42 protein-coding genes are annotated in these 42,235 nt (G+C 64.1%); 15 read left to right on the top strand and 27 right to left on the bottom strand.

The window, feature by feature from the left end:
- From D2V17_RS16400 to ribB, 3 genes are all read right to left on the bottom strand, one after another.
- On the bottom strand, nt 1-909 hold a 909-nt coding region (locus D2V17_RS16400), incomplete at its 3' end, for an electron transfer flavoprotein subunit alpha/FixB family protein (RefSeq protein ID WP_147367449.1).
- Complete coding sequence (locus D2V17_RS16395) at nt 909-1,655, bottom strand: electron transfer flavoprotein subunit beta/FixA family protein (protein ID WP_119594008.1); 747 nt, start codon at nt 1,653-1,655, stop codon at nt 909-911. The genes D2V17_RS16395 and D2V17_RS16400, both read right to left, overlap by 1 nt.
- Before the next feature lie 63 nt (nt 1,656-1,718).
- Nucleotides 1,719-2,816 (bottom strand): 3,4-dihydroxy-2-butanone-4-phosphate synthase, encoded by a 1,098-nt coding sequence (gene ribB / locus D2V17_RS16390; protein ID WP_245978772.1) that lies wholly within the window; start codon nt 2,814-2,816, stop codon nt 1,719-1,721.
- Nucleotides 2,817-2,898: 82 nt separating this feature from the next.
- Here ribB and D2V17_RS16385 point away from each other — a divergent pair, with 82 nt between their 5' ends.
- The 4 genes from D2V17_RS16385 to D2V17_RS16370 all read left to right on the top strand — a co-directional run bounded on the left by D2V17_RS16385 (nt 2,899) and on the right by D2V17_RS16370 (nt 5,654).
- A complete protein-coding gene (locus D2V17_RS16385; protein ID WP_119594004.1) occupies nt 2,899-3,429 on the top strand; it encodes a flavin reductase family protein in 531 nt (176 codons plus the stop codon).
- An 88-nt stretch (nt 3,430-3,517) separates the two neighbouring features.
- Nucleotides 3,518-4,201 (top strand): 3-oxoacid CoA-transferase subunit A, encoded by a 684-nt coding sequence (locus D2V17_RS16380; protein WP_119594002.1) that lies wholly within the window; start codon nt 3,518-3,520, stop codon nt 4,199-4,201.
- Nucleotides 4,198-4,857 carry a 3-oxoacid CoA-transferase subunit B gene (locus tag D2V17_RS16375; RefSeq protein WP_220474145.1) on the top strand — a complete coding sequence of 220 codons (660 nt, stop codon included), beginning with the start codon at nt 4,198-4,200 and terminating at the stop codon, nt 4,855-4,857. Before D2V17_RS16380 ends, D2V17_RS16375 begins: the two co-directional genes overlap by 4 nt.
- Nucleotides 4,857-5,654 (top strand): enoyl-CoA hydratase/isomerase family protein, encoded by a 798-nt coding sequence (locus tag D2V17_RS16370; protein WP_119594000.1) that lies wholly within the window; start codon nt 4,857-4,859, stop codon nt 5,652-5,654. Before D2V17_RS16375 ends, D2V17_RS16370 begins: the two co-directional genes overlap by 1 nt.
- Nucleotides 5,655-5,668: 14 nt before the next feature.
- Here the strand turns inward: D2V17_RS16370 and D2V17_RS16365 are convergent, their stop codons facing one another.
- The 10 genes from D2V17_RS16365 to D2V17_RS16320 form a co-directional block, all read right to left on the bottom strand.
- On the bottom strand, nt 5,669-6,661 hold the full coding sequence (locus D2V17_RS16365) for an NAD(P)H-dependent flavin oxidoreductase (RefSeq protein WP_119593998.1): 993 nt from the start codon (nt 6,659-6,661) through the stop codon (nt 5,669-5,671).
- Entirely contained in the window at nt 6,646-7,425 is a 780-nt protein-coding gene (locus D2V17_RS16360) for an enoyl-CoA hydratase-related protein (RefSeq protein WP_119594012.1), read from the bottom strand. The genes D2V17_RS16365 and D2V17_RS16360 overlap by 16 nt, the downstream gene beginning before the upstream one ends.
- Entirely contained in the window at nt 7,422-8,840 is a 1,419-nt protein-coding gene (locus D2V17_RS16355; RefSeq protein ID WP_119593996.1) for a 3-hydroxyacyl-CoA dehydrogenase NAD-binding domain-containing protein, read from the bottom strand. Before D2V17_RS16355 ends, D2V17_RS16360 begins: the two co-directional genes overlap by 4 nt.
- Nucleotides 8,837-9,259, bottom strand: a complete 423-nt coding sequence (locus tag D2V17_RS16350; RefSeq protein WP_119593995.1) for a biotin/lipoyl-containing protein — start codon at nt 9,257-9,259, stop codon at nt 8,837-8,839. The genes D2V17_RS16355 and D2V17_RS16350 overlap by 4 nt, the downstream gene beginning before the upstream one ends.
- Nucleotides 9,256-10,623 (bottom strand): acetyl-CoA carboxylase biotin carboxylase subunit, encoded by a 1,368-nt coding sequence (locus D2V17_RS16345; RefSeq protein WP_119593993.1) that lies wholly within the window; start codon nt 10,621-10,623, stop codon nt 9,256-9,258. Before D2V17_RS16345 ends, D2V17_RS16350 begins: the two co-directional genes overlap by 4 nt.
- Nucleotides 10,623-11,108: an acetyl-CoA carboxylase biotin carboxyl carrier protein gene (gene accB / locus D2V17_RS16340; protein ID WP_119593991.1), complete on the bottom strand. Its 486-nt coding sequence runs from the start codon at nt 11,106-11,108 to the stop codon at nt 10,623-10,625. Before accB ends, D2V17_RS16345 begins: the two co-directional genes overlap by 1 nt.
- Before the next feature lie 51 nt (nt 11,109-11,159).
- Complete coding sequence (locus D2V17_RS16335; RefSeq protein WP_119593989.1) at nt 11,160-13,676, bottom strand: TonB-dependent receptor; 2,517 nt, start codon at nt 13,674-13,676, stop codon at nt 11,160-11,162.
- A gap of 51 nt (nt 13,677-13,727) precedes the next feature.
- The gene (locus D2V17_RS16330) at nt 13,728-14,474 is read right to left on the bottom strand and encodes an SDR family NAD(P)-dependent oxidoreductase (protein ID WP_119593987.1); all 747 of its coding nucleotides are present in this window, start codon (nt 14,472-14,474) and stop codon (nt 13,728-13,730) included.
- 3 nt (nt 14,475-14,477) lie between these two features.
- Nucleotides 14,478-15,554, bottom strand: coding sequence for an LLM class flavin-dependent oxidoreductase (locus D2V17_RS16325; protein WP_245978771.1), 1,077 nt, complete (start codon nt 15,552-15,554; stop codon nt 14,478-14,480).
- Nucleotides 15,555-15,631: 77 nt separating this feature from the next.
- Nucleotides 15,632-16,009, bottom strand: a complete 378-nt coding sequence (locus D2V17_RS16320; protein WP_119593983.1) for a nuclear transport factor 2 family protein — start codon at nt 16,007-16,009, stop codon at nt 15,632-15,634.
- Nucleotides 16,010-16,359: 350 nt separating this feature from the next.
- On the opposite strand from D2V17_RS16320, the gene D2V17_RS16315 reads away from it, so the two are divergent.
- The 3 genes from D2V17_RS16315 (at nt 16,360) to D2V17_RS16305 (ending at nt 19,207) form a co-directional block, all read left to right on the top strand.
- The gene (locus tag D2V17_RS16315; RefSeq protein WP_119593981.1) at nt 16,360-17,070 is read left to right on the top strand and encodes a TetR/AcrR family transcriptional regulator; all 711 of its coding nucleotides are present in this window, start codon (nt 16,360-16,362) and stop codon (nt 17,068-17,070) included.
- Nucleotides 17,071-17,201: 131 nt separating this feature from the next.
- The gene (locus tag D2V17_RS16310) at nt 17,202-17,951 is read left to right on the top strand and encodes a glucose 1-dehydrogenase (RefSeq protein ID WP_119593979.1); all 750 of its coding nucleotides are present in this window, start codon (nt 17,202-17,204) and stop codon (nt 17,949-17,951) included.
- 11 nt (nt 17,952-17,962) lie between these two features.
- The gene (locus tag D2V17_RS16305; protein WP_191229245.1) at nt 17,963-19,207 is read left to right on the top strand and encodes an MFS transporter; all 1,245 of its coding nucleotides are present in this window, start codon (nt 17,963-17,965) and stop codon (nt 19,205-19,207) included.
- Here the strand turns inward: D2V17_RS16305 and D2V17_RS16300 are convergent.
- Genes D2V17_RS16300 through D2V17_RS21030 form a run of 10 tightly spaced genes read right to left on the bottom strand, consistent with a single transcriptional unit; the run spans nt 19,193 to nt 28,554 of the window.
- Nucleotides 19,193-20,647 (bottom strand): pyruvate carboxylase, encoded by a 1,455-nt coding sequence (locus D2V17_RS16300; protein ID WP_119593975.1) that lies wholly within the window; start codon nt 20,645-20,647, stop codon nt 19,193-19,195. The two genes, D2V17_RS16305 and D2V17_RS16300, sit on opposite strands and share 15 nt — an antisense overlap.
- A 39-nt stretch (nt 20,648-20,686) precedes the next feature.
- On the bottom strand, nt 20,687-21,184 hold the full coding sequence (locus D2V17_RS16295; protein WP_119593973.1) for an acetyl-CoA carboxylase biotin carboxyl carrier protein: 498 nt from the start codon (nt 21,182-21,184) through the stop codon (nt 20,687-20,689).
- A gap of 6 nt (nt 21,185-21,190) precedes the next feature.
- Complete coding sequence (locus tag D2V17_RS16290) at nt 21,191-22,294, bottom strand: acyl-CoA dehydrogenase family protein (RefSeq protein ID WP_119593971.1); 1,104 nt, start codon at nt 22,292-22,294, stop codon at nt 21,191-21,193.
- A gap of 14 nt (nt 22,295-22,308) precedes the next feature.
- Nucleotides 22,309-23,499 carry an acyl-CoA dehydrogenase gene (locus tag D2V17_RS16285; RefSeq protein WP_119593969.1) on the bottom strand — a complete coding sequence of 397 codons (1,191 nt, stop codon included), beginning with the start codon at nt 23,497-23,499 and terminating at the stop codon, nt 22,309-22,311.
- A 16-nt stretch (nt 23,500-23,515) separates the two neighbouring features.
- Complete coding sequence (locus D2V17_RS16280; RefSeq protein WP_245978770.1) at nt 23,516-24,325, bottom strand: enoyl-CoA hydratase/isomerase family protein; 810 nt, start codon at nt 24,323-24,325, stop codon at nt 23,516-23,518.
- A gap of 2 nt (nt 24,326-24,327) precedes the next feature.
- Nucleotides 24,328-25,179 carry an N-acyl homoserine lactonase family protein gene (locus tag D2V17_RS16275; protein ID WP_119593965.1) on the bottom strand — a complete coding sequence of 284 codons (852 nt, stop codon included), beginning with the start codon at nt 25,177-25,179 and terminating at the stop codon, nt 24,328-24,330.
- Nucleotides 25,176-26,102 (bottom strand): PhlB family protein, encoded by a 927-nt coding sequence (locus tag D2V17_RS16270; RefSeq protein WP_119593963.1) that lies wholly within the window; start codon nt 26,100-26,102, stop codon nt 25,176-25,178. The genes D2V17_RS16275 and D2V17_RS16270 overlap by 4 nt, the downstream gene beginning before the upstream one ends.
- 12 nt (nt 26,103-26,114) lie before the next feature.
- On the bottom strand, nt 26,115-27,266 hold the full coding sequence (locus tag D2V17_RS16265) for a thiolase C-terminal domain-containing protein (protein ID WP_119593961.1): 1,152 nt from the start codon (nt 27,264-27,266) through the stop codon (nt 26,115-26,117).
- Between the two features lie 4 nt (nt 27,267-27,270).
- Nucleotides 27,271-28,359, bottom strand: a complete 1,089-nt coding sequence (locus D2V17_RS16260; protein ID WP_119593959.1) for a 3-ketoacyl-CoA thiolase — start codon at nt 28,357-28,359, stop codon at nt 27,271-27,273.
- 12 nt (nt 28,360-28,371) lie between these two features.
- Entirely contained in the window at nt 28,372-28,554 is a 183-nt protein-coding gene (locus D2V17_RS21030; protein WP_147367447.1) for a hypothetical protein, read from the bottom strand.
- A gap of 60 nt (nt 28,555-28,614) precedes the next feature.
- Here D2V17_RS21030 and D2V17_RS16255 point away from each other — a divergent pair, with 60 nt between their 5' ends.
- Genes D2V17_RS16255 through D2V17_RS16235 form a run of 5 tightly spaced genes read left to right on the top strand, consistent with a single transcriptional unit; the run spans nt 28,615 to nt 34,221 of the window.
- Complete coding sequence (locus D2V17_RS16255) at nt 28,615-29,685, top strand: amidohydrolase family protein (RefSeq protein ID WP_245978769.1); 1,071 nt, start codon at nt 28,615-28,617, stop codon at nt 29,683-29,685.
- The gene (locus D2V17_RS16250) at nt 29,678-31,189 is read left to right on the top strand and encodes a class I adenylate-forming enzyme family protein (RefSeq protein ID WP_119593957.1); all 1,512 of its coding nucleotides are present in this window, start codon (nt 29,678-29,680) and stop codon (nt 31,187-31,189) included. Before D2V17_RS16255 ends, D2V17_RS16250 begins: the two co-directional genes overlap by 8 nt.
- Entirely contained in the window at nt 31,186-32,076 is an 891-nt protein-coding gene (locus D2V17_RS16245; RefSeq protein WP_119593955.1) for an alpha/beta fold hydrolase, read from the top strand. Before D2V17_RS16250 ends, D2V17_RS16245 begins: the two co-directional genes overlap by 4 nt.
- The gene (locus tag D2V17_RS16240; RefSeq protein ID WP_119593953.1) at nt 32,069-33,274 is read left to right on the top strand and encodes a thiolase family protein; all 1,206 of its coding nucleotides are present in this window, start codon (nt 32,069-32,071) and stop codon (nt 33,272-33,274) included. The genes D2V17_RS16245 and D2V17_RS16240 overlap by 8 nt, the downstream gene beginning before the upstream one ends.
- Before the next feature lie 29 nt (nt 33,275-33,303).
- Nucleotides 33,304-34,221, top strand: coding sequence for an SDR family NAD(P)-dependent oxidoreductase (locus D2V17_RS16235; RefSeq protein WP_119593951.1), 918 nt, complete (start codon nt 33,304-33,306; stop codon nt 34,219-34,221).
- 20 nt (nt 34,222-34,241) lie between these two features.
- Here D2V17_RS16235 and D2V17_RS21595 read toward each other — a convergent pair whose 3' ends face one another.
- Nucleotides 34,242-34,916 (bottom strand): TetR/AcrR family transcriptional regulator, encoded by a 675-nt coding sequence (locus D2V17_RS21595; protein ID WP_220474144.1) that lies wholly within the window; start codon nt 34,914-34,916, stop codon nt 34,242-34,244.
- Between the two features lie 155 nt (nt 34,917-35,071).
- Here D2V17_RS21595 and D2V17_RS16225 point away from each other — a divergent pair, with 155 nt between their 5' ends.
- The 3 genes from D2V17_RS16225 to D2V17_RS16215 all read left to right on the top strand — a co-directional run bounded on the left by D2V17_RS16225 (nt 35,072) and on the right by D2V17_RS16215 (nt 39,244).
- The gene (locus D2V17_RS16225; RefSeq protein ID WP_119593949.1) at nt 35,072-36,160 is read left to right on the top strand and encodes an LLM class flavin-dependent oxidoreductase; all 1,089 of its coding nucleotides are present in this window, start codon (nt 35,072-35,074) and stop codon (nt 36,158-36,160) included.
- A gap of 4 nt (nt 36,161-36,164) precedes the next feature.
- Nucleotides 36,165-37,400, top strand: coding sequence for a cytochrome P450 (locus D2V17_RS16220; RefSeq protein WP_191229244.1), 1,236 nt, complete (start codon nt 36,165-36,167; stop codon nt 37,398-37,400).
- Nucleotides 37,401-37,660: 260 nt separating this feature from the next.
- Nucleotides 37,661-39,244 carry an ABC-F family ATP-binding cassette domain-containing protein gene (locus D2V17_RS16215; RefSeq protein ID WP_119593945.1) on the top strand — a complete coding sequence of 528 codons (1,584 nt, stop codon included), beginning with the start codon at nt 37,661-37,663 and terminating at the stop codon, nt 39,242-39,244.
- Between the two features lie 190 nt (nt 39,245-39,434).
- On the opposite strand, the gene lpdA is transcribed toward D2V17_RS16215, so the two are convergent.
- The 3 genes from lpdA to D2V17_RS16190 form a co-directional block, all read right to left on the bottom strand.
- Nucleotides 39,435-40,847 carry a dihydrolipoyl dehydrogenase gene (lpdA, locus tag D2V17_RS16205; RefSeq protein WP_119593941.1) on the bottom strand — a complete coding sequence of 471 codons (1,413 nt, stop codon included), beginning with the start codon at nt 40,845-40,847 and terminating at the stop codon, nt 39,435-39,437.
- Nucleotides 40,848-40,970: 123 nt separating this feature from the next.
- Complete coding sequence (locus D2V17_RS16200) at nt 40,971-41,357, bottom strand: acyl-CoA thioesterase (RefSeq protein ID WP_119593939.1); 387 nt, start codon at nt 41,355-41,357, stop codon at nt 40,971-40,973.
- Between the two features lie 185 nt (nt 41,358-41,542).
- Nucleotides 41,543-42,235, bottom strand: a 693-nt coding sequence (locus D2V17_RS16190) for a 2-oxo acid dehydrogenase subunit E2 (protein WP_191229243.1), incomplete at its 5' end; no start/stop codon positions are given.

Here is a 42,235-nt window from a genome sequence, read left to right as displayed (position 1 = left end):
TTCCGGCACGGCTTCGAACAGATCGGCCACCAGCCCCAGGTCGGCGACCTGGAAGATCGGCGCATCGGGGTCCTTGTTGATCGCCACGATCACCTTGGAGTCCTTCATCCCCGCAAGGTGCTGGATCGCGCCCGAAATGCCCACGGCAACGTAAAGCTCCGGCGCGACGATCTTGCCGGTCTGGCCGACCTGATAGTCGTTGGGCACATAGCCCGCGTCCACCGCCGCGCGGCTCGCGCCGATGGCAGCGCCAAGCTTGTCGGCCAGCGGGGTGACGATCTCCTGGAAGGTCTCGCCGTCCTTCAGCGCACGGCCACCCGATACGATGGTCTTGGCGCTGGTCAGTTCGGGGCGGTCGCTCTTCACTGCTTCGAGGCCGACGAAGCTCGACAGGCCCGCATCGCCGGGGCCGCTCACCGACTCGACGCTGGCCGAGCCGCCCTCTGCGTCCGCCTTGTCGAAGGCGGTGGTGCGCACGGTGATCACCAGCTTGGCATCGCTCGATTCGACCGTCGCGATGGCGTTGCCGGCGTAGATCGGGCGGGTGAAGCTCTTCGGACCTTCGACCGAGAGAATGTCCGACACCTGCATCACGTCAAGCAGCGCAGCCACACGCGGGGCGACGTTCTTGCCGGTGGTGGTGGCAGGCGCGAGGAAGGCATCGTAGCCGTCCATCAGACCCGCCACGAGCGGGGCGACGTTCTCGGCCAGCATATCGGCATAGGCGGCGTCGCCAGCGTGGAGCACCTTCTCGACACCGGCAATCTTGGCGGCCTCGTCAGCCGCGCCTTGCGCACCGGCCACGAGCACATGCACCTGACCACCAAGCTGCGCGGCAGCGGTGACGGCAGACAGCGTGGCGGGCGCCACCGCGCCATCCGAAAGTTCAGCGAGTACGAGGGCAGTCATCAGGCAACTCCCAGGGATTTAAGCTTGGCAACCAGCGTATCGACATCGGGGACGATCTCGCCCGCCTGCCGCACGGGCGGTTCGCCCACGTGGGTGGTCTTGAGGCGCGGGGTGACGTCGACGCCAAAATCGTCGGGCGTCTTGGTGTCGAGCGGCTTCTTCTTCGCCTTCATGATGTTCGGCAGCGAGGCATAGCGCGGCTCGTTCAGGCGCAGGTCGGTGGTGACGATCGCCGGCAGGGCCAGTTTCACCGTCTCCAGACCGCCGTCGACCTCGCGGGTGACGCTGACATGATCGCCGTCGATGGCGACCTTCGAGGCGAAGGTGCCCTGCGGACGGCCCATCAGGGCGGCGAGCATCTGCCCGGTCTGGTTCGAATCGTCGTCAATCGCCTGCTTGCCGAGCATTACAATGCCCGGCTGTTCGGCCTCGGCAATCGCCTTGAGGATTTTGGCAACCGCCAGCGGTTCGACCTCGGCGTCGGTCTCGACGAGGATCGCGCGGTCGGCACCCATGGCGAGCGCGGTGCGCAGCGTTTCCTGCGCCTTGGCCGGGCCGATCGAGACGGCGATCACTTCTTCGGCAGCGCCCGCTTCCTTCAAACGGATCGCCTCTTCGACGGCGATCTCGTCAAACGGGTTCATGCTCATCTTGACGTTGGCGAGGTCTACCCCGGAGCCATCCGCCTTCACGCGCGGCTTCACGTTGTAGTCGATCACCCGCTTAACGGGCACGAGGATTTTCATGATGGGTCCAACTCCACTTCGAAGCTCAGATATGATCGCCATTGTCCGCGCGGATCGTGGCGGTCAGGAAATATTGCGCTGCTCCACAATCGACAGGCCGTGACCTTCGAGGGCCACCAGCGATTTGGGGGTATCGGTCAACAGCACCATTTGCTGCACGCCAAGGTCGCTCAGGATCTGGGCGCCGCCGCCATAGTCGCGCAACTCCTGTCCGCCCTTCAGGCTTTCGCCCGCGGGCACCAGCGTACGGCTGACATAGTCGGACACGAACCGGTTGATCAGGACGATGACGCCGCTGCCCTCTTCGGCAATGTGCCGCATCGAGGCTTCGAGCAGGCCCGTTCGGCTCGTATCCTCGGCAAAGACGTCGTGAAAGATCGACAGCAGATGCATCCGCACCAGCGTCGGCCGGTCGGGCCCGATCTCGCCCAGCACCATGGCGAGGGTTTCTTCGCCGTTGATCTTGTTGCGGTAGGCAATCGCTCGCCACTCGCCGCCAAAGCGGCTTTTGACCGGGCGTTCGCCGATGCGTTCGATCATCCGGTCGTTCATGCGCCGGTACGCGATCAGATCCCTGACCGAGCAGATCTTCAGATCATGCTCGGCCGCCAGTTCGCGCAGTTCCGGCAGCCGCGCGACATCGCCGGCCGCGTTCATGATCTTGCAGATCGCCGCCGACGGATTGAGCCCCGCAAGCCGTGCAATATCGACGGCAGCCTCGACCTGCCCCGCCCGCATGAGCACACCGCCCGGACTGGCGACGACCGGAAAGACGTGCCCCGGCGTGACGATGTCGTCCGTGCCCCTTGCCGCATCGATTGCCACCGAAATGGTGCGCGCCCTGTCCTCGGCGCTGATGCCGGTCGAAACGCCCTCGCGCGCCTCGATCGAGGTGGCATAGCTTTCGTCAGGGCGCGACCGGTTGCGTGCATGCATCAGGTCCAGCCCGAGGGCATCGACCCGGTCCTGCTGCAAGGCCAGACAGATGAGCCCGCGCCCATGCGCGGCCATGAAATTGACGGCAACCGGCGTTGCCATCTGCGCCGCAACCACGAGATCGCCCGTGCTGGCCGGATTATCGTCATCCACGAGAATGAAGATATGGCCCGCGCGGGCCTCGCCAAGAATATCCTCTACCGGAGTAATCGCCGTTCTCCCCAAGACGCGAGTTTGCGCAATGTCGGCTTGCGTTCTGCAAAACTCGATGTACAGTAATCCGACGTTTATTCGGATTTATGCACCAATGTCAAACAGCAAAATCGAACCGCCCTGCCCCGAAACTCACCGCGCCCAGTTCGTCACGCAGATGCGGCGTGTGCCGGGCCCGGTTGCGATCGTCTCATCGGCCGATGGGGAAGAGCGCACCGGCATGGCGGCGACCGCCTGGAACTCGCTCTGCGCCGATCCGCCGCTGATGCTCGTGTGCGTCAACCGCAATGCCAGCGTTCACGCGCTGATTGGGCGCACGCGCCGATTCTCGCTGAACCTGCTTGCCGCCGACGAGGCAGAGACCGTGGCGATCTTCTCCGCGCAGAGAGGGAAGGAAGGTCGCGACCGTTTCGAAGCGGGCAAATGGGCCGATTCACCGGGTGGCCAGCCCTTCCTGAACGGCGCAACCGCCTCGTTCGAATGCGAACTTCTCGATGGCCACGTCTACGAAACGCACGAGATTTTCATCGGCAAGGTCCGCCATATGGACATGGCCGAAACTGCCGATCCCATGCTCTATTTCGACGGCGCCTTTTGCCGCGCCACGCCGCTCGGCGGCTCGTGAAAGGCCACCAGCAGCGCAAGACGGCTTGCGATAATTTCCACCAGTTCTATTATATCCGAAATTTTATCGGAATTAGGAGAGGCAGCAGGTGATCGACAAACAGGTTAGGACAGTCGCCGAGGCACTGGAAGGGCTGCAGGATGGCGCGGCCATCATGATCAGCGGCTTCGGCGAGGCTGGCGTCCCCGCCGAACTGATCGACGGCGTCGTGGCGCAAGGGGCGAGCGACCTCACGATCATCAGCAACAATGCGGGCACCGGCGATGTCGGTATCGCTGCGCTCATCGGCGCAGGCCGGGTGCGCAAGGTCATCTGTTCCTATCCGCGCATGGTGGGCTCGCGCCATTTCGAGGAGCGCTATCGTGCTGGCGAGCTTGAGCTTGAACTGGTCCCGCAAGGCAACCTTGCCGCGCGCATTCAGGCGGCAGGCTCGGGCCTCGGGGCGATCTTCACGCCGACCGGCTACGGCACCAAGCTGGCCGAGGGCAAGGAAACCCGCGAAATCGACGGGCGCCACTACGTGCTCGAATATCCGATTCAGGCCGATGTCGCCCTCGTCAAGGCCTACAAGGCCGACCGCTGGGGCAACCTCGTCTACCGCAAGGCCGCGCGCAATTTCGGCCCGATCATGGCCATGGCCGGCAAGACCACCATCGTCCAGGTCGAGGAAATCGACCCGCTCGGCACGCTTGATCCCGAGACCGTGGTCACCCCCGGAATCTTCGTGGACCGCATCGTCCGGATTGCAGATGCAGGAAAGGCCGCAGCATGAGCGCCGCAGATACCATCCAGCGCCTCGACAAGCAGCAACTCGCCAGGCGGGTTGCGCGTGACATCCCCGAAGGCGCCTATGTCAACCTGGGGATCGGCTTGCCGACGCAGGTCGCCAACTATCTCGACTCCGCTGGCGACTATTTCCTGCACAGCGAAAACGGCATTCTCGGCATGGGACCCGCTCCCGATGAGGACCACATTGACTGGGACCTCATCAACGCCGGCAAGCAGCCCGTCACGCTGCTGAATGGCGGCTGCTTCTTCCATCACGGCGACAGCTTCTCGATGATGCGCGGCGGCCATATCGATATCTGCGTCATGGGCGCCTACCAGGTCTCCACTCGCGGAGACCTCGCCAACTGGCACACCGGCGATCCCGATGCGATCCCCGCCGTGGGCGGCGCCATGGACCTCGCCATCGGAGCCAAGCAGGTGTTCGTGATGATGAACCTGCTCACCAAGACCGGTGAGAGCAAGCTGGTCGAGCACTGCACCTATCCGCTGACCGGGCTTGGCTGCGTATCGCGGATCTACAGCGAGCTGGGCGTGATCGACCTCGGCCCGGACGGGGCGAAGGTCGTGGAAATGGTCGATAACCTGACGCTGGAGCGCTTGCGCGAGATGACCGGCGTCGACCTCACGATGGCCCAGTGATGTACGGCAAGGAAAGCACCGATGCGGTGCGGTTCGGCGCATTCTCGGTCGAGTTGCAGGACAATGGCGTTGCGCTCGTCACCTTCTCGCGACCGCCGGTCAACGCGCTTTCGCTGAAGACCTATGAGGACATTCGAGAGTTCGCCGAATTCGTTTCGGGTAACGACCGGGTTAAGGTCATCGTGCTGACCGCCCCCGACGACGCACGCGCGTGGTGCGGCGGCGCCGATCTTCGCGAATTCGAGGGCATGACAGCGGCCCGGCGCAAGGAACGCTACGAGTTCATCAACGAGTGCCTGCCGCAGTTCCACCGCATCGACCGGCCCATGATTGCCGCGATCCGCAGCGCTGCCATCGGTGTCGGCGTGATGCTGGCAGGCATGTGCGATCTGCGCGTGGCCAGCAACGATGCGCGGATTGCCTGCCCCGAGGTCGACTACGGCCTGATCGGCGGCAGCGCTGGGCTGCTCGCCAGCCTGCGGATGCCCGAGGCCAAGGTGCGCGAGATGGTCTACACCGGCCGCGCCTTCACCGCCAAGGAGCTCGAAAGCACGGGCTTCTTCAATTACGTGGTGCCGCGTTCGGCCGTCCTGCCACTGGCGCTGGATCTGGCCGACACCATTGCGGGCAAGTCGCTGCCTGCGCTCAAGGCGCGGAAGCTGGCCTCGCTGATGTTCGAGGGGCCCGAGTGGATGGACGCCTATCTCACGGCGCAGGAAGCATCTTCGGCGCTGGTCGAGAACCCCGAGAGCAACGCCGCGGTGCGCGCCGCCCTTGGCAAGGAACCGGAGGCGTGAGTGCAGACCGAGCGCTATCCGCCGACGAGCATCCCGGTCAGTCTTGCAGCGATGATGTCCCGCGCTTCGCGCATCATGCGTGAAATCAGCGCGTCACAGGTCGGAATGTCGTGGATCAGGCCCTGCGCCATGCTCGCCCAGTAAATACCTCTGTCGAGATCGCCGCTCTCCAGCAAGGCCTTGCCGCGCTGACCTGACACAAGATCGGCAACGTCCGCAAATCTGGGATCGTCGCCGCTGGTGCGCGCCAGCACCTCCTGCGAGACGGCATTGCGCCCAACGCGGGCGCTGTTCCTGAACGGACGCAGGATAAGATCCGTCTGGCGCTCGTCGTTGGCGACATAGGCGGCCTTGACCTTGTCATGAATCTCCGCCTCCTGCGTGGCGCAGAAGCGCGTGCCCATGTTCACCGCCTCGGCACCGAGTGCGAGCGCGGCGACCAGTCCGCGCGCATCGGCAATACCGCCGCTGGCGATCACCGGGATTTCCAGCGCATCAACTGCGGCCGGAATGAGGACAAGGCCGGGGATGTCATCCTCGCCCGGATGGCCTGCGCATTCGAAGCCGTCGATCGAGATCATGTCGACACCGTGCCGCTGCGACGAGAGAGCGTGCCGTACCGAGGTGCACTTGTGAATGATCCGGATGCCGCGCGCCTGAAGCATCGTCCAGACCTCGCGCACCTCGGGCGTGCCGGCGGTTTCGACAATGTCGATCCCCGCATCGGCGATGACATCGACAATCGCGCCGTAGTCAGGCGGGCGCATGGTCGGGAAGACCGATACGTTCACCGCGAACGGTGCCGAAGTCAGCGCGCGGCACCGGGCGATCTCGTCGGCGAGGGCGCGCGGTGTCGGGAAGGTGAGCGCCGTGAGCATGCCGAGCCCACCCGCCTGCGAAACGGCTGCGGCGAGGCGGGCGCGCCCGACATTCTGCATGCCCCCCTGAATGATCGGGTGGCGAATTCCGAGAAGCTCGGTGACGCGGGTCTTCAGCGGCCCAGCCATTCCGGCGCGCGCTTTTCGAGGAAGGCGGCGACGCCCTCTTTCTTGTCGGCGGTGCCGAACAGTGCCGCGAAGGCTTGCCGTTCCATCGTCAGATGAGCGCTCTGCTCCGTCTCGAAAGCGGCGCGCACCATCGCCTTGCCCTGCTGCATGGCCACGGGTGCGCGGGCAGCAATCTTTGCCGCAAGCGCAAGCGCGGTCTCCAGCGCCTTGCCGGCTTCCACGACCTCGCAGACCAGACCCGCCGCAAGCGCTTCCTGTGCGGTAATCGGCTCGCCCAGCAGCACCATCTTCATGGCGCGCGTGCGACCGACCAGACGCGGCAGCGTCGCAGTTCCGCCCGCGCCCGGAATGATGCCGAGATTGGTTTCGGGCTGGCCGAACTTGCCACCCTCGCCACTGACGGCAAGGTCGCAGCACATCACCAGTTCGTTGCCCGCACCCAGCGACCAACCCTCCACCGCCGCGATCAGCGGCTTGGGAAAGGCCCGGATCCGCGCCCACAGGCCGGGCCGCGGATCGGCCAGCGCTCCATCGGTGTCGCGCTGCGCCAGTTCGTTGATATCGGCGCCTGCGGCAAAGACCTTGTCCGAACCGGTGATGACGGCGGCGCGCACGTCAGGGTCGCTTGCCACCGCGTCCAGCGCATCGGCCACGGCGGCCAGCAGATCGGTTGCCAGAGCATTGAACTTCTCGGGCCGGTTGAGCCGCAGCAGCAGCACCTTGTCGTCGCGCTTCTCGCGCAGCAGGATGTCGGAATTGCTCACGGCGCGCTCCAATATTGTGACGGACTATACATCGGCTGCCCCGTTGCAGCGGCGATGTTCTGGAGGATCGAAACAAGGCTGTCGCGCCCGATCCGGTCGGCGAAGGAGAACGGGCCGAACGGGTAGTTCGCCCCATAACGCAGCGCGGAATCGATGCCCTGTTCGTCAGCGACCTGCTCGAACACCGCATCAGCAGCGGCATTGGCAATCTGCGCCAGCGTGCGGCACACGATCAATCCGGGCCGGTCAGCGACACGCACCGCCGCCCGGCCAAGGCCCGCCGCAACCGATTGCGCCACCTGCACCGCACTCTCGTCGGATACGCTGTAGCCATTCGGACCGTCGCTATCGGGGGCGATCAGGTCGAACAGCACGACCGGCTTGCCCGCCGCCCTTGCCTCGCTTGCGGCGGTCCTGCCGCGCGTCAGGCCGATGAGGACGCCGCCGCTTTCCAGCAAGGTTCCGGCTTTCAGGCCAAGCACCTGTTTAGCAAGATCACGGTCGGCATCGCTTGCCTCGGTCGGCCTGGCGATCTCCTCGCTGGCGCTCTGCCCATCGTCGTAGCTGTAGACGCCCCGTCCGCTCTTGCGCCCCAGCCACCCTGCATCGACCAGTGCGGCCTGCCGCAACTGGGGAACGAAGCGCGTCTGGCCGAAATAGGAATCGTAAACCGAGCGGGCGACCGAGAAATTCACATCCTGCCCGATCAGGTCCGTCAGTTCGAGCGGCCCCATGCGAAAACCGTTCGCGCGGAACAGGGCGTCGATCTCGTGCGGCTGCGCGGCTCCTTCATTGAGCGCGGTGAACGCCTCGCCATAAAACGGGCGCGCCACGCGGTTGACGATGAAGCCCGGCACGTCGGCCACCGGAATGGCAACCTTGCCCCAGCCCGTCGCTGTCGCGGCCACCCTGTTGGTGACTGCCGGATCGGTCGCCGGGCCGGAGATGACCTCGACCAGCTTCATGACGGTGGCCGGATTGAAAAAATGCATGCCACAAAACCGGCCCGAATTCCGCAAGGTGCGCGCCAGTCGGCCAATCGGCAGCGACGAGGTGTTGCTGGCGATGATCGCCCTATCGTCGAGCACCTCTTCGAGGCGGGCAAACAGGCTTGCCTTGATCCCGGCGTCCTCGATCACGGCCTCGATCACAAGCTCACGATCCGCCATGTCGGCCAGATCGGAGACCCATTGCAGACGCCCAAGCGCCTCGTCACCCTGCGCTCCGGTCAGCTTGCCCTTCTCGACCAGCCGCGCGATCGACTTGTCGATCCGCGCCTCGCTGCCCTTGAGCGCCTCTGCGCTAACGTCAAACACCTTCACATCGGCACCGTGCTGCGCGGCGATCTCGGCAATGCCCGATCCCATCGCTCCCGCGCCGCAGACGCCAATGCGTGTGGCTACCTGTGCTGTCATGCTGCTTCCACTATCTGAAGGATCGTCATGCCGAACTCGACAAGCTCGCCCGGTGCGGCATCCACCGCGACAACGCGTCCGCTGCGGGCGGCGGTGATATCCGTTTCCTCATCGAGGACCGAAATCCGTGCCAAGGCCTCCCCGGCGGCAACATTCGTGCCGGGCTGCGCCGCCCAGACGAGCGTCGCGACATGCGGGGCGGTGATGGCGCTCGCCTTGGCCGCTGCGGCAGGTGCCGGCACTTCGTCCAGCTCCGCACCAGCGAACATCGGGTTGGGCCCACCACCCTCGCGGGCAATGAACAGCTCGAAATCGTCGGTCGCGATGTGCAGTTCCAGCCAGTCGCTTTGCAGCATGGCATCCATGAACGCGCGCGCGTTGTCGATCGCTGCGGCGGCGGGGTCGCTCTTGCCGGTCATGCCGCATCCTTTCCGAATTGCGGCAGAACCACCTGTTCGAGCCAGCGGGTGTGAATGGTGTTGGCGACGAAGTCAGGATGCGTGGCGATCGCGCGCTGGAGCCCCAGTGTCGTCGGCACCCCCTCGATCACGAAGTCGTCAATCGCGCCGACCAGCCGGTCGATAGCCTCGGCCCGGTCCTTGCCATGGGCGATCAGCTTGCCGACCATGCTGTCGTAGAACGGCGGGATCATCGCGCCTTCGGCCATGTGGCTATCCAGCCTGATCCCCTCGCCTGTCGGGGCGTCCCACCGCGTGATGCGGCCCGGTGACGGCGCGAAGTCACGCGCGGCGTCCTCGGCGTTGATACGGCATTCGATGGCATGGCCGGACAGCACAACGTCGTCCTGCCCGACCGACAGGCCCGCACCGCCCGCGATGCGGATCTGTTCCTGCACGAGATCGAACGAGGAGATCATCTCGCTCACCGGATGCTCGACCTGAATGCGCGCGTTCACCTCGATGAAGTAGAATTCCTGCCGCTGCACGTCGAACAGGAACTCGGCGGTGCCTGCGTTGCGATAGTTGACGCTGGCCGCGAGATCGATGGCGGACTTGTGCAGCTTCGCGCGCAACTCGTCCGACATGGCCGCGCAGGGCGCTTCCTCGATCAGCTTCTGATAGCGCCGCTGCACCGAACAATCGCGCTCGCCGAAATGGAGCACCTTGCCCTGCCCATCGCCCATGAGCTGGACTTCGACGTGGCGCGCTTCGGGAACGAAGCGCTCCATGAACATGGTGCCATCCCCGAAGGCAGCCTCGGCTTCGGCGGAAGCGCGCTGGAAACCGGCTTCGGCCTCGTCGCCATTGTTGGCGATGACCATGCCGCGACCGCCGCCGCCCGCGGCCGCCTTCAGCAGCACCGGATAGCCGATGCGGTCGCCCTCACGGCGCGCATCGGCACCGCTGGCGATATTCTCGCTGCCCGGAACAAGCGGCACCCCTGCCGCCGATGCCATCGCTCTTGCCTGCAACTTGTCGCCCAGAGCCTCGATCACATCGGGCCGTGGGCCAACGAAGGCAATGCCATGGTCTTCGCACAGACGGGGCAGGATCGCCCGCTCCGACAGGAAGCCATAGCCGGGATGCAGGCCATCGCAGCCGCTCTCACGCGCCGCGTGGACGACAAGGCGGGGATCGAGATAGCTTTTGGCGGCGGAGGCGGGCCCAAGCACCACGGCCCGGTCCGCCATCTTCGCCGCGGCGCTTTCCCGGTCCGCGTCGGATACTGCGACAACGGTTTCTATGTTCAGGGCCTGCGCAGCCTTCACGACCCGCAGGGCGATCTCGCCTCGGTTGGCGACGAACAGACGTTTGATAGCCATCAGTCCGCTCGCACCGCGAACAACGCCTGCCCGGCCTCGACCATGGCGGTGTCTTCCACCAGCACCGCTTCAACCGTGCCGCTGACTTCGCTGCGCACCGTGGTAAACAGCTTCATCACCTCGATCAGGCACAGCTCTGCCCCCTGTTCGATCCGCTGGCCCACTTCCACATAGGGCGCGGCTCCGGGCTTCGGCGAGCGGTAGAAGGTGCCCAGGTTCGGCGCGGCAATGGCGACGGTTCCCTCGGGCAAGCCATCGGCAATCTGCTCCGCCGGTGGTGGGGCGGCAGGTGCCTGAGCCTGCGGCGCCTGCTGCGGCGGTGGCGATGCAGGTCGCCTGCTTGCGGCGGGCGCTGACGGCGCGTGATCGGTATGGGACAGGAGGAGTTCGAAATCTCCTCTGCGTATGTGCAACTCGCGCAGGCCGGAGCGATTGAACTCCTCGATCAGGTAGCGCAGGTTTTCGGGAAGAGCTGAATCCGCCATGTTTCCTCAAGATGCGGGCGGCCGGCCGAGCCGACCGCCCTCTGGGGACACTTAGTACTTGAAGTCGAATGAGATACCGTAGGTCGCGGGCCGACCGCGATACCGGATCAAGGTATCGAGGAAGGTCGAGACCGCAGTGACGTACGATTCATCGGTAACATTGCGCCCGAAGACCGACACGCGCCAACGATCGTTCTGGCTAGCGATGCCCGCACGCAGGTCGAGCGTGGTGTAGTCGTCGATCACGAAGTCGTCGGCCTGCAACACGCTGGTCTCGAACGTCGCGTTCTGCTTGCCGGTGTAGACCACCGTGCCGCCGATGAAGCCATCGATATCACCGCCCAGGCTGGCCCGGTACTGAATATCGGCATTGGCGCTGAACTCAGGCGTGTAGGGAAGCTTCGAGCCGCTGAAGTCGCCGGTGAACCCCGCCGCATTGTAGACGGCCAGACCATCAGGCGTCTGCGAATAGTTGCCGGTGACCTTGCTCTGCAGGTAGGTCGCGCTGGTCGAGAAGTTCAGCCCGTCCACCGGCTCCCCGGTGAACTCGCCTTCGAGCCCCCAGATATAGGAACTGGGGACATTGAGCAGCTTTTCGAGCAGGCCGAACACGGTATCCTGCACCCGGCCACGCACCTGCTTGTCGGAATAGTCGTAATAGAAGCCGGCGGCATTCAGCTGGTAACGGCCCTGACCGAGCGGTGCCTTGAACCCGGCTTCATAGGCGACCACCTTTTCCTGTGTTGCGGGCGTGTACTGGTTGGTCCGCGATGCACCGATGGCGGAATAGATGCCCGCCTTGTAGCCCTGGCTGACGGTCGCATAGATCAGCGTGCCGCCCGAGAACTGGTAATTGGCGCCGAGGCGGAACGAGACGTTGTCCTCATCGAAGCCGGTCAGGACCGGATCGATGGTCGAGGCCGCCGTGCCCAGCAGGATATCGCCCGAGGTCGGGAAACACTCGCCCGGGTTGATGGTGATCGGAACGCTGTTTAGCCCTGAACCGAACAGCGTCGCCGCCCCCTGCCCGGTGTCGATCGCGGGGTCGTTGTAGCAATAGGAGGCGTTCAGTTCGTTCCTGGTGTAGCGAATGCCGCCCTGCAACCTGAGGTCAGGCATCACTTCCCATTCCACATTGCCGAAGGCGCTGTACGACTTCTGCTTGGAGCTGAAGTTGTTGAGGGTGATCGAGATGAGATCCGCGTTGCCCGAATAGGCGCCGAGGTAGAAGAAATTGTTCTGCTCGGTTTCGATGTTGTCGTAGCTCGCGCCGACGATCCAGTTCACCTGATCGCTGTTGCCGGCAATGCGCAGCTCCTGGTTGAACGTCTTGACATAGCCATCGAGCGGAACGTCGACCACCCGCGCGGTGGTGCCATCGAGATCCTGATTGTAGTCGAGGTTTTTCTCCGCCAGCGCAGTGATCGAGGTCAGGGTGATCGTGTCGGACACATCGAAATCGCCGCGCAGGGCAAGCTGGTAATAGTTGTTGTCCGATTTGCTCAGCAGGCCGGGGGTCCATTCCCCGTCGCGCGCATTGTCGCTGATCGGCGTGCCCAGTGCCGCATTGGCTCCGGCAGCGACCTCAGGATCGCTGCTCGCCAAGCGCCCTTCGAAAACCGCACGACGCCCGAGGAAAGACGCATCGTAGCCGGGGCTCGTCGGATCGGTCAGCTGCTGATAGCGCGTGGCATCGACATAGCCATAGGGGTTGCCGGACGCATCCAGCTCAGCCTGCGAGCCGTAGATATTGAAGATCGTGCCCGCATATTGGGGGGCGAGCGGATCGGACTTGTCCAGCGCGCCTGTCGCCATGAAACGAAGGCGGACGGCGGGGGTTGGCTCGAAGTCGAGCGTCAGGCGACCTGCGAGCTTGCGCTCGGTCCCGTTCTCGTCGTTGGGCCGCGAAAGGCTGCGCTGCCATGCGCCGCCCGTCACGCCCTTGACGGCCAGACGCCCCTTCAGCGTATCGGACAGCGGACCGCTGACGAAGCCTTCCAGCTCGAACCGGTCGAACCGCTCGTAGGAGGCCGAGGCTCCGGCTTCGAAGGTGCTGGTCGGCTTGCCGATCACATAGTTGATCGCGCCGCCGGTCGAACTTTGGCCGAACAGCGTACCCTGCGGACCCTTCAGGACTTCAAGCCGCTCGATATCGAGATCGAGCCCGTCGGACATGGTCGGAACGTTGCGCGGAATTTCATCGCTGTAGATCGAGACCGAGGGGGCCGCGCCGAACGTCGCATCATAGAGGCCGATGCCGCGCAGTGTGTAGACCGGGGTCGAATAGAGCGACTGGGTGAAGGTGAACCCCGGAACGAGCTTGGCGAGATCGTCAGGGCCGGAGATGCCGCGATCGGCAAGCGTCTCGGCGCTGGCGGCCTGGATTGTCAGGCCGACGTCGTTGGCTGCCTGCTCCCGCTTGTTGGCGGTAACGATGATCGTACCGGGAGCGGAGCTGCGCTGCTGCGCATCTTCACGATCGGAACCGGAATTGTCCTGTGCATGCGCCGGAATGGCCAGAACGGCCAGTGCCGCGCATGTCGTCCAGAGATACTTCGAATCTCCCATTGCACTTCTCCCAATGTCCCCTTTTCTAAGCGGGGCTCGTTGAAATTGCCTTCAGCCTGCGATCATCGCTCCATCGATGACGTGCTCGGCTCCACTCACGAAACTTGCGTCATCCGAGGCCAGGAACAGGACGAGGCGCGATACCTCGTCGGGCCTGGCCAGACGCCCCAGCGGAATTGCCTCCTTCGCCCCGCCGCCTTCCTCGTCGGTTGCGGCGATCATCATCGGGGTGAGGATGTAGCCCGGATGGACCGAGTTCACCCGAATGCCGGCATGGCCCCACTGCGCCGCGATGAGCTTGCTCATCCCGCGCACGGCGAACTTGGTCGAGCAATAGGCCGCGTTCGATGATGCCCGCGTGCCGATCATTCCGGCAATCGACGAGATGTTGACGATCGAACCGCCGCCTGCATCGATCATGCCGGGCAGCACGGCCTTCATGCCCAGAAAGGTGCCAAGCTCGTTGACCCTGAACACCTCGGTGAACTCTTCGGCCGTGAAATCGAGGATCCCTTTGACCGGGCCGATGATTCCGGCGTTGTTGACGAGGACATTAACGACGCCGAACGTCTCGCTGGCGAGCTTCATCACCGCGTCCCAGCCGGCAGGATCGCCGACATCGTGCCGGATCGCGACCGCATCTGGGCCAAGGTCCTGTGCGATGGCATCGATGGCATCGCCATTGATGTCGGTGAGCACCACCTTTGCGCCCTCCGCCACGAACATGCGCGCATGAGCTTCGCCCATGCCCTGCCCGGCACCGGTGATGACCGCGATCTTTCCTGCCAGCCGACCCATGACTCAAGCCGCTCCGGCTTCCTGATCGACCCCGACATGCGGGATAACCTCGTTCGCCAGCAGGTTCATCGAATGCTCCCACGGTTCGGGGTTGTCGATGTAGTCGTGGCTGTAGATCAGCAGCGTACCGAAAGGTCCGCCCAGTTCGTCCACCCAGTGATTGAGCTTCTGGCGCACGGTTTCGACCGAGCCGACGATCCACACATGCTCGGCCAGATATTCCGCATCCACGTCCGCCGGATCGACATTGGGGTCATTCACCAGCCCGCCCAGCACGCCGAAGCGCTCGTAGGTCGGCTTGAGGTATTCGTTCCAGGCGAGGCCGATGCCGCCATTGATCGCGAGGTCGCGCGCCTCGGCATCGGTATCGGCGACGATCACATCGCGCACCACCCGGTGAGCCGACCGGTCGGACTGGCGGCCACCCTTGGACATCTCCTCGCGATAGGTCTGGAAATGGCTCTTGAGGAACTCGTTGCCCGCATAGACCGAGGCCGGGATGAAGCCGTTCCTTCCGGCAAAGCCGATCGAAGGCGACGGAGCCGAAAGCCCGGTCATGGCCATCTGGATATCATTGTTCCACGGACGAACGTCGCGCAGATGTTTCTTCCCGTCATTTTCGGGGAAACCGGCGTTCCAGTATTTGCCTTCGAAGTGGAAGGGCTCGGCCTTCCATACCCGCTCCATAATGTCGATAGCTTCGAGCATCATCTCGTGGTTCTGCTTCATGTCGGTGATACCGCGAAGCGCCGCGTCGGTCGGATAGGCGCCGGTCGCAACACCGAGCATATACCGGCCTTCGAGGATCTGGCTCAGCCAGGCGGTCTGCACGGCCAGCGTCGCCGGGTGGTGATAAGGCAGCAGGTGCGCCAGCGGGCCGAACTTGATCTGCTCGGTCTGCAGCGCGGCAGCGGCAATCACCAGCTCGGGGCTGGGAATGCCCTCCCAGTTGAGCGTACCGTGTTCGCCCACCCAATATTCGCTGAAGCCGATCCTGTCGGCATGGACAGCCTGCCGCAGCGCCCACTCGAAAACCTGCCGCGGGGTCCGCTCAGGCCTGACGAAGGGCGTTTGAAACATTCCGACTTTCATTGCGATCTCTCCACTCCGGTATGCTGTTTGGTCCGGTGTTCTGTTTGCCGGGGCCGACCGATCGGTCAGCCGTAATCCTTCCATTCGACGAGCAAGCCCTCGTCGTTGAAGCGCATGACGCTGCAGAATTTGAGACGGAAACTCTCGCCCGCAGCGCCGAAGCCGGGCAGGTCGACCTTCGTGGTGCCGACGTACCAGGATTCGAGCACCACCATGTCGCCATGTTCGGTGATCCGCTCTGCCGGCTCGAAGTGCCGTTCCGTCATATAGTCGGAAACGAAGGCTTCGAGGGTTGCGATCAGTTCGTCCCGCTTGTTCAGGGCGAACCCGCGATTGAAATGGGCAAAGTCCAGATCTTCGACGATGAGCGCACGCAGCCCCTCAAAGTCCTGCCTGTTGTAGGCGTCGATCAGCCTCTTCGCACACTCGGCAGGACCGGTCATCGTCCGGCCTCCGCCATCAGCGAGACACGCCCGGCAGGGACGATGCGAAAGCAGGGCTTGCAGCCTGAAATCATAAGCTCTCTCCACCAAGGGCTTTGCGCCCCTTTTCTGTGATGCTCGGTCTATCCAGCCAGGCTCGCAGCGTCAAATAAAATCGAAAAATATTCGGAAAAAGTCTTCCAAAGGCCGATTGAGTAGCGGAACACAGGGCCTCCCGTCCCGCCTTTTCCGGCCAACTCCGCAACGGAATATGCGCCGCAAATCGCAATCAAGGCCGCACAGTCGCTTGAAACTTGACGCGTCGACACAACAGTGCAAAATCGACGAAATTTCCGAAATTGGGGCAAAAATTGGCCAGCGAAGCGAGTATTGAACCCGTATCTTCCAAAACTGCGGAAGCTACTGACTGGGACCGACTGATCGAGGACGTGATCGTCCGCTCGACAAGAGAGTCCGAACGCAAGCAAGACCGCAGCCGACGGACCGAAAAGCAGATCCTCAACGCCGCCCTGCGCGTTTTCGGCCGCGATGGCATCTCGCGCGCACGCATCGCCGATATCGCCGCCGAAGCCGGCATCTCGACCTCGACGCTCTATGAGTATTACGCGAGCAAGGAAGACCTCGCCTACGAGATTCCGATGACGCACCTGTCGGAGTTCTTCGCCTCGTTCCGCGATGCGACCACTGCGGAGATGACGGCGCGCGAAAAGATGCTGGTCTATCTGACCATGTCGGCAGACTATGCGCGCGAGCACTCCGAGTGGGCGCGCCTGCTCTATCTGGAAATCTGGCCGAGCGTATTCGTTGGCGAAACGGGGCTGCAAGCCAATATCGACGACTTCACCCGGATCATCCGCCATCTGGTCGAGCAGGGCATGGAGGAAGGCTGGATCAGGCGCGACACCAACAAATACGAGACGGCCGCACTCATCGTCGGCAGCGTCAACCAGACCATCATCACCTGGCTGCTGTACCGCAAGCCGAAGAACCTGACCAAAGCCGGAGTCGAAATGGCCGAGCGCATTATCCGAATGCTGGAACTCGAAGCCGCTCAGACCTGAATCGGGGCGCCTACAGCCGGCCCAAAAAATGGAAAAATTTTCGGATTTCCTGCCGAGGTATGGATTTCCTCCCCAGCATCGCTAATCTCACCCAAAATTTTCCGATTTAGATTCGGTTTGGGAGAGTTGAGATGGGACGGCTTGAAGGTAAGGTCGCAATTATCACCGGCGCGGCTCAGGGCATGGGTGCAGAACATGCGCGCCGCTTTGTCGCCGAAGGTGCGAAGACGGTATTCACCGATATCAATGCCAATGCCGGTGCCGCGCTCGAAGCCGAACTTGGCGATAGAGCCATGTTCGTGCGCCATGATGTCGGTAGCGAGGCAGACTGGGCAGCCGTGATAAAGGCGACCCATGAGAGGTTCGGCCCGGCCAATGTGCTGATCAACAATGCCGGGATCCTCGGTCCGGGCGCGAAGACCGCCGATCTCTCGCTCAGCGATTACGAAAAGGTCTGCCAGATCAACCAGACCGCGATTTTCCTCGGGACCAAGCACGTGATCCCCTCGATGATCGAAGCGGGTGGCGGCTCCATCGTGAACATCTCGTCGATCTCCGGGATCGTGGCGATCTATGGCACCCCCAATGTCGCCTACGCGGCCAGCAAGTTCGCGGTTCGCGGCATCACCAAGCAAGTGGCCATCGAGTATGGCGAGCACAACATCCGCGCCAACTCGGTTCACCCCGGCTATATCCGCACCCCGATGATGACGGCGGCGCTTGATGACGAGCAGATCAAGGTCGCCAGCGGCTCGGTTCCGATCAAGCGGGTCGGCGAAGTCGAGGACGTGTCGAACCTTGCGGTGTTCCTCGCCTCCGACGAATCCGGCTTCATCACCGGCAGCGAATATATCATCGACGGCGGCCTTACCGCGCTGTGACCCCGGCAAGCTTGCCGGCGCAAACGCGCGGCGGGGAATGGCGGCGCAACTGGCCGCTGGTCATCCTCACCGCGCTGGCGCTGACCAGTTCTCCGGCCACGCTCCCGGTTTATTCGATCGGCGTCCTGACCGGACCGCTTGAAGCGGAATTCGGCTGGAGTCGGGCGACCATCCAGGCCGCAATCACCTTCAGCACCGGGCTCGGCTTCTTTGGCGGGCCACTCGGAGGCTGGCTGGTCGAGCGGTTCGGCGTGAGGCGATCGATCCTTGGCGGCATTGTCGGACTGGGCGGCACGGTTCTGGTCTGCGCCGCCATGACAGGCAGCGCCTGGCAGCTTTACCTGCTCTATGCGGCGATGGCCCTGCTCGGCGCGGGAGCGGGCGCGGTCAGTTGGACGTTCCTCATTGCCGACCGGTTCGTCAGGAGCCGCGGGCTGGCGCTTGGCGTGGCCTTATCGGGCACGGGCCTTGCCGCCTTCATCACCCCGCGCATTGCCGTTGCCGGGCTGGAATGGGGCGGATGGCAAGGAGCCTATATCTGGCTGGCCGGATTTTGCCTGCTGCTGATCCTCCCGCTGTGCCTGTTGGGCCTGCCACGCGGAACGGGTGGGCATCGTGCCGGGAGCCTGCCCGAGACAGAGCCGCCGCGAGCCGGACTTACCCTGGGCGCGGCCGTGCGCGGCCACCGCTTCTGGCTCATCGGCGTGGCGACGTTCTGCATCTATGTCGCTGTCGGCGGGCTGATCCCCAATCTGGTGCCGGCGCTCACCGATAGCGGCCTGTCGCAAGGCGAGGCCGTCTCGATCATGGGCTTTTTCGGTCTGGCGATCGTCGCCGGGCGGATTCTGGTCGGCTTTTTCGTCGACATCTTCTGGGCGCCGCTGGTGGCTTCGGCAGTGCTCATACCGGCGGCAATTGCCTGTTTCCTGATCCAGCAGCCGCTCGAATTCGTCGCCTATGCCATGGCCGCAATGGTCATCGGCATGGCCACGGGGATGGAGTTCGACATGCTCGGATTTCTGGCCGCGCGCTATCTCGGCCTTGCCCATTTCGCCCGCATCTACGGACGGCTCTACATCTTCGTCGCGCTGGGAGCGGGGCTTGCCCCTCCGGCCTTCGCCTTTGCCTATGACACTTTCGGCAACTATGGCTGGCCGCTCACCATTTCGGCTGGCCTGCTGTTGCTCGGCGCGGGGTGTTTCCTCGCGCTCGGCCGTTACCCCGCCGAGCGCGAGTTCGCCTTATCGGCGCAGTGAGATATCCATCCCGGCCGTCTTCACTTCGACCACCGGGCTCCTGGCGATTTCCATCAGCTTGCGCGCCTGTTCAAGCTCGGGCGAGGACAGCAGCGGATAGTCACGCCGAACCGGCCCTGCCGCGCGCATCTTGTCGATATCGGCCTGCGGAACCGTGGCCCGGTAGATCAGTTCGTCGAGATCCTCGGTCCCGTATTGCTTCTTGAGCTCGTCGAGATCGGGATCGGCGGGAGGATTGTCGAGCACCTCCCTGGCGCGCGGTGAGCTCATGATCCGGTCCATCACCTCGGGGTCGACCGGGGCCACCGTCTCGCCGTAGAAGCCGGCGGCGTACTGCACGACTTCGTCGGGCACCGTGCCGTAGCGCTTGCCGGTGACGATGTTGAGCACCGCCTGAATTCCCACCAGCTGGCTGAACGGAGTCGCCATGCCGGGATAGCCGAGATCGCGCCGGACAGCGGCCACCTCGTCCAGCACGTCGGACAGGCGGTCGGTCATGTTGTGCTGTGCAAGCTGCGCCTTGAACGTGCCCATCATCCCGCCCGGAATCTGGTGCTGTTCCGAAAAAGCGTCGTATTCGGCATACTGGTCGATGAGGAACCCGGCCGACTGGCCGACCGCGCGGAAATGATCGGCGACGGGCTGGAACAGGCTCTTGTCGAGCGAGTGAGTGTGCCCTTTCAGCTCCATATTGCGCGCGGTAATCTCGGTCGAGGGCACCGAAGGACCGTTCGCCATCGGCTTGCTGGCCGTGTGCAGCACGCTGACCCCCAGATCCACCGCATCGCAGTAGGCCTTGCCCGAAAGGCCGAGCAGGTTGTTGGCGTGGAACTCGATCGGCTTGCCGTTGGCCTGCGCCACCAGCTTGGGTAGCAAGCCTTCGAGCCGCTCCTTCTCCAGCACACCGGCGGTGTCGTAAAGCAGGATGGAATCGATGTCCGGGCTCGCGGCCAGCTGGCGCACCTTGTCGGCGAAGTAGTCGTTCGTATGCACGGGCGAGAGCGCGAACATGATCGCGCCCGCCACCTTGGCATCGGCTTCCTTGGCGACCTTGGCGAGCCGCAGCATGTTGTCCATGCCGAAGAGGACATCGTAGATCCAGAACGAGCGGATGCCATGCGCGCACAGACGGCGCACCCACAGGTCCATCAGCGCACGCGGGCTGACGCTGAAGGTGACATTGGCATTGGCGCGCAACCCTGCGCGCAAAGGCGTCTCGGGCATGGCTTCGACCAGCAGGTCCAGCCCTTCCCAGTAGTTTTCCTGACAGTAGCGGGTCAGCACGTCGAGCATGCCGCCGCCCGTCAGGTCTATCGTCGAAAAGCCCGTCTTATCGAGCAGCGGCGCGACCGGCAGCGCCATGCCGGCACGCATGCGCAAGCCCCAGAGGCTTTGCTGACCATCCCGCATGGTCTCGTCCAGAAATTCAACATGAGCCATTGTCAGTTCCTCTCGCCAACCATCTGGTCGGTCGGTAAATTATGCGAGTTCGATATACATCAGCGGCTGGCCGCCTTCGACCAGTTCGGCATCGGCGGCGGCGATGTGGCGGACGGTGCCCGCCTGCTCCGCTCGTACCGAGGTAAACAGCTTCATCACTTCGATCAGGCACAGCTCGGTGCCCGCCTGCACCTGCTGCCCCACCTCGACGAAGTTCGGCGCACCGGGCTTCGGCGAGCGGTAGAACGTGCCGAGATTGGGCGCCTTGACCACCGCCCAGGCCGGGTCGATGGCGCTCGGCAGAGCCGATGCCGGGGGAGCCGCTATCGGTGCGGGCGATGGTGCCGGTGTCGCTGGGGGCGGCTCAGGCTCTCGCCGGGGAGCCGCCGGTTGCGCGGCTGCCCGTTCTAAGCCGTCTTGCGGGGTTGGCGACAGGTTGACGCTGATCTCGTTGCTGTGGAGGCGCAGGCTTTTCCAGCCGCCCTGCTCCATCAGGCCGGTCAGGATTTCCAGATCGCGCAGGAGCTTGCTGTCCATCGCAGATCAGGCCACTTCGCGCGCAGCGAGCGTCTCGGCAACCACGCGCTCATAGTGCCATGCGCGGCTGCCCACGGCGTGCTCGATCACCTGCGCGCGGCGCAGGAACCGGTGCAGGCCCAGTTCCCACGTGAAGCCCATGCCGCCGTGGATCTGGATCGCATCGTTGCAGGCGTTGCAGGCGATCTCGCCGCAATAGGCCTTGGCCGCCGAGGCCGCGCTGGCGCGATCTTCGGCATCTTCCGAACAGGCCCAGAAGGCATAGTGCGACGTCGCCTTGCCCGCCTCGACCGCAACCGCAAGGTCGGCGCAGCGGTGCTTGATCGCCTGAAACGAACCTATCGGCTTGCCGAACTGCTCGCGCTCGCAGGCATAGGCGACGCTTCGCTTCAGCATCACCTCGGCAATTCCCATCGCCATGCCGGACTGGGCCGTGGCGCCAAGATCGATGAGCGTATCGAGCGCGCCGGGCGATCCCTCGCCCAGCAATTGGGCAGAAGCGACGGCCACGTTGTCGAATGTCACCCGGCACAGACCCGCCGAGGGGTCGATGTCCGCATGCGGCTCAATTGTCACGCCCGGCGCATCGGTCGGCACCAGCGCCAGCACCGGCGCGCTTTGCGTTCGGGTGACGACAAGCAACATCTGCGCGACATCGGCCCCGGCCACGGCGATCTTCCTGCCCGTCAGCCTGCCATCATGCAGCCCGCATTCGGCAAACACCGGATCGTTGCCGCGCCCCAGCTCGGCCGAGGCAATCGCGATGGCGGTTTCGCCCGCGGCAATGCCGGGGAGCAGCTGCGCGCGCTGTTCGGCATCGCCCAGCCGGTTGACCGCCTCGGTGGCGACAAGGGTCGATGCAATGAGCGGCGGCGCAAGCCCTGCCCCCAGCGCCTCTATCGTGGGCGCAAGGTCCACCAAACCGAGGCCAACGCCCCCATGCTCTTCCGCGACCAGAAGGGAGAACAGGCCAAGCTCTGCCAGCGCCGCCCAGACCTCTGCGTCGCTGCCGCGGGAAGGGTCGGGACCGGTCAGGGCGGCATGGTCGGCAAGGACTTGTCCGACCGTTTCGCCGAGACTGGTCTGCTCTTCATTGAACAGGAAATTCATCTGCGGTCCCTCCCCTACCTCGGCAACCCGAGCATGCGCTCGCCGATGATGTTGCGCTGGATTTCCGACGAACCGGAGTAGATCGAAAATGCCTTCGATTGCAGGAAGCTGGTCTGGAACCGTCCGCCTGCCATGGCATCGTCATCGCCCTCGGACAGCACCGCCGCCGGGCCGAGGATATCGAGTGCCGCCTCATTCATGCGCTGCGCGGCATGGCTCCAGTACAGCTTGATGACCGATGCGTCGGGCCCGCGCTCGTCTCCGGCGAGAATACGGCTGAAGCTCTTGAGCGCCACCAGCCGCATCGCCTCGACCTCGACGATCGAGCGCCCAAGCTTCTGGCGCACGACCGGATCGTCGGCCAGCACCCCATTCGCGGTCGGCTCGGCAGCACAGACTTCGAGCAGCTTTTCCAGCTCCTGCTTGAAGCGGACCTGTCGGCCAAGGCAGTCTTCCGGTCCGCGCTCGTAGGCAAGCGTCGTCATGGCGATGCGCCAGCCGTCGTTCTCCTGCCCCACGAGATTTTCCACCGGCACTTCGACATCTTCGAAGAAGGTCTCGTTGAACTCGGATTCGCCGGAAATCTGCCGCAGCGGACGGATCGAAATGCCCGGACTGCTCATGTCGATCAGCAGGAAGCTGAGGCCCTTGTGCTTGGGCGCATCGGGATCGGTCCGCACCAGCGCAAAGCACCATTGCGAATACTGCGCGTAGCTGGTCCAGATCTTCTGACCATTGACGACATACTTGTCGCCCTTGCGCACCGCCTTGGTCCGCACCGAGGCAAGGTCGGAACCGGCATTGGGCTCGGAAAAGCCCTGACACCAGAACTCCTCATTGGCGATGATCGGCGGCAGGAAGCGATCCTTCTGCGCCTGGCTGCCGTGATGCAGGATCGTGGTGCCAGCGAGGTTGTGGCCGATGATGTTGAGGCTTTCGGGTGCCTTGGCGCGGGCCATTTCCTCGGCAAAGATGCCGCGCTCGACCAGCGTTGCCCCGCGCCCGCCATACTCGACCGGCCAGTTGATACCGGCCCAGCGGCCCGAACTCAGCTTCTTGTCCCAATCGCGCCGGAAGAGATAGCGCTCTTCCTCATCCTCGGGTTCGAACACCGTTTCGCCCCAGCCTTCGGGCAGCGCGGTGGCCAGCCACGCGCGCAGTTCCAGGCGGAACCTGTGCTCCTCATCGGTGTAGGTGAAGTCCATGATTGCCCCCCTGCGCCTAGCGCCATGTCTCGTTATCGGTCTGCGCCGGACCGCCCTTGAACACGGGCTTGCGCTTCTCGCGGAAGGCATTGACGCCTTCCAGATAGTCCGGAGAGACAAAGGCCGCCGTCTGCGCATAGGCCTCGAACTCGATCATCTGGTCGAAGGTCGAATATTCGGACTTGTCGATCAGGGTCTTCATCATCCCGATCGAGGTCGGCGCATTCTGCGCAATGGCGAGCGCGGTCTCGCGCGCGGCGGCGAGCAGTTCGTCATGCGGGACGACCTTTTGCACCAGCCCCAGTTTGAGCGCTTCGGCCGCCTCCACCTTGCGCGCGGTAAAGGCCAGTTCCTTCGCCCTTGCGCGGCCAACCGCGCGCTGGAGGAAGAACAGCCCGCCAAGGTCGGGGATCAGGCCGACACGCGCAAAGGCCTGGGTGAAGCTGGCTTTCTCGCTGGCATAGGCAAAGTCGCAGGCAAGCGCGATGTTCGCTCCGGCACCAGCCGCCGGCCCGTTGACGGCGGCGATGACCGGCTTTTCCATCTCGTAAAGCGGACGCAGCACATTCGTGAGAATCCAGCGATGGCGCGCGCTCAGTTGCAGCGGCGTGAGGTCGGTCCGGCGGTTCTTGAGATCGGCACCGGCGCAAAACCCGCGCCCCGCCCCCGTCAGGATCACGCAGGCTACGTCAGGATCGGTGCGCAGCTTCGGCCACAAGGCGGCCAGTTCGCCATAGAGCCCATCGGTCGTCGCGTTGAGCGCGTCGGGACGGTTGAGCGTGACCGTTGCGATGCGGTCCTCGATTTCGAGCAAAACGTTTTCCATGGTCATCCGCGTCCTTTGGCCAGATTGTCAGTTTCGCGATCGGGCGGAACGCTGGCCAGATCGCCCTCATTGCTTTCGGGAATGTCCCACCAGTCTTCGGGCACACGCACGGGAATGCGGAAGTCATGGGCGGGAATGACGATATCGGATTCAGCCTGCACCCGGCGCATGGCTGCCTGCCAGTCGCGCTCGCTTTCGCTGCGGATGTTGCCGGTGAGGTAAGCATCCGCAAGCGAGCGCTGCGGCCGCGTGGTCGCGCGCGGATCGGCCGGGAACCAGTAGCGATAGTGATCGCCCAGATCCGATGCGATGGCGACATCGCCTTTGGCCGTCGTCAGGATCGGCACCTGCATCCCCGGCGTGTGGCTTGGCACCTTGAGGATGCGGAAACCGGGAAACAGCACAACATCCCCGTCGAGCGTGCGGATCTGCTTCGGCCGCCGCCGCGCAACCAGATTCTCGACCGTCGTATTCCAGTAGAAGATCCGCTGCGAGGGCACCGGATCGGCGGCATGGGCCAGCTCGTCACGCTGGATCACCACGCAGGCGTCGGGGAACAGATCGAGATTGTCCGCATGGTCGAAATGCCCATGGGTCAGGACGATGTGATCGATATCCGACGGCTCCAGCCCCTCAGCCGCAAGGGCCTTGGTCATATATTCGTGACCGCCGCCCCAGCCTTCCACCTTGAGCCGCCTGGTGACCATCGCGATATCGGTCATCCCCGTGTCGACCAGCACATTGTGCTCGCCATTACGGGCCAGCCAGCAATGGATGGGGTCACGCTGGATCGCCCCGTCGTGCGGAATGTAGATCTCGCCGATGCGGAGAGACGTGACTGTCCAGTTGCTCACTCTTCGATAACCTCGAAGCGTTCGATATCGGCCATGGAGCCCTTGCGCTCGCCATCGGTCCAGATGGCGCGCACCCGCGTGCCGGGGCCGATGTTCTTCTTGGCGAACTCGACATCGTCGATCTCGATCAGGTGGATCAGGCGCGTGGAGGCACCGTCGAGCACGATCTCGGCATAGACATAGGGCGGCTTCTTGGTCTGCCCGATGAATTCCATGTTGATGATCGAGCAGCCGCGGATCGTGCCGGTATCGGCGCAGGTTTTCCAGGTGCCGGTCGGCGTGTGCGAGATGTCGTCGATCTCGCGCGGGGGCAGCAGGGCATCGTCGCCATCCGCCGTGCGCACCCCCATGACCCGGCCGAAGCCCTTGATCTCGTCGAACATGCGTCCGTAGTAGGGGCCGTAGGCGTGCTCGTATGGCAGCGCCAGCGCGTAGTCGAGCGAGCCGATGGCCTCCTCCGGCTCGGGCAGATCCGAAACTGTGCCGACCGCTGCATCCTCGGCAATCACGAAGCCCTTGATCGCCAGGATCGAGTTCTCGACGCCATCGTCCCACTCGGCCTTCACGCGCTGACCGATCCTGACCGCATCGAGATCGCCAAGCACCCGGTGCGGGAATTCGTTGGCGCAGCCATCCAGCTTGATGAAGGCGATGATAGTGCCATCGACGCGGGTGAAGGCGGTAATCTCGCCGGTCTGGGGAACCTCGACGAAGCTCGCCATCGGTTCGCCATCGCTGGCGGAGAAATCCTGCGCCGGCGCCACCACTTCGCCATTGGCAAAGCGCGAGCCGACGATCCGCCGGTTCTTCATTTCGGCGAGGAAAGTCCCCGCTGCGCCGCCCGGAGTGAGCGTGTAGGGCAGGCTGATTTCCGCGTGGAACGTCGGCATGTCCAAAGGCATGGATTCAGGTGCTGAATACATTGTCGCTCTCCCTTATGCGCTGAGCACGGCGCAGCCGCGCAGGTTGGCCCAGCCGCCACCCGATTGCACCAGCGCCAGCTTGGCATCCTTGATCTGGTTGCTTTCGTTGCGGCCCATGACCTGTGTCGCGCCTTCGATCAGGCGCACCACGCCGACCGCGCCGATGGGATTGGCTCCCATGCAGCCACCCGAAGGATTGACCGGAATATCGCCATCGAGATCGGTCGCGCCCGAGGCCACGAGCTGTGCGGCTTCACCCGGAGGGCACAGGCCGAGGCTCTCGTAGTAGTTGAGCTCGAAGCAGGAATAGGGCTCCTGCACCTCGACCACGTCGAACTGGCGGCGCGGGTTGGTGATGCCAGCAGCGCGATAGACCTTCTTGGCCGCCAGCGCGAGCGGCTCGGACAGCATCAGCGAACGCTCGGCCGCGTTGTCGGCCTCGCAGCAATAGGCAATGCCATTGATGAAGGCAGGCTTCTGCGTGGACTTTGCGGCAAGCTTCTCGTTCGAGAGCACGATAGCCGCGGCGCCATCGGAAATCGGCGGCACGTCGAGCAGCTTGATCGGCCAGCACAGCGGTTTGGAATTGAGCACGTCGTCGACGGTCACTTCCTTCTTCATGTGCGCATAGGGATTGGCGATCGCATTGCGACGGTTCTTGACCGAGACCATGGCCGCCGCCTCTTCGGTGTGGCCCAGCGCGTCCATCCGGGCGCGCCAATAAGCGGCAGAAAAGCCCATGATGCCGACGGCGAACTCACGGCCCCAGAAGGGATCATAAAGCGTCGAGATCGAATACTGGAGCGGCCCCTCCGACAGCTTGTCATAAGCGACCACCAGCGTGCGACCGGCATAGCCGCCCGCCACCTGGTAATAGCCGGCCAGAGCGCCCGCGAAGCCCGCGCCCCCGCCGCTGGTTACGCGGAAGATCGGTTTGCCCTTGGCGCCGATGGCGTTCGCCACCCACAGTTCGGGATGATTGACCGCCCCGAACAGGACCGGACCCGATGCGACCACGACCGTGTCGATGTCGCCCATTTCGAGATTGGCATCGGCCAGCGCCCGGTCAACGGCCTCGCGCACAAGACCTGCCTGGCTGACGTCAGTACGGCGGCGCGCATGATGCGTCTGGCCGACCCCTACGATTGCTACGTGATGACCCATGTCCTTACACCTCGAGCGTCATGACACAATTGTTCTGCATGCCCACGCCCTGCGCGCCATGCACCACGGCACGCGACGGAGCGCCGCCACCGTAGAGCTGCGGTTCGCGTAACTGCCGAACCGCTTCTGCCGCCCGGCACAGGCCGGTCGCCATGATCGGGTCGGCAGGCAACGCCCCGCCCGAACGATTGATCGCCGTCTTGCCTTCATCGAGGCCCAGCACATCCATCGCCAGCATCTCGCCCACGACGGAATGCGCCGACAACTCGACCACATCGGCCTGCTGCGCAGACCATCCGGCAGCCCTTGCCGCCATGGCGGCGGCGCCTTCGAGCGAGGCCAGCTTGAGCGGATCGCGATCGGCATAGGCGTGACAATCGGTGCCGCTGCCCATGCCGGTGATGAAGACCGGGTTGTTGCCCGCGCGCCGGGCGGAGGACTCATCGACGATCAGCATGGCGACCGCCCCATCGACCGGGCGCGCCATCATCAGTTCGGTCAGCGGCAAGGCGCTTTCACCGGAAGCGAGAATGGCCTCGGCGTCGGGCACATCGCCAATCTGCACATTGGCATGCGCCTTCGCATCGGCCCACCGGCGCGCTGCCAGTTCGGCAAGATCACGCTCCGAACAGCCCCGATCGGCAAGATAGCGCTGAGCCTGAATGCCCGCCGCCGCACGCTGCGAGAAACCGACCGGGCGCTGATAGAACGGCTCGACCTGCGAGGCCCAGTAGTTCTCCACCAGCGACTCCGAAGGCTTCGAATAGGCCACGATCAGCCCGACCGACGAGGCACCGGAGCGGATCTTGTTCACGCCATATTGCAGCGCCCAGATCCCGTCCGCCTCGACCCGCGCCTCTTCCTTGCGATGCGCGCCAAGCGCACCAAGGAAACCGCAGTTCGAGATCGACCGGCCATCGAGGACATCGCTGCCGGAGTCGATCACGAAATCGACATCGTCGATCGAGAAACCGGACCCCTTGAAGACCGAGGTCACCACTGCGGAAATCAGATCTATATGCTGCGCCTCACCCCATAAGGGCCGCAGCTCGGTTTGCGCAGTCGCGACGACTGCCACCTTCCCAAGCGCCATCGAGCACTCCTCTCATATATCGGCCTCGGCAATCGGGTTGGCGGGCAAGCCCTCCAGCACCGCTGCCGGCTCGTTCAGCTTGTTATGGGCGCCCGATTGCCCGGTCAAGTTTTTTTCGACGTTTTTTCGGTTTTTGTTGATTGGCCGAATTTTGCTGTATAACACCGCCATATAACCGAGATAGCGGCTGCTCACGATTGCTGTGCGGGCAGATTTAGCTTAGAAAAACCCGAATGAATATCGGGAGAGGGATTTGTGACCTTGGGCCTCGATGTGACCGGCCAATACCGTTATCCGCCGCCCGATCCGGCGTGGTTGCGGCGCGTGCGCGAGGGCGTGATCGAGCCCGACCTTCCCATCATCGATGCCCATCATCACCTCTGGGAGCAGCACGAGGAGCCCTACCTGCTCGATGCCTTCGGCGAAGACCTCGACGACGGGCACAAGATCGTCGCCACCGTCTGCGTCGAGGCCCACTACGGTTATCGCAAGGACGGCCCGGCACGCCTCGCACCGGTCGGTGAAACCGAGAAGGTCATGGCCATGCGCGGCAGGGCCAGACAAGACAGGCACGCTTCGCTTGTAGCCGAAGGCATCGTGGCCAAGGCCGACCTGTGCCTGGGCGAAGCGGTCGACGAGGTTCTGGACGCGCAGCGGGCCGTGGCGGGCGCGGCGCTGGTCGGCATCCGCCACAGCGTGTCGCGCGACGAGAACTTTCCCGAGGGCATCGTCTTGCGCCCCGGCCCGGCCGGACTGCTGGGCGACGCCGCCTATCGCAAGGGCCTTGCCCGGTTGGCGCAGCGCGGACTTGTCTACGATGCGATGCTCTATCACCAACAATTGCCCGAGCTTGCGGCCATGGCCCGTGCCCTGCCCGACTTGCAGATCGTGCTCGATCACGTCGGCGCGATCATCGGTGTCGGCCCTTACCGTGGGCGTGAGGAGGAGGTGCGCAAGGCCTGGGCAAAGGACATGCACGAGCTGGCGCAGTGCCCGAACGTCTCCGTGAAAATCGGCGGCTTCGGCATGATCATCGGCGGCGCGCAATGGCACCTCGATCCGGCCCCGCCCGGTTCGGAAACACTCGCCGCGGCATGGCGGCCCTATGTCGAAACCTGCATCGAGCTCTTCGGGTCGCACCGTTGTATGTTCGAGAGCAACTTCCCGGTCGACAAGGCGATGTATTCCTATCGCACGCTCTGGAACGCCTTCAAGCGCCTCGCGCAGCAATACAGCCCGGCGGAGAAAGCGGACCTGTTCCTCGGTTCGGCGCGGCGAATATACGGCCTCGGCGACGTGACCACACCGGTTTGCGCCAATGCCTAATCGCGCGGCCCACCTGTTCCGTCGGGCTGAGGAAATGCCCGACAAGACAGCGATTGTCTTCGAGGGGGAAAGCCTGACGTTCGGCGATCTTGCCGCGCGCGTCACGTCGATGGCGGCGGCCCTCGCCAACCTTGGCATCGGCAAGCGGTCAAGGGTCGGCGTCTACCTCGATTCGTCGCCCGACTTCGTCGTGGTTCAGCAGGCCCTGTTCGCTCTGGGAGCGGTCGTCACCCCGTTGAACGTGATGTACCGTACCGGCGAGATCGTCCACGCAATCGGCTGCTGCGATCTGCAGTTCCTTGTCACCGACGATGTGCTGGGCACACCGATTGCGCCGGCAGTCGATCAGCTCGACTGCCGCCTGTTCTCGATTGACGACGAGGTCATCCAGGCGCTGAGCAAACTGCATGCCCCGGCGCAACCGGCCGAAGTCCTGCCGAGCGACCCGGCCATGCTCCTGCTCACCAGCGCGACCACCGGCAAGGCGAAGGGCGTGATGCTCACTGCGGCGAACCTCGCAGCGAATTACGATGCCACGCCCGGCTGGCTCGGCCTGACGCGCGAGGACACGGTCCTGTGCGCGCTGCCGCTCTACAACACCTTCGGCCTCAATCAGGGCATCAACGCCATGCTGGCCACGGGGGCGACGATGATCCTTTTGCCGCGCTTCAAGGTGGAACAGGTCATCGCCGCGATTGCGCGCCATTCCTGCACCTTCGTACCCGCCGTCCCCACGATGCTGCAACGGATCTTCGACCATCCCGATGCTGCGGGCGGCGCGCTGCGCTCGCTGCGCCGCATCATGACCGGCGGCGCACCAGTGCCCGGACCGCTGCTCGCGCGCATCCTCGACAAGGCGCCGAACGTCGAAGTCCTGACCGGCTACGGCCTGACCGAAGCGACAGCGCTGGTGACTCTGACCAGGGTCGAACTCGGACCAGACGGAGACCTGAGGCACGGCCGCACGATTGGCCGCGTGCTGGACGGGATGGATCTGGCCATCCGCGATGACCATGGGCAGGACTGCCCGGCCGGGGTCGCGGGCGAGATCGTCGTGCGGGGGCCGAACGTGATGCAGGGCTACCACGATGCGCCTGACGACACCGCCACCGCCTTGCGCGACGGATGGCTGCACACAGGCGATATCGGCTACCTCGATGCCGATGGTTTTGCCTTCATTGTCGACCGCAAGAAGGATGTCATCATTCGCGGCGGGCAGAACATCTACCCGGTCGAGATCGAGGAAGTGCTCTACCGCTGCCGGAATGTCGCGGAAGTTGCGGTGATCGCCGCCGAAGACAAAGACCTCGGCGAAGTCCCGGTGGCCTTTGTCGCCGCCACAACCGGCGGGCATGTCGACACCGGCGAACTCACGCAATTCTGCAAGGCGGAGCTGGCGCACTACAAGCAGCCCGCCGCGATCCATCTGCTCGACGAACTGCCCAAGGGGCCGACGGGCAAGATCCTGCGGCGGGCCTTGCGCGACAGGCTCGCGCTGCAATGATGCGCCCCGCAAGCCGCTTCGTCCAGCCGGGCGAACTCCGCCTGCATGTCACCACCTGGGGGGACGAGGCAGCGCCGCCGGTGCTTCTGGTGCATGGCCTGTGGGATCACAATCGCAGCTGGGACTGGATCGCGGCAAGGCTGGCCCAGACCCACTTCGTCATCGCGCCCGACTTGCGGGGCCATGGCGACAGCCAGTGGGCGAGCCCGGATGGCTATACACTCGGCGCCCATGTCCTCGACCTTGCCGACGTGATCGCGGCGATGGAGCTGGAACAGGTTGTACTGGTGGGCCATTCGCTTGGCGGCGCTCTGGGCCTGCGGCTTGCTGCGGCCTTTCCCGAACGCATTGCCGCAATGGTGGGGATAGAGTGCGTAACCCTGCCGATCCAGCGCGACGAAATGGCCGCGCACCGCCCCTACCCGCTGCGGCTGCGAGACTGGATCGAACGGCGGCGCAACAAGCGCGCGACCGAGCCGACCCGGTTTGCAAATGCCGACGAAGCCCGTCAGCGTCTCGCCCGCAATCACCCGGAACTCGATGCGGAAACCGTCAAGCGCCTTGCGATCTACGGGCTGCGCGAGGCTCCCGATGGCGGCTATGCGTGGAAGTTCGATCCCCTCGTGCGCGGCCGCCCGCCCGAAGACCAGCGCGCCGACGACCTGCGCGATGTGCTGGCGGCGACCGCCTGCCCTACCCTGCTCGTTTACGGCGACAGCGCCAAGCGTCCCGCCCCCGGCCCGGACCTGCTCGGCCTGATGCGCGACGTTCGGCTGGAGATCATGCCGGGCGGCTCGCACTTGCTCCACCACCAGATGCGCGATGCATTTTGCGATCTCCTCATCCCATTTTTGAAACAGCATTCCGGAAAGGCCTGCCATGCGTGAAGCCGCAATCGTCTCAACTGCCCGCACGGGCGTCGCACGTGCGTTCAAGGGCGCCCTCAACGACACCGATGCCCCCGAATTCACCGGCCATGTCATGAAGGCCGCGATCGAGCGGGCAGGAATCGACCCGGAGCGGATCGACGATGTTCTCATCGGGGTCGGCACGCAATTCGGCACGCAGGGCAGCAACCTTGCGCGTACGGCCATTTTCGCGGCCGGACTGCCGATCTCGCTGCCCGGCACGACGCTCGACCGCAAATGTGGTTCGGGGCTGACCACCCTCGCCTTCGCGGCGCGCGGCATCATGGCCAATGACATCGACGTGGCGCTGACGGGCGGCGCCGAGAGCATTACCCATACCCGCAACCAGCATACGCCAACCTACCGGGCCCAGCCGAAGGCCGTGCTCGACCGGCAACCGCATGCCTACATGGCCATGATCGAAACCGCCGAGATCGTGGCGGACAAGTACGGCATCAGCCGCGAGCAGCAGGATGCCATTGCGGCCATCAGCCACCAGCGCGCCGCCGCCGCAACCGAGGCCGGACGGCTGGGCGAAGAAATCGCACCGATAACCGTCACCAAGAATATCATCGCCAAGGATGGCAGCGTGACCGGGCGCGAAGAGGTCATCCTCTCCAGCGACGAAGGCATCCGGGCCGATACGACGGCAGAGAAGCTCGCCGGACTGCAACCGGTGTGGAAGGACGGGCAGATCGTCAAGGAGGGCCAGCACGTGACGGCCGGCAATGCCAGCCAGTTGTCCGATGGCGCGGCCGCGCAGATCCTGATGGAGCGGAGCATGGCCGAAGCCGAGGGCAAGGAGATTCTCGGTATCTTCCGCGGCTTCCAGTCCGCCGGCTGCCCGCCGGAGGAAATGGGCATCGGACCGGTCTTCGCCATTCCCAGGCTGCTCGATCGAGCGGGTCTGAAGGTGGAAGATATCGGCCTGTGGGAGATCAACGAGGCCTTCGCCAGCCAGTACCTCTACTGCCGCGACAAGCTCGGCATCGATCCCGAGAAGATCAACGTCAACGGCGGCGCAATCGCGCTGGGCCACCCCTTCGGCATGACCGGCGCGCGCCTGACGGGCAGCATCCTGCTCGAAGCGCGCAGGCGCGGCGTTCGCTACGCCGTGGTGTCGATGTGCGTCGCGGGCGGCATGGGCTCGGCGGGTCTGTTCGAAATCCCCGGCTAACCGGAACCGGCCTTGAAGGAGTGGTGGATATGACAATGCGGTTTGATGACGACGTGGTGATCGTCACCGGAGCAGGTCAGGGGCTCGGGCGTGAATACGCGCTCGCCTTCGCCGCGCGCGGGGCAAGCGTCGTCGTCAACGATATCGACGCGGCCGTGGCGGCAAGCGTCGTCAGCGAAATCGAGGCTTCCGGGGGCAAGGCCATCGCCAACACCCATTCGGTGGCCGAGCGCGCGGGCGCTGAGGCGGTGGTCGCTGCGGCCCTTGCGCGGTTCGGCAAGCTCACGGTCCTGATCAACAACGCCGGCATCATCAATTTTGCCGCCGTACCCGACATTGCCGAGACCGACTGGCGAGCGATGCAATCGGTCACGCTCGACGGCACCTTCCACATGTGCGCCGCCGCCTGGCCGCATATGCTCGAAAGCGGCTATGGCCGGATCGTCAACACCACCTCGAACGCGGGCTTTGCCGGGAATGCCGCACTGGGTGCCTATGGCGCGGCCAAGCTGGCGGTGGCCGGCTTCACCAAATGCGCGGCGCAGGATGCGATCGGGACCGGCATCACGATCAACGCGGTAGCGCCGATGGCCGTCACGCGCATGAACCGCGATGCCTTCTTCGGCGGCAAAGCCTCCGAGGGCGACGACTGGCGCGAGGATATCGCGCAAGGCAAGGTGCCGATGGGGCCGCCCTCCATCGTCGCCCCGACCGTGCTGTGGCTTGCCCATCGCAGCACCGGGCTCAACGGCGAAATCTTCTCCAGTTCCTCGGGCAAGGTGGCACGGGTCAGCTTCGTGGTCGGCGAAGGCTACTTCAACCCCGATCACAGCCCCGAAGACCTCGCAGCGCACGAGGCGCAGATTCGCGAACTGGGTGACTATCTCGATCCCGGTTCGACCGGTGAGGAGCTGCTCGTCATTCCGCCGCTGTTCGCCAGGGACTGATCTGGCCGGTCACGCCGGTGTCACGCTTGCGCGTCACCGGTAACGCGCGGCAGGACGCTGATGGCCTGAACCATCATGTCGAGCAGCTCCTCGTACCAGCGCTCCACTGACATGGCGTAGCGCGACGGATCGGCGGCATATTCGACCATCCCGAGCAGGAACATGGTCCCCACGCACTCCAGCCTGCGCGTGGGCAGGCTCGGCCCCAGCACCGCCAGCCGCCGGTCGAGAAGGTCCATCGCCTCGCGCAGGGCGACGGTGGTCGGGCTTGCCCGGTCGACCGGATGCTCCACCCCGCGCGGCCGGTGCGTTGTCAGATAGGCCGCGTGGCAGCGCATGTACGAGATATTCCCCTCATCGGCGAACATGCGATAATTGGGTTCGAACACGGCCCTGAGCAGCTGACGCAGATCGCCCGTAAGCCCGTGCGTCCTGGCCTCGTCCAGAATGGCCCGCCGCTGCGGCTGAAGTCGCTCCTCCCGATACTCGAACACGGCGTAGAGAAGGCCTTCGAGATCGCCGAAGTGATACTGCACCGAGCCGGCAAACTTCTGCCCCGCCGCCTCGCAGATCATGCGCATGGTGACCCCGTCGATCCCTCTTTCCCCGAACAGGCGCTCGGCTTCGAGAATCAAGCGTTCGCGAGTCGCCGGCTGGGGCTCGGCATCCGGTCCTTTGAGCCGTTTGGAAGACATGCTGGCGACCTGCCTGACATCGAAACCCGCGTCAAGCAATCTAACACTTGTGATATTGTTCGCCAATTTTCAGCCAATATACGCGCAAGCATGTTGACTCGACCGGCCATAAATATCACACTTGTGCTAATAAGAACGTAAGAATGGAGGATGTTATGGAAGTTGGAGTGTTTCAGACGCCGTTCCTGCCGCCCGAGCGCACGCCGGAGCAGGTGTTCGACTGGGCCGTCAATCAGGCCGTAGTGGCGGACAAGGCTGGCTATTCGGAGTACTGGGTCGGCGAGCACGCCACCCTCAACTGGGAAGCCATCCCCAGCCCCGAACTGGTGATCGCAGCCGCTGCCCGCGTCACCGAACGCATCAAGCTCGGGCCGCTCGCTCACCTGCTCCCCTACTACCACCCCGCTACCCTTGCGACGCAGGCCGCCTGGCTGAGCCATATCCTCAAGGGGCGCTACCAGATGGGCGTCGCGCCCGGTGCCTACCCCACCGACGCCAAACTGCGCGGCCTCACCGACCTGAAGAAAAATCACCTGATGATGCAGGAATCGGTCAGGATCATGGAGATGATCTGGAAGGGCGAGCCGTTCGACTATGAGGGCGAGTTCTGGAGCGCATCGCTGCCCGAAGGCGATGCGGCGCACCCCATTCGCGACCAGAAGCCGTGGGGCGGCACCATGCCCATGGCCATGACCGGCCTCAGCCCCAATTCGCCGTCGATCCGCTATGCGGGCGCACACGGCTACTCGCCCGCGTCGGTCTATTCGAGCAATTCGGCGCTGATCGATCACTTCCGGGTCTATCGCGAAGCCGCTGCCGAGGCCGGTCGTCACGGCGACCGCACGATGCACCGCGTGGTGCGCGATGTGTTCATCGCCGACACCGACGCCGAAGCGCGCAAGCTGGCGCTCGAAGGTGGCATGGGCCGCGCATGGCGGGAATATCTCCTCCCCACCTATCACGCCTTCGGGCTGGCCGAAGCGATGACGGAGGGCACCGACTATTCCGTGTCCGATGTGACGCCCGAATTCCTCGCCGACCACTTCTGGATTGTCGGCTCGGTGGAAACCGTGCGCGAGAAGTTCGAAAGCTGGATCGACCAGCTCGGCGGCGGCTTCGGCACCCTGCTCACCTACAGCTACGACTACATCGACAATCCCACCCCGTGGGAAGAATCGATGACGCGGCTTGCCCGGGAGGTTGTGCCCAACCTACCGGTCGATGCATTCGCAGCAGCGGAGTGAGGCCATGACCGACACAACGCTTGCTCCACCGGCAACAGCCACAAGGCCGGAAGGCCTGCCTGACGACCGGGTCGTGGATTTCGATATCTACAACCCGTTCGACGGACAGTACGATCTGCATAAGGCCTGGGTCCAGCTGCGCGATTCCACGCAGCATGCGATCGTCTGGACCCCGCACAACGAAGGGCACTGGATCGCGCTCTCGCCCGAGCTGATCGGCGAGGTCTTTTCCGATGCGGCGCGCTTTTCGAGCCGTGTCGTGCTGGTGCCCAAGTCGACAGCGGGGGAAGCCTATGGCGACCTCTTGCCCCTGTCGCTCGATCCCCCGGTCCACCGGCCCTATCGCAAGGTTCTGAACGACAAGCTGTATGGTTCGGCCATCAAGCCGCTCGAACCGAAGGTCCGCAAACTGACCGCGGAACTGATCGAGGGGTTTGTCGCCAATGGTCGCTGCGAGTTCGTCCATGAATTCGCCGAGCAACTGCCCTTGCGGGTATTCATGGAGCTGGTCGATCTGCCGGTCAAGCACCTGCCGAGGCTGAAGCATCTGGCGGACCAGTTCACCCGGCCCGATGGCAGCATGACGCCGGCCGAGGCGACCGCTTCGTTCAAGGCCTATCTCAAGCCGATCCTCGATGAACGGCGCAATTCCAGTCGGGAAGACCTGCTGACCCATATCACGCAGAGCAAGGTCAACGATCGCCCGATGACGGAGGACGAAGCGGCGCGCCTTGCCAGCCAGGTTCTGGTCGGCGGCCTCGATACGGTGGTGAACTTCATGAGCTTCACCATGAGCACACTGGCTCAGGCGCCGGAGATTCAGGCCCGCATCGCCACCGATCCCACCTGCCATCACGCGGCGATCAACGAATGCCTGCGCCGAATGCCGCTGGTGTCGTCCGCGCGCGAGCTGGTGGCCGATACCGAGGTCGATGGCGTGACCCTGCGCAAGGGGGATATGGTGATCGCGCCGACCGAGCTTTATGCTCTCAACGACGCGATCAACGACAACCCGATGGCCTTCGATCTCGACCGCAAGGTCCGCAATCACATGGTCTTCGGCAACGGCAACCATACCTGCCCCGGCCAGTTCCTCGCCCGCATGGAGATGAAGGTGCTGCTCGAAGAGTGGTTCGCGCGCATCCCCAGCTTCGAACTGGAACCGGGCCAGACCATCCGCCACAACGGCGGCATCGTGGGCGGGTGCCAGCCATTCGTCCTGCGCTGGCCGGCGGGCTGACGATAAAGCGGAGGAAAGGTCGCCCGCGTGGCGCCCCTTCCTCCGCCTTGGCTGGCAGAACACCCGCGACGATCGGGTGCGGGTGATAGGCTCGATAAAGGGACGTCTCATGACAACTAAAGCAGACGTTCAGGCCATTCTTGCAGCAGCGCGCAGGTGTCCCTAAATTAACAACCATTGCAGCACAGGAGATGCTTTCGAAATGGACCTGATAATCGCCGCCTTCACCCCTCTGGTTTCGCTGCGAGAAGTCCTGTCCCATGCCTGCATCCGTTTCTCTTTCCTGCCTGTCCTGGCTCACGTCTGACGGCACACCGCTTTTCTCCGATCTCAGCCTGACCTTCGGCCCCGAGCGCACCGGCCTCGTGGGACGCAACGGCACCGGCAAAAGCACGCTTCTGCGCCTGATCGCCGGCCACCTGCGCCCGGCCTCCGGACAGATCGGCGTCACCGGGTCCGTTGCCCTGATGCGTCAGGAAGCCATCGCGCATCCTGATGAAACCATCGCCGATCTTCTCGGCGTGCGCGCGGCGCTCGACCAGCTTGAGCGTGCAGATTCGGGCGAGGCCACGGCCGAAGACCTGGACTTCGCCGACTGGACGCTCCCGACCCGGATCGACACCGCGCTCGCCAGATTCGGGTTGCAGCTCGCGCCGCAGACCCGGCTTGCCGAGCTTTCCGGCGGCCAACGCAGCAGGGCATCTCTCGCCGCTCTGGTGCTGGCAGAGCCAGACTTTCTGTTACTGGATGAACCGACGAACAACCTCGACCGGGACGGACGTCAGGCCGTGCTCGACCTCATCCGCAGCTGGAATGGTGGTGCGATCATCGCAAGCCATGATCGAGAGCTGCTGGAGGAAATGGACGCCATCGTCGAACTCACGTCGCTCGGTGCGAGGCGGTATGGTGGCAACTACAGTGCCTTCCGCCAGCAAAAGGAGGCCGAGCTGGAAGTGGCTACGCGCAATTTGAACCACGCCGAAAAGACCCGCATTGAAACCGCCCGTCGGGCGCAGCAGGCAGCCGAGCGCAAGGCCCGAAAGGACAGTGCCGGACGCAAGTCCCGAACCAAGGGCGATCAGCCGAAAATCCTCATGGATGCCGCCAAGGATCGGGCCGAAGCTTCAGGTGGCATGGGTGCCAACCTGCGCAACGCCCTGCGCAATGCCGCGGAAGAGACACTTGCCGCCGCTCGCAAAAAGATCGAGGTGCTGGAGCCGTTGCACATGGAGATCGCACCGACTGGTCTGCCGTCTGGCAAGACGGTGCTACGGCTCGATCATGTGACCGGCGGACACGCCCCGGACGCCCCGGTGATCCGCGATCTGTCGCTGGTCGTCACCGGCTCCGAGCGGGTCGTCATCGCCGGACCGAACGGCAGCGGCAAGACCACGCTTCTCAAGCTCATCACCGGCCAGCTTTCCCCGCAGCGCGGACAGGTAGGCCGCTTTGTCTCGTTCGCCATGCTGGATCAGCATGTTGATTTGCTCGATCCCGATCAAACCTTGCTTGCGAATTTCCTGAGGGTGACCCCGGCCGCGACGACGCATGAGGCCCATGCAGCCTTGGCGCGGTTCGGGTTCCGCGCGGATGACGCTCTGCGCCGCGCAGGCGATCTGAGCGGGGGCGAACGGCTGCGCGGCGGTCTGGCCTGCGCCCTTGGCGGCACTCCGCCGCCCGCGCTGCTGATTCTGGACGAGCCGACCAACCACCTTGATCTTGATGGCATTGCCGCCCTGGAAGCGGCGCTGACTGCCTATGATGGCGCGGTGCTGGTGGTCAGCCACGACAACGCATTTCTTGAATCACTCAGACCGGACCGGGTCGTTCATCTCCAGAAATGACCTCCAACTGTCCGACAAGGCGAGAGCCAGCGTGTCACGGCGCAATGAGAGGTGCAGCCCCTCGACATGAGCCTGATCCCGCATAGAGGCGCCGATACCGTAGCGGCCAGTCGGCTGCGCCAATTCCTGATCAAGGCCCTGCGCGAACGATAGACGCCCCAGCGTGGCGTCTATCGTCACGCTTGCCAGATCACACGTGAACCACGCGTCCATAGGCCGCGAGCACGCTCTCGTGCATCGATTCCGAGATCGTCGGGTGCGGGAACACCGTCTGCATCAGCTCGGCCTCGGTGGTTTCGAGCGTCTTGCCGATCACGTAGCCCTGGATCATCTCGGTCACTTCCGCGCCGACCATGTGTGCGCCCAGCAGTTCGCCGGTGGCCGCATCGAACACCGTCTTCACGAAGCCCTCGGGCTCACCCAGCGCGATCGCCTTGCCGTTGCCGATGAAGGGGAAATTGCCGACCTTCACCTTGTAGCCCGCTTCCTTGGCCTTGGCCTCGGTCATGCCAACCGACGCCACCTGCGGGTGGCAGTAGGTGCAGCCGGGAATGTTGTTGCGGTCGAGCCCGTGCGGGTGGACCTCCTTGTTGCCCAACTCCTGCGCGATGGCCTCGGCGGCTGTCACGCCCTCGTGGCTCGCCTTGTGTGCCAGCCAGGGCCCTGGGGTGCAGTCGCCGATAGCCCACAGGCCCTTGGTCTTGGTGCGCCCGAGATCGTCGATCTGGATGAAGCCGCGATCAAGCTCGGCATATTTTTCCACGCCGATGTTCTCGGTGTTGGGCACGATGCCGACCGCCGAAATCACGTGGCTGTAGGTCTCGGTGGTGACCTTGCCGGCCTTGTCCTTGATCGTGACCTTCACCTCCTTGTCGGAGGCTTTCACTTCCTGCACGGCAGCCTCGGTGAGGATGGTCATGCCCTGCTTGGTCAGCGCCTTGGTCATGAAGGTGGAGACGTCCTTGTCCTCCACCGGCATGATCCGGTCGAGCATCTCGACCACGGTCACATCGACGCCCATGTCGTTGTAGAAACTCGCGAACTCGACGCCGATAGCACCTGAACCCATCACCAGCAGCTTGGTCGGCATTTCCTTGGGCGTCATCGCATGGCGGTAGGTCCACACGCGCTTGCCGTCGACCGGAGCGAAGGGCAGTTCACGCGCCCGCGCGCCGGTGGCGACAATCACGTGTTTGGCCGAGATGGTTTCGGTGCCCTTCTCGCCCTTGACCTCGATCGAGGTGGCGCTCTTGAGGGTGCCCTCGCCCATGTGAACGGTGATCTTGTTCTTCTTCATCAGGTGCGTGACGCCCTGATTAAGCTGCTTGGCAACGCCCCGGCTGCGCTTCACCACCGCCTCAAGATCGGCCTCGATAGCACCCGCGATCTTCAGGCCATAGTCCTTCGCATACTGGGCATAGTGCAGGATCTCCGCCGAGCGCAGCAGCGCCTTGGTGGGAATGCATCCCCAGTTGAGGCAGATCCCGCCGAGTAGCTCGCGCTCGACAATGGCGGTCTTCAGGCCCAGCTGCGCGGCGCGAATGGCCGCCACATAGCCGCCCGGACCACTGCCGAGAACGATAACGTCGTACTGCTCTGCCATAACTCTTTTCCCAGTTCTCAGTTTCCGCTCAGGCTGAGCTTGTCGAAGCCCTGCCCGGTTTTTCAACGCCCCACTCGAAATCAAAGCAGTCCTTCGACAGGCTCAGGACGAACGGGCGTTTGTTCACTTGGCGATCGAGCGCGGACGTCCATCGTCGTCCACCGCCACGAACGTAAACTTTGCCTGCGTCACCTTGCACGCCTCTTCCGAGTGCCGCTCGCGCCGCCAGGCCTCGACCGCGATCACCATCGAGCTGCGCCCGACCTTCTCGATCTCGGTATAGACCGAGACCTCGCAGCCGACCTTGACCGGTTGGAGAAATTGCATCCCGTCCATCGCCACCGTCACCGCGCGGCCCTTGGAATGGCGCGCGGCGGTGAGCCCGGCGGCGTTGTCCATGATGCTCACCAGCCAGCCGCCGAAGATATCGCCATAGGCATTGGTGTCGCGCGGCATGGCGGTGACGCGGATGGCTGGATCACGGCCTGCGAGGATTTCGGTTTCGGTCATCGCCGCCTATGCCTCAAACCTGACGAAGTTGACACCGCGACAAGCGCCCAAAAGCCTGAACTCCTCAACGAAAACAAAGAGCTTTCGGAGAAACGCGAAGTTGACAATTCTGCGCATCAAAACCACTTCCGACCGGTGCTGCTCATGCCTTGCAAATGCCATGAGCGCAGCACCGTAGGAAAGCCTCAAGCCACCAGTCCCAGCGGATTCTCGATCAGTTCCTTGAACACCTTCATCAGCTGCGCGCCGTCCGCGCCGTCGATGGCGCGGTGATCGAAGCTGCCGGTGGCGCTCATCACTGTGGCGACGCCCAGTGCATCGTCGACGATATAGGGGCGCTTCTCGCCCGCGCCGATGGCCATGATCATCGCCTGCGGCGGGTTGATCACCGCCTCGAACTGCTTGATCCCGAACATGCCCATGTTCGAAAGGCTGGCCGTGCCGCCCTGATATTCCTCGGGCTGGAGCTTGCCTTCCTTGGCGCGGGCCGCAAGGTCCTTCATCTCGGTGCTGATCTTGCTCATGGCCTTGGCGCCCGCGTCCTTGATGATCGGGGTGATGAGGCCATTGGGGATCGAGACCGCCACCGAGATATCGGCGCGCTCGAACTTGAGCAGACTGTCGCCCGCGAACTGCACGTTGCACACCGGCACCGCTTCAAGCGATTTCGCCAGCGCCTTGATCAGCATGTCATTCACGCTGAGCTTCACGCCCTGCGGTTCGAGCGCCTTGTTCAGCTCGCCGCGCAGCTTGAGCAGCTTATCCAGCTGAATGTCCACGGTGAGATAGATGTGCGGGACGGTCTGCTTGCTCTCAGTGAGGCGGCGCGCGATCGTCTTGCGCATGTTCGAGAGCTTTTCGACCTCGTGCGGGATGCC

It is taken from the genome of Aurantiacibacter xanthus, assembly GCF_003584015.1.
GTDB classification, from domain to species: Bacteria; Pseudomonadota; Alphaproteobacteria; order Sphingomonadales; family Sphingomonadaceae; genus Alteraurantiacibacter; species Alteraurantiacibacter xanthus.
The sequence above is the reverse complement of the archived record's forward strand: the minus strand, read 5'-3'. Positions and strand labels throughout refer to the sequence as shown.

Coding starts and splice junctions, on each gene's coding strand:
- D2V17_RS16310 (WP_119593979.1), top strand. CDS start 17,202: ATGGGACGGCTTGAAGGTAAGGTCGCAATTATCACCGGCGCGGCTCAG.
- D2V17_RS16395 (WP_119594008.1), bottom strand. CDS start 1,655: ATGAAAATCCTCGTGCCCGTTAAGCGGGTGATCGACTACAACGTGAAG.
- D2V17_RS16365 (WP_119593998.1), bottom strand. CDS start 6,661: ATGGCTGGGCCGCTGAAGACCCGCGTCACCGAGCTTCTCGGAATTCGC.
- D2V17_RS16300 (WP_119593975.1), bottom strand. CDS start 20,647: ATGGCTCATGTTGAATTTCTGGACGAGACCATGCGGGATGGTCAGCAA.
- D2V17_RS16335 (WP_119593989.1), bottom strand. CDS start 13,676: ATGGGAGATTCGAAGTATCTCTGGACGACATGCGCGGCACTGGCCGTT.
- D2V17_RS16375 (WP_220474145.1), top strand. CDS start 4,198: ATGAGCGCCGCAGATACCATCCAGCGCCTCGACAAGCAGCAACTCGCC.
- D2V17_RS16370 (WP_119594000.1), top strand. CDS start 4,857: ATGTACGGCAAGGAAAGCACCGATGCGGTGCGGTTCGGCGCATTCTCG.
- D2V17_RS16295 (WP_119593973.1), bottom strand. CDS start 21,184: ATGGACAGCAAGCTCCTGCGCGATCTGGAAATCCTGACCGGCCTGATG.
- D2V17_RS16265 (WP_119593961.1), bottom strand. CDS start 27,266: ATGGGTCATCACGTAGCAATCGTAGGGGTCGGCCAGACGCATCATGCG.
- D2V17_RS16260 (WP_119593959.1), bottom strand. CDS start 28,359: ATGGCGCTTGGGAAGGTGGCAGTCGTCGCGACTGCGCAAACCGAGCTG.
- D2V17_RS16285 (WP_119593969.1), bottom strand. CDS start 23,499: ATGGACTTCACCTACACCGATGAGGAGCACAGGTTCCGCCTGGAACTG.
- D2V17_RS16250 (WP_119593957.1), top strand. CDS start 29,678: ATGCCTAATCGCGCGGCCCACCTGTTCCGTCGGGCTGAGGAAATGCCC.
- D2V17_RS16215 (WP_119593945.1), top strand. CDS start 37,661: ATGCCTGCATCCGTTTCTCTTTCCTGCCTGTCCTGGCTCACGTCTGAC.
- D2V17_RS16385 (WP_119594004.1), top strand. CDS start 2,899: ATGTCAAACAGCAAAATCGAACCGCCCTGCCCCGAAACTCACCGCGCC.
- D2V17_RS16280 (WP_245978770.1), bottom strand. CDS start 24,325: ATGGAAAACGTTTTGCTCGAAATCGAGGACCGCATCGCAACGGTCACG.
- D2V17_RS16245 (WP_119593955.1), top strand. CDS start 31,186: ATGATGCGCCCCGCAAGCCGCTTCGTCCAGCCGGGCGAACTCCGCCTG.
- D2V17_RS16270 (WP_119593963.1), bottom strand. CDS start 26,102: ATGTATTCAGCACCTGAATCCATGCCTTTGGACATGCCGACGTTCCAC.
- D2V17_RS16240 (WP_119593953.1), top strand. CDS start 32,069: ATGCGTGAAGCCGCAATCGTCTCAACTGCCCGCACGGGCGTCGCACGT.
- D2V17_RS16235 (WP_119593951.1), top strand. CDS start 33,304: ATGACAATGCGGTTTGATGACGACGTGGTGATCGTCACCGGAGCAGGT.
- D2V17_RS16290 (WP_119593971.1), bottom strand. CDS start 22,294: ATGAATTTCCTGTTCAATGAAGAGCAGACCAGTCTCGGCGAAACGGTC.
- D2V17_RS16225 (WP_119593949.1), top strand. CDS start 35,072: ATGGAAGTTGGAGTGTTTCAGACGCCGTTCCTGCCGCCCGAGCGCACG.
- D2V17_RS21595 (WP_220474144.1), bottom strand. CDS start 34,916: ATGTCTTCCAAACGGCTCAAAGGACCGGATGCCGAGCCCCAGCCGGCG.
- D2V17_RS16220 (WP_191229244.1), top strand. CDS start 36,165: ATGACCGACACAACGCTTGCTCCACCGGCAACAGCCACAAGGCCGGAA.
- D2V17_RS16345 (WP_119593993.1), bottom strand. CDS start 10,623: ATGGCTATCAAACGTCTGTTCGTCGCCAACCGAGGCGAGATCGCCCTG.
- D2V17_RS16355 (WP_119593996.1), bottom strand. CDS start 8,840: ATGACAGCACAGGTAGCCACACGCATTGGCGTCTGCGGCGCGGGAGCG.
- D2V17_RS16350 (WP_119593995.1), bottom strand. CDS start 9,259: ATGACCGGCAAGAGCGACCCCGCCGCCGCAGCGATCGACAACGCGCGC.
- accB (WP_119593991.1), bottom strand. CDS start 11,108: ATGGCGGATTCAGCTCTTCCCGAAAACCTGCGCTACCTGATCGAGGAG.
- D2V17_RS16325 (WP_245978771.1), bottom strand. CDS start 15,554: ATGTTTCAAACGCCCTTCGTCAGGCCTGAGCGGACCCCGCGGCAGGTT.
- D2V17_RS16200 (WP_119593939.1), bottom strand. CDS start 41,357: ATGACCGAAACCGAAATCCTCGCAGGCCGTGATCCAGCCATCCGCGTC.
- lpdA (WP_119593941.1), bottom strand. CDS start 40,847: ATGGCAGAGCAGTACGACGTTATCGTTCTCGGCAGTGGTCCGGGCGGC.
- D2V17_RS16320 (WP_119593983.1), bottom strand. CDS start 16,009: ATGACCGGTCCTGCCGAGTGTGCGAAGAGGCTGATCGACGCCTACAAC.
- D2V17_RS16330 (WP_119593987.1), bottom strand. CDS start 14,474: ATGGGTCGGCTGGCAGGAAAGATCGCGGTCATCACCGGTGCCGGGCAG.